Annotated in this window: 43 protein-coding genes and 1 riboswitch (1 of these 44 running past the window's edge); of the genes, 13 read left to right on the plus strand and 30 right to left on the minus strand. The window is 39.0% G+C overall.

Going from position 1 to position 57,671, the window contains the following annotated elements; all coding sequences use genetic code 11:
* Positions 1-269, plus strand: a 269-nt coding sequence (locus B5X76_RS13135; RefSeq protein ID WP_139375314.1) for a transposase, incomplete at its 5' end; no start/stop codon positions are given.
* Positions 270-395: 126 nt separating this feature from the next.
* On the opposite strand, the gene B5X76_RS13140 is transcribed toward B5X76_RS13135, so the two are convergent.
* The 5 genes from B5X76_RS13140 to B5X76_RS13160 form a co-directional block, all read right to left on the minus strand.
* On the minus strand, positions 396-2,588 hold the full coding sequence (locus B5X76_RS13140; RefSeq protein WP_079643577.1) for a polysaccharide lyase family 8 super-sandwich domain-containing protein: 2,193 nt from the start codon (positions 2,586-2,588) through the stop codon (positions 396-398).
* A gap of 18 nt (positions 2,589-2,606) precedes the next feature.
* Positions 2,607-3,866, minus strand: a complete 1,260-nt coding sequence (locus B5X76_RS13145; RefSeq protein WP_217699656.1) for a glycoside hydrolase family 88 protein — start codon at positions 3,864-3,866, stop codon at positions 2,607-2,609.
* A 23-nt stretch (positions 3,867-3,889) separates the two neighbouring features.
* On the minus strand, positions 3,890-5,158 hold the full coding sequence (locus B5X76_RS13150; RefSeq protein WP_079643579.1) for a DUF2264 domain-containing protein: 1,269 nt from the start codon (positions 5,156-5,158) through the stop codon (positions 3,890-3,892).
* 175 nt (positions 5,159-5,333) lie between these two features.
* On the minus strand, positions 5,334-7,226 hold the full coding sequence (locus B5X76_RS13155) for a RagB/SusD family nutrient uptake outer membrane protein (protein ID WP_079643581.1): 1,893 nt from the start codon (positions 7,224-7,226) through the stop codon (positions 5,334-5,336).
* Between the two features lie 106 nt (positions 7,227-7,332).
* A complete protein-coding gene (locus tag B5X76_RS13160) occupies positions 7,333-10,668 on the minus strand; it encodes a SusC/RagA family TonB-linked outer membrane protein (RefSeq protein ID WP_079643839.1) in 3,336 nt (1,111 codons plus the stop codon).
* A gap of 132 nt (positions 10,669-10,800) precedes the next feature.
* On the opposite strand from B5X76_RS13160, the gene B5X76_RS13165 reads away from it, so the two are divergent.
* Positions 10,801-14,667, plus strand: coding sequence for a hybrid sensor histidine kinase/response regulator transcription factor (locus B5X76_RS13165; protein ID WP_079643583.1), 3,867 nt, complete (start codon positions 10,801-10,803; stop codon positions 14,665-14,667).
* A gap of 58 nt (positions 14,668-14,725) precedes the next feature.
* On the opposite strand, the gene B5X76_RS13170 is transcribed toward B5X76_RS13165, so the two are convergent.
* The 10 genes from B5X76_RS13170 to B5X76_RS13215 form a co-directional block, all read right to left on the minus strand.
* The gene (locus B5X76_RS13170; protein WP_079643585.1) at positions 14,726-16,867 is read right to left on the minus strand and encodes a glycosyl hydrolase family 95 catalytic domain-containing protein; all 2,142 of its coding nucleotides are present in this window, start codon (positions 16,865-16,867) and stop codon (positions 14,726-14,728) included.
* Positions 16,868-16,870: 3 nt separating this feature from the next.
* Positions 16,871-18,112, minus strand: a complete 1,242-nt coding sequence (locus B5X76_RS13175; RefSeq protein ID WP_079643587.1) for a glycoside hydrolase family 88 protein — start codon at positions 18,110-18,112, stop codon at positions 16,871-16,873.
* A gap of 138 nt (positions 18,113-18,250) precedes the next feature.
* Complete coding sequence (locus B5X76_RS13180; RefSeq protein ID WP_079643589.1) at positions 18,251-18,610, minus strand: CoA-binding protein; 360 nt, start codon at positions 18,608-18,610, stop codon at positions 18,251-18,253.
* A gap of 21 nt (positions 18,611-18,631) precedes the next feature.
* Positions 18,632-19,651 (minus strand): serine hydrolase domain-containing protein, encoded by a 1,020-nt coding sequence (locus B5X76_RS13185; RefSeq protein WP_394333408.1) that lies wholly within the window; start codon positions 19,649-19,651, stop codon positions 18,632-18,634.
* A gap of 327 nt (positions 19,652-19,978) precedes the next feature.
* Positions 19,979-21,610: a pyruvate dehydrogenase complex dihydrolipoamide acetyltransferase gene (locus B5X76_RS13190; RefSeq protein ID WP_079643591.1), complete on the minus strand. Its 1,632-nt coding sequence runs from the start codon at positions 21,608-21,610 to the stop codon at positions 19,979-19,981.
* Positions 21,611-21,660: 50 nt separating this feature from the next.
* The gene (pdhA, locus tag B5X76_RS13195) at positions 21,661-22,656 is read right to left on the minus strand and encodes a pyruvate dehydrogenase (acetyl-transferring) E1 component subunit alpha (protein WP_079643593.1); all 996 of its coding nucleotides are present in this window, start codon (positions 22,654-22,656) and stop codon (positions 21,661-21,663) included.
* Between the two features lie 76 nt (positions 22,657-22,732).
* Positions 22,733-24,118, minus strand: a complete 1,386-nt coding sequence (gene hisS / locus B5X76_RS13200) for a histidine--tRNA ligase (protein WP_079643595.1) — start codon at positions 24,116-24,118, stop codon at positions 22,733-22,735.
* Positions 24,119-24,170: 52 nt separating this feature from the next.
* Positions 24,171-24,908: a ribonuclease III gene (gene rnc / locus B5X76_RS13205; protein ID WP_079643597.1), complete on the minus strand. Its 738-nt coding sequence runs from the start codon at positions 24,906-24,908 to the stop codon at positions 24,171-24,173.
* Between the two features lie 176 nt (positions 24,909-25,084).
* The gene (gene fabF / locus B5X76_RS13210; RefSeq protein ID WP_079643599.1) at positions 25,085-26,338 is read right to left on the minus strand and encodes a beta-ketoacyl-ACP synthase II; all 1,254 of its coding nucleotides are present in this window, start codon (positions 26,336-26,338) and stop codon (positions 25,085-25,087) included.
* A gap of 26 nt (positions 26,339-26,364) precedes the next feature.
* Positions 26,365-26,601 carry an acyl carrier protein gene (locus B5X76_RS13215; RefSeq protein ID WP_079643602.1) on the minus strand — a complete coding sequence of 79 codons (237 nt, stop codon included), beginning with the start codon at positions 26,599-26,601 and terminating at the stop codon, positions 26,365-26,367.
* A gap of 265 nt (positions 26,602-26,866) precedes the next feature.
* On the opposite strand from B5X76_RS13215, the gene B5X76_RS13220 reads away from it, so the two are divergent.
* A complete protein-coding gene (locus tag B5X76_RS13220) occupies positions 26,867-27,367 on the plus strand; it encodes an IPExxxVDY family protein (RefSeq protein WP_079643604.1) in 501 nt (166 codons plus the stop codon).
* A 198-nt stretch (positions 27,368-27,565) separates the two neighbouring features.
* Positions 27,566-28,996 (plus strand): pyruvate kinase, encoded by a 1,431-nt coding sequence (gene pyk / locus B5X76_RS13225; protein ID WP_079643606.1) that lies wholly within the window; start codon positions 27,566-27,568, stop codon positions 28,994-28,996.
* Positions 28,997-29,071: 75 nt separating this feature from the next.
* On the opposite strand, the gene B5X76_RS13230 is transcribed toward pyk, so the two are convergent.
* A complete protein-coding gene (locus B5X76_RS13230; protein WP_079643608.1) occupies positions 29,072-29,473 on the minus strand; it encodes a hypothetical protein in 402 nt (133 codons plus the stop codon).
* Between the two features lie 155 nt (positions 29,474-29,628).
* Here B5X76_RS13230 and B5X76_RS13235 point away from each other — a divergent pair, with 155 nt between their 5' ends.
* From B5X76_RS13235 to B5X76_RS13255, 5 genes are all read left to right on the plus strand, one after another.
* Positions 29,629-31,476: an ATP-binding protein gene (locus B5X76_RS13235; protein WP_079643610.1), complete on the plus strand. Its 1,848-nt coding sequence runs from the start codon at positions 29,629-29,631 to the stop codon at positions 31,474-31,476.
* A gap of 15 nt (positions 31,477-31,491) precedes the next feature.
* Entirely contained in the window at positions 31,492-32,178 is a 687-nt protein-coding gene (locus B5X76_RS13240; RefSeq protein ID WP_079643612.1) for a response regulator transcription factor, read from the plus strand.
* Between the two features lie 85 nt (positions 32,179-32,263).
* Positions 32,264-32,364, plus strand: a riboswitch (SAM riboswitch).
* Positions 32,365-32,436: 72 nt separating this feature from the next.
* Positions 32,437-34,749 (plus strand): 5-methyltetrahydropteroyltriglutamate--homocysteine S-methyltransferase, encoded by a 2,313-nt coding sequence (gene metE, locus B5X76_RS13245; protein WP_079643614.1) that lies wholly within the window; start codon positions 32,437-32,439, stop codon positions 34,747-34,749.
* Between the two features lie 362 nt (positions 34,750-35,111).
* The gene (locus B5X76_RS13250) at positions 35,112-35,639 is read left to right on the plus strand and encodes a DUF4833 domain-containing protein (protein ID WP_176141071.1); all 528 of its coding nucleotides are present in this window, start codon (positions 35,112-35,114) and stop codon (positions 35,637-35,639) included.
* Between the two features lie 73 nt (positions 35,640-35,712).
* Positions 35,713-36,135, plus strand: coding sequence for a 6-pyruvoyl trahydropterin synthase family protein (locus tag B5X76_RS13255; RefSeq protein ID WP_079643618.1), 423 nt, complete (start codon positions 35,713-35,715; stop codon positions 36,133-36,135).
* Positions 36,136-36,137: 2 nt separating this feature from the next.
* Here the strand turns inward: B5X76_RS13255 and B5X76_RS13260 are convergent, their stop codons facing one another.
* The 5 genes from B5X76_RS13260 to B5X76_RS13280 form a co-directional block, all read right to left on the minus strand.
* Complete coding sequence (locus tag B5X76_RS13260; protein ID WP_079643620.1) at positions 36,138-36,905, minus strand: exodeoxyribonuclease III; 768 nt, start codon at positions 36,903-36,905, stop codon at positions 36,138-36,140.
* 39 nt (positions 36,906-36,944) lie between these two features.
* Complete coding sequence (locus tag B5X76_RS13265) at positions 36,945-37,703, minus strand: peptidylprolyl isomerase (protein ID WP_079643622.1); 759 nt, start codon at positions 37,701-37,703, stop codon at positions 36,945-36,947.
* A 12-nt stretch (positions 37,704-37,715) separates the two neighbouring features.
* The gene (locus B5X76_RS13270) at positions 37,716-38,063 is read right to left on the minus strand and encodes a hypothetical protein (RefSeq protein WP_079643624.1); all 348 of its coding nucleotides are present in this window, start codon (positions 38,061-38,063) and stop codon (positions 37,716-37,718) included.
* A gap of 56 nt (positions 38,064-38,119) precedes the next feature.
* Positions 38,120-38,554 carry a low molecular weight protein-tyrosine-phosphatase gene (locus B5X76_RS13275; protein WP_079643626.1) on the minus strand — a complete coding sequence of 145 codons (435 nt, stop codon included), beginning with the start codon at positions 38,552-38,554 and terminating at the stop codon, positions 38,120-38,122.
* Positions 38,555-38,670: 116 nt separating this feature from the next.
* A complete protein-coding gene (locus B5X76_RS13280) occupies positions 38,671-40,227 on the minus strand; it encodes a Do family serine endopeptidase (protein WP_079643628.1) in 1,557 nt (518 codons plus the stop codon).
* Between the two features lie 207 nt (positions 40,228-40,434).
* Here B5X76_RS13280 and dapF point away from each other — a divergent pair, with 207 nt between their 5' ends.
* Together dapF and B5X76_RS13290 are read left to right on the plus strand one after the other, a co-directional pair.
* The gene (dapF, locus tag B5X76_RS13285; RefSeq protein ID WP_079643630.1) at positions 40,435-41,226 is read left to right on the plus strand and encodes a diaminopimelate epimerase; all 792 of its coding nucleotides are present in this window, start codon (positions 40,435-40,437) and stop codon (positions 41,224-41,226) included.
* An 81-nt stretch (positions 41,227-41,307) separates the two neighbouring features.
* Entirely contained in the window at positions 41,308-44,190 is a 2,883-nt protein-coding gene (locus B5X76_RS13290; protein ID WP_079643632.1) for a DEAD/DEAH box helicase, read from the plus strand.
* 32 nt (positions 44,191-44,222) lie between these two features.
* Here B5X76_RS13290 and B5X76_RS13295 read toward each other — a convergent pair whose 3' ends face one another.
* Genes B5X76_RS13295 through B5X76_RS13325 form a run of 7 tightly spaced genes read right to left on the minus strand, consistent with a single transcriptional unit; the run spans position 44,223 to position 54,391 of the window.
* Positions 44,223-45,530: a flexirubin biosynthesis putative acyl-CoA ligase FlxY gene (locus tag B5X76_RS13295; RefSeq protein ID WP_079643634.1), complete on the minus strand. Its 1,308-nt coding sequence runs from the start codon at positions 45,528-45,530 to the stop codon at positions 44,223-44,225.
* Positions 45,497-47,161: a C45 family autoproteolytic acyltransferase/hydrolase gene (locus tag B5X76_RS13300; RefSeq protein ID WP_079643636.1), complete on the minus strand. Its 1,665-nt coding sequence runs from the start codon at positions 47,159-47,161 to the stop codon at positions 45,497-45,499. The genes B5X76_RS13295 and B5X76_RS13300 overlap by 34 nt, the downstream gene beginning before the upstream one ends.
* Positions 47,154-48,674 carry a phytoene desaturase family protein gene (locus tag B5X76_RS13305; RefSeq protein WP_079643842.1) on the minus strand — a complete coding sequence of 507 codons (1,521 nt, stop codon included), beginning with the start codon at positions 48,672-48,674 and terminating at the stop codon, positions 47,154-47,156. The genes B5X76_RS13300 and B5X76_RS13305 overlap by 8 nt, the downstream gene beginning before the upstream one ends.
* The gene (locus tag B5X76_RS13310; RefSeq protein ID WP_079643638.1) at positions 48,661-52,332 is read right to left on the minus strand and encodes a 1-acyl-sn-glycerol-3-phosphate acyltransferase; all 3,672 of its coding nucleotides are present in this window, start codon (positions 52,330-52,332) and stop codon (positions 48,661-48,663) included. The genes B5X76_RS13305 and B5X76_RS13310 overlap by 14 nt, the downstream gene beginning before the upstream one ends.
* Positions 52,332-53,519: a DUF2062 domain-containing protein gene (locus B5X76_RS13315; RefSeq protein WP_079643640.1), complete on the minus strand. Its 1,188-nt coding sequence runs from the start codon at positions 53,517-53,519 to the stop codon at positions 52,332-52,334. Before B5X76_RS13315 ends, B5X76_RS13310 begins: the two co-directional genes overlap by 1 nt.
* Before the next feature lie 8 nt (positions 53,520-53,527).
* Positions 53,528-54,019, minus strand: a complete 492-nt coding sequence (locus B5X76_RS13320; protein ID WP_079643642.1) for a hypothetical protein — start codon at positions 54,017-54,019, stop codon at positions 53,528-53,530.
* Positions 54,020-54,391, minus strand: coding sequence for an ApeI family dehydratase (locus B5X76_RS13325; RefSeq protein WP_079643644.1), 372 nt, complete (start codon positions 54,389-54,391; stop codon positions 54,020-54,022).
* Positions 54,392-54,500: 109 nt separating this feature from the next.
* On the opposite strand from B5X76_RS13325, the gene B5X76_RS13330 reads away from it, so the two are divergent.
* A complete protein-coding gene (locus tag B5X76_RS13330) occupies positions 54,501-54,863 on the plus strand; it encodes a BlaI/MecI/CopY family transcriptional regulator (protein ID WP_079643844.1) in 363 nt (120 codons plus the stop codon).
* A 1-nt stretch (position 54,864) separates the two neighbouring features.
* Positions 54,865-56,472, plus strand: a complete 1,608-nt coding sequence (locus tag B5X76_RS13335; RefSeq protein WP_079643646.1) for a M56 family metallopeptidase — start codon at positions 54,865-54,867, stop codon at positions 56,470-56,472.
* 69 nt (positions 56,473-56,541) lie between these two features.
* On the opposite strand, the gene B5X76_RS13340 is transcribed toward B5X76_RS13335, so the two are convergent.
* Together B5X76_RS13340 and B5X76_RS13345 are read right to left on the minus strand one after the other, a co-directional pair.
* On the minus strand, positions 56,542-57,174 hold the full coding sequence (locus tag B5X76_RS13340) for a flexirubin biosynthesis/transport protein LolA2 (RefSeq protein ID WP_079643648.1): 633 nt from the start codon (positions 57,172-57,174) through the stop codon (positions 56,542-56,544).
* Positions 57,164-57,671: the 3' portion of a polysaccharide deacetylase family protein gene (locus B5X76_RS13345; protein WP_079643650.1), read on the minus strand. 269 nt of this gene lie beyond the right edge of the window; only the last 508 of its 777 coding nucleotides appear in the window; its start codon lies beyond the right edge, outside the window — the gene reads right to left on this strand; it ends in the stop codon at positions 57,164-57,166. The genes B5X76_RS13340 and B5X76_RS13345 overlap by 11 nt, the downstream gene beginning before the upstream one ends.

A 57,671-nucleotide genomic window follows, 5' to 3' on the forward strand; every position in this document is an offset into this window, starting at 1 on the left:
CGAACTTATCTACTTTTTTCGAGTATGATGAGCAGGTCCGCAAGACTATTTACACCACTAATCCTATTGAAGGAATGCACCGTCAGGTCCGTAAAATTACGAAAACTAAAGGTGCATTCAGTTCTGAACAGGCTCTTATGAAGTTGATGTTCCTGATTATAAGGGACATCTCTAAAAAGTGGACAATGCCAATACACAACTGGGGCTTGACCATATCCCAACTTTACATTAAATTTGGGGATAGGCTCAAACTTGATAGAGGCTTTTAGATTTTGGTTAATTATCCAATGACACAGTTTGAGTTACACTCCCTTTACTACAGGTATGAAGCGAGGTAGCATGTGCCCCCAGCCTTCTTTTACTGTGGTCCCTAGTCTTATACGGCGCAAAATTCCCTAATTTAAGATAGTGACAATCGATTTCCCAGCGGACTCTGCTGTAGTAGGTAGTCTCAGAGTCGTTTCTTTGATACCTGCCAAACCTGGCCAAAGCACTTTTACAGTAAGCTGAGAAAGCGTCTTGGTTGGGTCCGCAATATTCAATTTCAGTTTTCCACTAGGTAGCGATTGAATCATTACTAAACAAGGATCACTCACAGCTATACTAATTGTGTCATTGGTAAAACGCGTTGCTGCATCGTGAAAAACAAACCCATACACACCCGACTCTTTATGCTTCACCGCCTGTATGGTGGTTTCATTTTTCAGTATCTCAATATTCCCTTTGGCCGCATAGCTTTTCATCTGAGCCTCACCTCTAATCCCTGGTACAACAATATACGCATAACGGGCATTACTTGGCGATACACCGTGATTCAACCAAAGCCCAAAAACATCGTTCGTCACACTGTCCTCTGAGCCCTCTTTATTAATGGAAGACCAGGTGCCCGTCTGTGCTTTGGTGGTAAGTCCTCCCCTACCTCCATCGGGCAATACATAACCTATATCGCCGTGCAGTATCCAATCCAGATCATCAACATAGGTCAAACTAATATTGTTACCGCTATACCGTCGGATAAGCTTCTTCTCCGAAGTAATCACATCGCCCTGCAATAAACTTTGATTGAGTGTAGTCACTACCTCCTCTGTTCCCGATGTCGTATGGATCCCGGCACCTAGACAGACAATTTCCTCTTCAAAAAAGAACCAGGCCTTCTTGGCTCTCGTATCATTACTATCCTGATCATAAACACTTATACCATGTAGTGTATCCGAGACTCCGCCTACAAATGTAGTCGTACCGGTTGTCCCCCACTGTTGGGGCGTTATCATTGTCCCTCTTCGTGTGCTGGTACCGGGTATCATCGACCAATCCCAGGTCGGAAAAATAGCATGATATTCCGTTCCCTTCACCGCTATGGATGTCGCTCCATCTGCGAGAAAGTATCCTTTTATATTTTCGCCGTTACCATTTTCATTGCGCAAAGTACGGGTCGATACCGTACGCAACTCAAATGTATAACTGGGTTTACTGTGCAACGTATAATCTGCGCGGTAAAAATGAGTATGAGCAGACGGCACACCGTAGCTGGCCGGCTGGCTGTTGTTCAACCGAGCCATAGCCTCGTCGTAGATAATAGAATTGGCTTTATCGATTACTTTCATCCTTTTGAGCAATGTAACAAAGCCCGACTGATTGTCGCCATTAGGTCGAGAAATACCGCGGCCAAACGCATTGAACATAAAGTATTGCCCACGTATAACCCGCAAATAAGTCTGCCGTAAAAAAAGACTCAGATTATCAAAATTATCATCACCTTGACCGTAAGGTGTATCTGCTACATATAAGGCAACCCTTGTGGCTACGTTGACAATATCCCAACCATACCCGCCGATATATACCTGTTGGCCATGTTGCAAATAAGAGTAATCGGGTTGCAGACCTTCGCCTACCGTTAAAGCTAAAGGATGAAACGCCTGTTGCACGCCTTTATCCAATACGGCTTTATCTCCGGTCAGACAAGCTCTATAAATCCAATGCATCGCTATATTCATCTTATTAGCCCCTGTGCCCGGAGAGCCGCGCTGATCGGGTGCCCCACCCACCTGTTCCATCCTCGAAATAGTTTTAGACTCCAAGACCGCGGGTACCCTTTCCTTACTGTTTCGCAACAATATCAAAATCTCCCCTATGCGTTGCGGATAAGCGATCTGATCATAAAACCAATTGCTGTGATCCGGTTCCTGAATGTACCAGTACGCTAAGGCATCAACAATAGCAACATGCAATGCGGCATCCCCATACATTGAACTTTTGTTATCGGTATAAGCCAAGGCCATAGTCTTTAATCGATCCAAATGCGTGGTAGCTACATCTCCGGTATACATCAAATCGCTCCAAGAGCCATCTTTACAGATCTGACCTAAATAATACTGAGCATTACTGCTCATCGTTTCCAAGTTGCCGGCTTCGGCATAGAGCATCTCCCTAACATTATACATGATTTTGTCATAAACCGCAGCGTCGCGATTTTCACGCGTCGTCATCAAAATAAGCTGTCCTTGACGCAATACAGATACAGCACCTAAAACAGGTAACAAACCTGTTAATAGCCCGATCAAAAGCAATAGGAGGGTTACTCTTTTCATGCAAACTGAAATCTGATTTTACTGTTTGATGACGTCTTCCCCATCGAGCATACGCATATAACGAATCAAGGCCTCTACATAATAGTAATCGGCATAAGTAAGCGGAACATCCACCTCGGTCTTATGCGGAATGGAGCCCACACTATGTTTCAAAATATAACCTCCGGCTTCTTTATAATCAGCTTTGTAAGGCTTCGAAGCCAGACTCTGCAACATTTTTTCCGCTTTAGTAATGTAGAACTGACTTTCTTTTTTATCTACGTATAATGACAACTCCAGGAATGCAGACGCCATTATTGAAGCCGTAGAGACATCTCTCAAATCTCTCTGCTTATAATATTTATTATCTTGTGTCAGTTTATTTTGATCCATATCCCAATATGGTATCAAATCGGCAGGAAGATTAGGATGATTAATATAAAACTGGGCTATATTACGCGCCAACTCTAAATATCTTTTATCATTCGTATCACGATACATTGTCAAGTATCCATACAAAGCCCAAGATTGTCCTCTTGACCAAGCTGATTCATCAAAAGCTCCCTGCGCAGTCTTTTTACCAACGATGCTTCCCGTCTTGTCGTTATAATCAACTACGTGATAAGAGCTGTAATCCTTTCTAAAATGATTTTTTATCGTTGTATTAGCGTGAGTCACCGCTATGTCGTAGAATTTTTTGTTCCCGCTTATTTTCGACGCTTGTGTCAAAAACTCGAGATTCATCATATTATCTATAATAACAGGGTATGTCCAAGGTTGACCATCCCAGTTCTTTCCTCCATCCCAGGAACGGATGGTCTTAGTCACATCTTTATAACGGGTAGACAATGACTCAGCCCCCTTGATCAAGATATTTTTGTACGCTGTTGAATCCCCCGTAATACGAAGAGCATTCCCAAAACTACAGTACAACATAAAGCCTAGATCGTGTGTCGTTGTATTATTTTTTTCCTTTTCCAAATATTTCAGTTTTCGCTTGGCTTCGCTCAACAACTCTGGGTCTTTGGTATATTCATACAAATAAAGCACTGTGCCCGGATAAAAACCAGAACACCACCAACTTGTACCCCAGTTTACATGTTTACCATTAGAAAATGTGGTAGGGATATCTGATTCTTCAATAGAAGCTGCGAGGTATTTTATTTGTTTTGAAGCATCTTTAAGTTCGGTTTCAACGAAGTTCCTATCTAACGATAGCATCTTTTGTGGTGTCTTTTGGGTAGAACAAGCAGAAAATCCTGAGATAAGCATTGTTGCAAGAAAAAGTCTAAGCATCATATTTTTATGAGTAATCTATATAATTAGTAATTCACATAGTAATCTTTTGGAAAGGGCTCTCCTTTCCATATCTTTTGTGTAGTCCAGCTTTCGGCCTTCACCGTCCAAAACTCATCGTCGGCTGGCAGTCCTAGAGGCAAAAACGATAATGAGGCCACATACATTGATCCGGCGTTAGTATAATAATCAGCGAGGTTAGTCTGTTGATCACCGACCACGCCCATGGTCAACCACCCTGATTTCCCAATGGTCTTATCCGTATAGATATGCTTCAAAACGGCTGTCAACGCAGCACGAACCTGCCCTTTGCTGATATCTTCTGGCAATTTATCATCCAAAACCACAGCCGCAAGCGGTTGAAATGCGGCATTTCTATAGGTCGAAGAACGGCCAACAACAAGCGGATAACCTTCCGGAGAAATCATCCTTTCTAAATGGTGAGCATAGCGCTGCATCCTTTTATAGGCACGGTCATACATTTCTTTGTATTTTCCGCCTGCCGACATATTGTGTCGCAAGGATTCTACCTGCATACAATGGATCACATAGCCGTTGTAGTGATCAAAGCTAAACCGCGCTCCGTCACTGTACCAACCATCGCCCACATACCACTCTCGGTCAAATTTATTGACCGCATAATCGATTTTCTCACGCGCACACTCTTCACCTACACTATAAAGAAATGTTTCTGTCATCGCAGCAAACAACAGCCAATTGCTTTCATTTGGTTTGATCTTTCTTAACAATTTAAATTCCTCGATCACCCGTTTCTTGGTAACATCAGAAAGAGGTTTCCACAAAGCATCTGGTGCCCTTAAAAATGCCAGAGCAAGGTGGGCTGCATCCACAAGAGTTTGTGAAGAAGGTCCCCTCCAAGTAAAATAGTCTGCTGAATTGGGATCGACACCATATTGAACTCCCAAGAGCGCCTGCTCACGAAACGTTTTACGTATAATGCCTTCTTTAGAATTATCGTCTGGCAATGCGAGCCAAGGAGCCATTCCTGCCAACAACCGGCCAAATGCCTCCAAATAACCTACACCCGAATCTCTTTTATCAAAAGTAGGACTCACCTCCATCGGCATATTCTTGCGAAATTCCTGCTTACTTATATTTTCCAAAATAGGGTTTGCCATTTTACTAAGTAAAGAAACCCAGTACGTACGGTCATTCCCACTGTAATTTATCCTTGCTGTAGGCGCACTAACGGCAGCCACTTCACCAGACGCAGAAGTTACCAAGGCTCCCATGCCAGCACTGCCCAATAGTTTTAATAAGAGTCTTCTTTTCATTAACAAAGGTTTATAGGCAACATTAAATAATTGTTAAACAGAATATTAAAAATCTTTTTTTTTAGCTAAAAAAACAAACGAAAAAGAATCAATCGCTCCAACAAACGGTTGCGCGAGCGATTGATAACATTTTTTTTACAAAATCATAAGAATTTGAGTCTTGTAAGACCTATTTTTAATAAACCCATCCTGGAGTTGGTTTCAAATTTCTATTCAACTCTGTCTCAGATTTAGGAACAGGCCAAGTATACCATTGATCACCGATCCATTCATAAGTGGTACCACCCGTACTTTCTGTACCTCCCCAAGCATGCTGAGCAAACTTTTCGTTAAATTTGGTTTCCTTTAGAGTCTTCCAACGCATTTCGTCAAAAAAGTTAACCCCCTCGCCGATTAACTCACGACGTCTTTCATCACGTACATAATCGCGTGCTTTGGCTTGATCTGAAAATGAAGAAGCCATTGTCGGAATTCCCACGCGATCTCTAACCTGCTTTACTTTCGCCATAGCACCAAATAGGTCATTCATTTCTACTAGAGCCTCTGCCCACATCAACAATACATCTGCATAGCGAATAATCGGTTCATCCACGGGGTTCTGTTCACGACGAGCATATTCGAGTCCTTCTCCCACAAATTTGCGATGGATATATTTAAACTCAGCCTGGGCATTAGCACTTCCAGAAGTGTAATATGTGCTAGGTAAACTTTTGTTTAAATTAGGTTCAGCTCCAGATTGATCCACATAATACTTACCGGTCACAGGAAATCTATAGGTATATATACCTGCGGCTGTGGAATTACTATTTACGCCTTGGAAAGATGCATAAGGAGTCACTACATTATAGGCTAGACGTGGATCTCTATTTGCATAAGCTGCTCTCAGTCGAGCCTCATTGCCCTCTGGCAAATAAAGAGATCTTGCTGTGCTATTCAATTTATTTAATTCTGTATTGATTACTGTAGTTATCGTAGGGTGAACATCATTTCCATTAACTTTTTGGTCTCGGATAAAAAAGACTTTTCTATTTGGCACACCTAAAGCATTTACTGCATTCCATTCTGGGATATAATCAGACCAACTAAAGGGTCTCACCGTATTCCCGTCAATAATTTCTTCATACAAATTGACCAACGCCGGAGTAACTTGTAAATCAGTCCAACACCCTCTACTATCTTTCGCACCTTGTTGGAAAGCCGCAGTATATTTCTGTACTGCGGAACCATATCCAGTAGGCTCCTCGATATATTGAACACTTAAAATCATTTCTTCACAACGTTCATTTGCAACCTTAAATAATTGCTTATAATTTGAAAAAAGTTTATAGCCACTTTCACCAACCTTCGCAAAATCCGCAACTGCCAAATCATATTTTTTTGTCATAAGATATGCCCGTCCGCGTAACGCATAAGCTGCACCCTTACTCGCACGCCCTTCACCTTGAATTTGATTATTTGGTAGAGCACTCTCATTGATTGCATCCGTTAAATCCTTAATTATAAGCGTCCAAACCTCTTCTTCTGAACTCTGACCTTTGTTACCTTCAGCAGGACTTATGGGCTCAGTATAAATTGGCACTCCTAATCCATCCCGTCCATACAGTTCATTAAGCCGCATGTAAAAAAAGGCTCTAAGAACCTTACATTCAGCTACTAATCTATTCTTTTTTTCAGACGCCATACTTGCACCAGGTATATGAACTATAGCATCATTAGCCCGATGTATACCATCATATAACCATTTCCATTGGAATGAAAAATAAGAGTTGCTTGGGTTTACGGCGCTGGAGAACAGGTTGTTCAAGTTATACTCTCCCTGCCCCGTCATACCAAATGCTTCATACGCATAATATCCAATATTGGCAGAAGTACCAACAATACCATCACTTCTTACCGGACGTTGTAATGAATAATACACGCCAATGACCCCCTGGTCCACTAACGTCTCCGTAGACCACATTGTTCCAGAAGATATTTTGTCGTTCGGTGAAAGATCTAAAATTTTCGTACAGGACGACAAAGAACTTGCTAAACCGATTGCTATGACATATTTTAATGTTTTTTTCATCTCTATTTCTTTTTTATTTGACTAACAGAGCTTAAGATTAAGATTTTGGTCTAAGTCCACTCTGTTGAAAACTCAATTTTAACTGATTCTCCCTTGTAAGATTAAATTAAAAGGTTACTGATACTCCTCCCGAAAATAGTCTTGCGATTGGATAAACAATCAGTGAACTTCCTAATTCTGGATCTACTCCTGGAAAATCTTTATGTTTAAAAGTCAACAGGTTCTCTCCTGTCACAAACACTCTTAAGTCTCTAATTTTTGCTTTATTCACCCATTCTTTGGGAAATGTATATCCCACTTGCAAAGACTTCAATTTTAAATATGAAGTATTGTACAAATAGAAAGTGTTGGCCTGCATTATCGAACTTGCGGAAAGTAAACGCGGATATTTGGCATGGATATTTGCATTTGGATCTGTAGCAGGATCATAATTAGCATAATCACTATTTGCTTTTACAGCATCGTATGAATAATACTTGGTCCAAGCGTCTGCAGGCAATTGATCTCCCGTATTTGCTAGTATTGACCCATTTGATCCGCGCTCATTAATATAATGGTAAGAACCCAAACGCCCAGCTAGAAGCACATTTAAATCAAAACCTTTATATGCTGCAGTCAGGTTTAAGCCGAACACAAATTTGGCCACAGTCGATTTTCCTGTAAATTCACGATCATCGTCATTACCATATTTACCATCTCCATTTGCATCAGCCATAAGCATTTGGCCATACCAAATATTTGACGCCCCGGATCCTACGGTATTGTTATTAAAAGAATAATTAGCAGCTATCATCGATTTCACCCATTCCAAATCAGCTTTCGTACGAATCATCCCATCCATTGGGCCACCATTTGGATCTACACTTCCATCAGATTTCATATAGGTTCCAGTCCCAGAATAAGGACGCCTTAAAAACCACTCATCAAGCATATGCTGTTCCACACGGCGTTCGTTTCCACCGGTGGATACATCTGCTAAATTAATATAGCGCCAAGTTGGATTGCCCCAGATATCCAAAGTCGACGGATCTTGTTCGTACTTTAATTTTCCTTTAAAACCTGAGACTCTATTCATGTTATAAGAAATGTTACCACTTACTCCATATCTGAAATCTCCAACTTTATCATTCCAACCTAAGTTAAGTTCTATCCCCTTGTTGTTCATGGCTGCAGTATTCGACATAGGGGCATTAATATTACCCATCGTCATATAAATAATAGCTGCGGTTAAGATATCAGAAGTCTTTCGGGAATACATGTCAGCTTCTACGCTCAAACGACGATTTAAGAAACTAGCTTCTAAACCAACATTATAGGTAGTCAGCTTTTCCCATGATAAACTCAGATTTTGGATAGTTTGTTGAATAACACCATTCGCAACCGACTCATTAAATACATTATTCACTTTCTGATATAGCGTCTGCCAATCATAATTTCCACCTATCGTATTTCCTAGTGTACCATAAGAGCCTCTTACTTTTAAGTAATTGACAGCATTTTTAGCAGGGTCGAAAAAACGTTCGTTACTGATAATCCAACCTGCAGAAAAAGAAGGGAAAAAACCTGTGCGATGACCTGGAGCAAACTTGGATGAAGCATCCGAACGAAAGTTACCTTCAAACAAGTATTTGCCATCATAGGCATAGTTGATCCTGCCAAAATAAGAAATCATTGCATTTTCAGCTTTTGCATTATCTTTTTTGTTCTGATCAGACCCGCCAATAGATTCCATGGTACCACCTGAATTTATATCGGTAACGCTCCAATCGAGCAAGCCCCGCTGAGTCGCGTTAAAACCGCTTGTTTTCGAGTAATATTGTTCATAACCTACCAAACCGCCTATGTCGTGTTTTCCGAAAGTATTTGCATAACGTAACAACGCGTTCGCTGTATAACTCGATGATTTATAAGAAAAGCGGTAGGTCGTCGCCTGATCCAAATTTCCTATCCCTTCCTTTGGTTTGTCAAAGCTTTCTCTGAAACTATATCTTGGTAAATTCTGTGAATAATGTTCATCTTCACGCATATACTCACTGTAGTTAAACCGAGCCTCTGCAATAATACCTTTCCAGAGATCTGCGTTAGCATACCAAGTACTATTAATACGGGTATAATTATTTTCACCACCGTTTGACGCTACCTGTTGTAGGATATTGTCCTTATTCGTCGTATTAGGATCTTCACTGGCACCATATTTTCCCTGATGAATCGGTGTCATCCCAGGGAAAGCCTGAAGCAAAAACGTCATCGAAGTACTACCTGGCTGCTTATATTCCTTCGTCGCATAAGTCTGCGTACCAAAAGTGATTCTATCTGCAATCTTGGTTTCTAAATTGGTGCGAATATTAAATCTCTTCATTCCAGTATTCACCAAAGTCCCGGGATTATTTTGGTACCCCGCCGACATGAGATAAGAAGATTTATCACTACCTCCGGTTACTGACACACCATACCGTTGATAATATTCAGGTTGAAAGAGAATCTGCGCCCAATCTGTATTCGGAAACGCCAATGAGTTCAAAATACTATTTCCTGTTACCGGATGTGTGTATGTACCACTAGGATCGGTATTTGCTTTACGCCACTCTTCGATCGTGGAAAGATTATAATCGGGAGATGTAGATGCCGGATTAGCATTTAACTTTGCAATATTATGTAGCTCCATCCAATCAGCCGTATTGGACATAAACTTTAAATCTGTCTGAGCTTGTTCACGCGCATAGAGCGCATTAAATGTAATTTTTGGAGCTTCTCCCTTTTTACCTTTTTTAGTAGTCACAAGGATTACACCGTTAGCCGCACGTGATCCGTAGATAGCAGCGGATGCCGCATCCTTTAAAATAGATATATTCTCGATATCATCCGTATTTAACGGAACCATGTCGGCTACGGCCCCATCGACTAAGATCAGTGGATTATTATTATTAAAAGATCCTGTACCGCGAATTCGAATAGAAACGTCTTCCCCTCCAGGATTTCCATTTCCTTGTGTCACACGTATACCAGGAGCCGTGCCTCCCAAAGCTGCAGCAAGATTCATTATCGGCCTATTCGTAAGTTTATCGGCTCCGACAGTAGCAACAGATCCCGTCAAATTGACTTTCTTTTGCGTGCCATACCCTACTACAACGACTTCCTCAATATCCGCATCATCAGATTCCAAAGAAATATTAACTTGCGATTTCGCTATTACCTCCTTTGATTGATAACCTACACTACTGACAATAAGTATTGCACCGTTAGAGACTTGAATACTGAAATTACCTTTGCTATTGGTTGAGGTCGCAAGGCTTCCTCCTTTTTCATGTATGGAGGCACCCAAAATAGGCTCTCCAACACTATTGGTTACAATCCCCGTCACAGAGATTCGTTGCTGGGCCATGGTGACATCCACCATAAGTAGTAAGAGTACATACAACCCAGCTTTATAAAGCTTCATCATAAATTTTTGGTTTTTACTGTTTATCTGGTTATTTAACAACTCAAAATTGAACAAAGCCACAAATTAAAAAGGGGCAATATTTTAAATATTTAGGGGTAAAATCATAAATTTGATATATTTAACAAGACCTTTATGACCTTATCGCTTCCTCAACTCTTATTTTTATTCTGCGCTATCTTCTTCTGTTTGAGTAGTAAGGCCCAAGAGATAAATTTTGAGTCTCTCACGGAAGAAAATGTGTTTGACAAGCAACCGGTATTATCTATAAGCCAAGATTCCAAAGGCCGGCTTTGGTTTGCGGGACAAGACAATATTTTTAATTATAATTCCAGACAGGTCCAAAACCTTGTAGATAGGGACTCAACTTTCAGAGGGTTGGGGTATATCACCAAAATAGCTATTAATGAAAAAGACAATCTATTTATAGCTTCGTCTACCCATTTATTTATCTTCGATATAAGCAAAAGAAAATGGGTCCTAGAAAAAGACCGCCCTTTCAAAAAGGATATCATTGTTTACAACTTTCTTAAGACAGACAAAAGGTTTTTCATATGCGCCGAAGACGGACTCTACGAAGCTATTTCCAACGGTGAGTCTTTTACTTTAAGCAAAATTCTCTCAAGAAACAAAGTACAAGCTATAGTAAAAATAAAAAATGGACAATACGCGATTTCCAGTGAGTATGGTGTTGAGTTGCTGGCATTAAAGGGACAAACTGTAGAATTTGCTAAAAACCTGGAAATTCCAATTAAATCAAGTTCGGACAACGTGATTCCCTCACTTTTCTTCGAAAATTCTTCATTATGGGTGTCAACCAAATTTAATGGACTATTTCATTACGATTTCATTAATAATGAATGGAAAAATTATAATGACAAAAACAGCAACATCCTAAGCAACAACGTGCGAGCTATCGCCAGGGATCCAGCAGGTAGATTGCTCGTAGGTACACTAAAAGGATTATCCATTTTATCCGACAATCAAAATCTCTTTTATAATTATAAACACAACGCGCTGACCAAACAATCATTAAGTCAAAATTCTATCTATGATATCTTTGTAGATAATCAGCAAATTGTATGGATCGGCACATACTTTGGCGGGATCAATGCGATATACCCCTACTTTTTTAATTTTCAAACTGTTTCAACGAAATCGCCAGCACCTTATCGACTTAATAGTGACATCATTAGCAGCATGGCTGAGACACGCGAAAGCTACTGGGTAGGTTCCGAGGAAGAAGGTGTTACCTTAATAAATAAAGCTACAGGAGAAGCTGTTTCGATTCCAAAACTCACCCAATCAAACTTAGTCAAGGATCTATATATACGAAAAAACAAAGTTTATATAGCTCAATACGCCGGAGGGTACTCCACTTTCGACGTTATTAATAAAAAAAGCACCCATTTTAAACTTGATGGTAATCAAAAAAAATTACAGAATAATGTATTTAGCATCTTCGTCGATAGTGCCGAAAATATCTTCTTAGGTACTAATGCCGGGCTTTATTATAAAGACAGGGGTAATGACTTAATGCTCGTCAAGGGATTACCTCAGCTGGTAATTCATAGTCTCAAAGAAGACAGAATGCATAACCTCTATGCATTATCCGATGAAAAATTATTCAAAAAAGACGTGAGTACTATGGTGTTTAAGGAGGTAGCCATACCCGTCGATTTGCCTGTAAACGGGTTGTTTATAGATAAAAATAATGAGCTCTGGTTTACTTCACGTCACTCCATATACAAAATAAACAATCAACGTCAGCTAGTGCTAATGGCACAGTTCAAGAACAACGTATTAGGATGGCCTATAATGGTAGACAATATGCTGTGGGTGACCAGTAAAAACGGATTAATTTACTATGACCCTAAAACGAGATACAGTAATTTATATAATCAATCCGATGGCTTACCTGATAAAAACCTACAAAATGCAAAACTTTTCCTAAGTGAAAGCGGGTCGGTTTTTCTAATCACCTTAAATGGTCTAACCTCTTTTAACCCAAAAAAAGTCTCCATAAATAAACGGACACCCTCTATTATTCTAGGAGACATAAAAGTTAACGATAAACTTTTGTCCTTTGATCGCCTAGTCGCCCAACAAAACGAAAATTCTTATAGCTTATCGTTAAACCATGATGAAAACTTCTTGGCAGTCGATTTTGCCAGTTCTAATTTCATCAAGTCAAAAAAAAACAGATACAGATATAAACTAGAGGGATTTGATAAACAATGGATAGAAGTTGAACAACCATCGATCCGCTACACAAATATACCAGAGGGCGAGTATACATTATTATTACAGGTCAGTAATAATGATCTTATATGGAGCCAAACTCCGTTACAGATTAAACTTGTCGTATTACCACCTATTTGGAAGACTTGGTGGGCGTATTTGTTATACGCTATTATAATAGCTGGTATCTTACATTTCAGCATTTCTATAATAGTTGAAAGACAGTTATTATTAAGTGCAGAAAAGGAACAGAGTAAAAAAATTAAATTCTTCACGCAAATCTCCCATGAGATCAGAACACCATTAACTTTAATTACCATTCCTATTGAAGAAATCATAAAATCAACGGAAGAAATGCCAACTGTCCAATTCAAAGCAATAAGACTCAAGAAAAATGCGGATAAGCTTTTACATATCGTCAATGAGCTTTTAGACTTTAAAAAATTTGACGACGGTAAGGAAACCATCCTCATGAAACCAATTCCACTTAAACCTTATTTGGAAGACGTTTTTTACTTGTTTTCAGACTTAGCGCTGTCCAAAAAGCTCAATTATTATATCAGATCCATCGAGGGAGATAGTTTAATACTTATTGATACCAATCAATTTGATAAAGCCATATTTAACCTTCTATCCAATGCTATTAAGTACTGTAACGTCGGAGGATCTGTTTTTATGGAGATACATTCGTCTTTTTCTGAAACCACCATACGTATAGCAGACAATGGAATAGGTGTTGCTGAAAACGATCAGTTTCAAATCTTTGAAGAATATTATCGTGCATCTAATACCAATGAAAGTATAGGTACAGGTATTGGTCTCGCATTAACAAAAAAAATCGTTGAACAGCATAGAGGAACAATAAAATGTAAAACCGAAATAATCGATAATCAACCTTTTACCGTTTTCACCCTAATTCTTCCAAGCATACCAAATTTAGAACGTCAAAACTTATTAAACCAACAAACTGATTACATCCAGCAGACCTCAACAACATTTACAAAACACAAAAAAAATGAGACTCTTCTTCTTGTTGAGGACAATATCGAGTTAGCCTATACGATACAAAAAATATTCGTCGAGCACTATGAGGTCTTCATCGCCCATAACGGAGAAGAAGGGCTGGAACAAGCTCTTCAGATCATCCCAGACATTATCATATCGGATGTAATGATGCCACGTATGAATGGATTAGAAATGTGTGAAAAAATCAAGTCCAATATAATGACATCTCATATTCCTTTAATATTACTTACTGCAGATACAAGTGAGCTCTCTCAAATCAGTGGGTTACAATATGGAGCGAATGTGTATTTATCCAAACCATTCAACTCCCAACTACTATTATTAACCGTAAGGAATTTATTAGAAATAGCCTCAAAAAAACGGGAGGAATTTAAGATAGAAAACCCTCACGAACTATCAGAGCTAGATCATGGTTTTATCTCAAAGCTTGAAAGTATTATAAATGCAAATTTAATAAATGAAAGCTTTGGTGTAGATTTGCTTGCTAGAGAGTTAGGCATGAGTCAACCGATATTGTACAAAAAACTGAAATCCATCACTAATCTTTCCGTAAACAATTTCATAAAACAATATCGCTTTATAAAAGCGATTGAACTCCTACGATCTGAAAAAAACATTAGTCAAGTAGCTTATGCTGTAGGTTTCTCCGACAGAAAATATTTTAGTAAAGAATTCAAAAAACACTTTGGTAAAACTCCAACCGATTTTTTAAAAGATGATGGTTATGCTGGTTAAACCAAATTAATAAAGATTCTATTATCCATATTAATTTGGTTTAACAGCAAAGGGAGATTTAGTTGATAGAAAAAATAGCCTGCGCGCTCTTCTCCAACCACAACTCTACTTTTCCTTTTTCATTCCGTAAAACCTCCCCCTTACCTGCAATGCGAATTTTCATATTTTGCATATCATGCTGTATACCGACCTTACCAGTGTGTTGGCTTTCTACGCGTATCTCTACTGTTTTTCCAAATTCTCTCTTTGCAGAAATAAGAAATGCTCCATCAGTCAAAAAGCGTTCAAAGGACACATTCTCCCACATCACGGGGATTGCCGGAAAAACACGGACATATCCATTCCAGTACTGTAGTACCATTTCTTGAATACTAGCCATCGCTGCTAATGGAGTTTCAATCACAGGTCCTGTTTCTGCATACAATGTATTTACCTTTACATATTTATCCAATAATACATTCAATGCCTTCAACGAGAGATCACCCCTTCCCATCATCGCATACATAGAAGCTACCCCTGAAAAAGAGTATCCCTGAAGTGCCCCAGGCTTACTTTGCCAATGTGATATGGACTTCATTATAAGATCATGATTCTCTACCTGATCCCAATTAATATCATAAAACGGATAGATCATCATCAGATGTGAATAATGCCGATGTGATTCCGCGTAAGGCAAATCTTTTGCTATCATAAACCCATTGGAGTCCTGAGGATAGGGGCGTATATTTTTCAAAACATCCACCCATAAGAGATCCTGAGCATCCATACCTGACCGCTCGTTATCCAAAGCAATCAATGTTTTAAGTCCCCATCTTAAAATAGACAAATCATAATTCGTATCATAAGCATAAGCTTTAGCATATTCTGGAGAATACGTGCGTACCGCTATATGATAGTTCCCTCTTTCATCCTTTTCCAAGAGATGAATATAATAATTAATAGCACGTTTCAACAAGGGAAACAATCGGTCGTAAGCAGCAGAATCCATAGAATACCTATAATATTGATAATAACTGTGTAACATCCAAGTCAGGTTTCCTAATTCCTTTTCTCCATCTTCCCACTCTTCTTTATTTACTCCTTTTTGTAAGTATACAGGGCTGATCATATCGGGCGAAGAGCTTCTTCCAATAGCAGCACTATTATACCGATATTGTTCTGGCACATTCTTAACCAAATTATCCACATTTCTGTCAATCATCCGAATCAATGACTCTGTTATATGCAGATGATTAGCAGCAAATGTCGGAGAATAGGTTAGTTGTACATTTAAGTTATTCCAATAGGCAGGCCACGGTGTGTTGGATGTCCATGGGCCTTGCAAATCAATAGCCGGTTTGTTAAAGCGTGTCGCACAGGCCAATTTATACAACTGCATATTATAAAATTGCTGCAGGCGATTATCCGGCACCGACAACGAAGAGTGGTCATAGTAATCTTTCCACCACTTTTTGTGTGATTCAAATCTTCTAGATAGCGAATTTATATCCACATCGTTGATTTTCTGAATAGCTTCAGCTATATGGGCTTCCGAAGATTGACTATAACTCACAGTAACCAAATAAATATCTTTATACTCATCAGATATTTTTTTATAAGCCAACGTATAGCCACCTCCTGCCAATAAAGGCTGAACATAAGCTTCCACATTCAAACGCTTTATCTCGTATCCTTCTGGATTCTCGGTATATTGTTCCGGTTTTTTAGCGTGTCCAAAATTCCACCTCGAACTTTTAGCTTTTTCACCTTTCCATTGTAAATTTGAGCGCTCCCCGTCTGTAGTTGAAATTTCTATATAAATAAGATCTTCTTCCGCGAAACTCACTGTCTTTACTTGAGTTACCCCACCATTCTGTTCGTAGTATGCCGTTGCCTCCGCACGAAGATAGTCCATATTGCCCCAAGCTTTTTGGGTATATCCTGGTAATAATAGTTCAAAATGTCCTATTGGTAATCTTGCTTTATCAAACAATGCTGATTCCATGTTAATACGATGATCATAAACATCCGTCCGACCAATATCTATCCGAGCCCTGCCGATATCTGAATAGGTCATAGTGCCCAATAAACCATTACCAGTAAACACTCCCTCATAAATACTTTTACCAAGAGGCGCAACCGTAAAGACCTTATTTTCCTGCCCGTATGCGCTTAAAAAGAAAAGAATACAGAAAACCAAATGAAAGTAAAAACATTTCATAATCTACAATTCTTTAATGATAGGCTCATCCTCTAATAATCTCTTATAGCGCACTAAGGCTTCTACGTAATAATAGTCAGCATATGTAAGCGGCACATCAACTTCTGAGGATAAAGGCAGAGCTCCTACACTGTGCTTCAAAATATAGCCTCCATTTTCTTTAAAATTTGCTTTGTAAGGAGATTTTGACAGACTTTCGATTATCTTTTCTGCTTTTGACAAATAAGTTTTACCACTTTTGCCCTCCACAAATTGAGACAGCTCCAGCAAAGCGGAAGCATACAACGCTGCCGCAGAAACATCTTTTAGTGTTCTCTGATCATAAAACTTACTATCATTCGGAATTTTGTCATAATCGAAATCCCAGTAAGGAATCAAATCACTCGGAAGATTTGGATGATTCAGAATATAGTCGGCTATTTTCTTCGCCCTTTCGAGATAAACCTTATCTCCAGTCTCCCTATACATCATTGTATATCCATACAATGCCCATCCCTGTCCTCTTGACCAAGCTGATTCATCAAAAGCTCCTTGATGTGTCTTCTTTGCAATGACTTTTCCACTATTTTTATCATAGTCAACGACGTGATACGAGCTATAGTCAGAGCGAAAATGATTCTTCAAAGTAGTATTAGCATGGTTTATGGCGATGGTTTTATATTTTGGATTACCTGTAACTTTTGAAAGTTGCGTCAAAAACTCCAAATTCATCATATTATCAATGATAACAGCATAATTCCATGTACCCCAACTCCAAGATTTAATGACTTTCAGCGTATCATTATATCGTGAAGCCAAAGATTCAGCGCCTGTCACCAAAACATCCTTATACGCGGCGGAATCGCCTGTTAGACGGAGCGCATTCCCAAAACTACAGAATAACATAAAACCTAGATCATGTGTACTTTTGTTATCCTTCTCCTGTTTAAGATATGCTAGCTTTTCTTGCGCCTGGTTCAACAAATCTTCATCCCCTGTTCCTTCATACAAATACAAAAGTGTACCTGGATAGAAACCAGAGCACCACCACGAAGAATTTGAGAATTTTTGTTGTTCGTTCTCAAATGTTTTTGGGAATTTATCTGTAGGAGTCCGGGCAGACAGAATCTTTATTTGTTTACTTGCATCCAGTAGCTCTTTATTAATAAATTCGGCTGAGAGTGAATAATTCTGTGCCGAGGCTATTCCAATAAAAACAACGAACTGAAAAAAAGCAAAGTAAAATAATTGTCTAGAAATTTTCATTTTTTAAATAGAAGGTTTACACACAAGAATACGAGTAATAAACAGCTTAAAAAACTAATAACTACGCTAACGTTTTCGTATACGAAAAAAGCATATTACCTTTAGGATAATATGCTTTTCACTTTAAAATCAGAACCATTAGTATTGTCCTGTATTTAACATAACTAAGGTACAAGCCTCTACCACTTCTATACCTCTTTCTTTCAATTTTTCGGATAAATAGGTATTCTCAGCCCCTGGATTAAAAATCACCCGATGTGGATTTGTATTTAATATATATTCATAATAGGGCTCCTGATTTTTAGGGCCAACATACATTGTTATAGTATCAATATCGGTATGGATAACCTCAGCAGGTTCGATTGCTACCCCTGCTACGCTTCCATTTTTACGGCCAACATTCACGATAGGATATCCCTTTCTCACCAACTTATTTGCGACCAGATAAGAATAACGAGCAGAGTTGGTACTAGCACCTAGAATCAGGGTTTTTTTCATAATATGTGTGTCTATAAGTTTTTAATGTTCTACGAAACCTCCGTTTGCATCATAAGCATTTTGTCTCAAAATAGGCATTTCTAAGATTTTATACAACTCATCCAAACTATTTAAACTACCGTTAACCATATTTGACAATAATACAATAGTTATATCATTGGTAAGATCACGAACATAAAGATTTTTAAATCCATGCCACCAACCTGTATGGTATGCTATTTTAGCACCGTTTGATGAAAAAGTTCGCCAACCGTATCCATAGCTGAATACCCCTCTTTTAGCATCAGAACGGGGCACGTAGGCCGAGTCTAGTAATGCCTTATCCAACAAGCGCCCTTGTTTAAGCGCCAGATCTAATAGATACATATCTTGTACTGTGCTATAAATCCCTTTATCACCTAAAGGCCCATCAAGATAATCCTGTACAACAGATCTCCTCCATACCCTGTCGTGCCCTATCACATCTGTCGGAATCTTATCATACTTCACTCGCGATAATGCTGCTGTATTCTTCATTCCAGCAGGCTTAAACACATGTTCATCCATATAACTGGCAAAATCCTGTCCGGAGACCTTTTCAACGATAGCCCCCAAAACCATATAATTAGAATTATTATAGTGAAAGCGACCATCTGGTTTTCCATAACGAGCAGGCTTATGTTCTATCATAAGGTTTATCGCATCCATATTTGACATTCCCTTCTTACGGTCAGGCCAAATCTTATCTACGAAGTACACATAATTAGGCAATCCCGAGCGATGTGTCAACAATTGTCTAACAGTAACCCCCTCATAAGGGAACCCCGGAAAAAATCCACTGACTAGTTGATCCAATTTCAATTTCCCCGCTTCAACCAATTGCAATATTGCCAAGCCGGTCATTGGTTTTGAGACAGAAGCCAACTCAAATTTTGAGCTAATCTTTAAGCTATCCTTATGTAAATAATCAGCCCAACCAAATGAATTCTGATATAAAATCTTTCCTTTCTTCGCAACAAGCACATTACCATTGAAGCCTGAATTACGATGAAGCTTCTTCATAAAAGCATCTATATTTAAGTCTGCTTTACCAGCATCATATAATAGAGCTATGCTATCAAGCTCAGATTGTTTTCTTTGGACTTCTTGCTGTTTTTGTTCTGCACTGGAACAAGAAAAAAGAGTAATTAAAGATACGATGTTTAGTAACTGGAACAAGACAAATCTCACGGGCAATTCATTTATTAACACGAAAATAAATATAGGTAATTAAGCAATAAAAGCCAATATACTATCTAAAAAAAGGTATAAAAACAACCACAAAAAAAGAAGGCATCTAAATAGATGCCTTCTTCATAATAAACCTCAATAGTTTATATATTTTTTGAATTATGCCAATAACCGGATTGGGGCTTCTAGCAAACCTTTTAGGGTTTGTAAGAACTGAGCACCAGTTGCTCCGTCCACCACGCGGTGATCACATCCTAACGTCAATTTCATGATATTACCAGGAACGACAGCTCCATTTTTGACCACTGGAACCTGTTGGATAGCACCCACAGACAAGATCGCTCCATCAGGGGAGTTGATGATAGACGTGAACTCATCTATTCCAAACATTCCCAAATTAGATACAGTAAATGTAGACCCTTCCCAATCTGCAGGCTGAAGCTTCTTTGCCTTTGCTTTCCCAGCAAAATCTTTAACCTCTGCAGAAATATGCGATAGTGTTTTCCCGTCGGCAAAGCGAACAACAGGTACTAACAAACCGTCTTCGACAGCCATTGCAACACCAATATTCGTATGCTCGTTAAATCTGATTTTATCTCCTTGCCATGATGAGTTCACAGCAGGATGTTGTTTTAACGCAACTGCAACAGCTTTAATAACCATATCATTAAAAGAGACCTTCACAGGAGCAACTTCATTTATTTGTGCGCGTGCTGTCATGGCATTATCCATATCTATACTGACCGTCAAATAAAAATGAGGAGCGGTAAATAGTGATTCTCCTAAACGACGTGCAATAGTTTTACGCATTTGGGATACATTCACCTCTGTATATCTTTCTTCGCCAATAAATTGAGGCAATGAAATAGTTTTAGTCTCTGTTGCAGATACAGATGCAGGGGCAGCAGTTGCAGATTTAGCGGTAGGAACGAAGTTCTCAACGTCTTTCTTTACAATACGCCCACCATCTGCTGAACCTTTGACATCAATCAAATTAATTCCTTTTTCCTTAGCGATTTTACGAGCTAAAGGAGAAGCTTTCACTCTCGAGTCATCATTAGCTGATGTTACAACACCTGTTGCAGCTGTAGTCGTGGCTTCCACTGTTGCAGAAGCAGTTTCTACTTTGGCTTCAGATTTTGCTTCTGTTGGCTTTTGATTCAAAAGAGGGGTCACATCCGTTCCCGCAGGACCAACAATAGCGATAATATCATTTACCTTAGCCGCTTGGCCTGCTTCTAATCCTACATACAACAATGTACCTTCAGCATAAGCCGTAACTTCCATTGTAGCTTTATCCGTCTCTACATCTGCTATAGCGTCATCAGATTTAATCGTATCTCCGACTTTAAAGTTCCATTGAGCAATTACACCTTCAGTCATGGTATCGCTCAGAAGAGGCATTGTTATTACAGTACAGCCTAAATCTTCTGCAGTAACTGTATCTTCAGAAGACACTGGATTAGGAGTCGTTTCAAGTTTTACCTCTGTTTCTTCTTCTTTCTTTTCAGGAGCCGAAGCAGCACCATCTAATAGTGCCTTGTAGTCCTCTCCTTCTTCGCCCAAGATTGCAATCACAGCATCGATAGCTACAGCATCACCTTCTTTAGGACCGATATATAGTAAAGTTCCTTCTTGATAGGACTCAAAGTCCATTGTCGCCTTATCTGTCTCAATCTCTGCAACAAGATCTCCAGCATTTACTTTGTCACCAACTTTTTTGTGCCATTTAGCGATCACCCCTTCTGTCATGGTGTCACTCATTTTCGGCATTTTTACTACTTCAGCCATGTATTATAGTAAATTATATCTTATAACAATTCAAACAAAACTGTGATTTATTAATCCATCACAAACGGATAATCCTCTTGTACATAAATATCTTTGTACAACTCATCTGCAGTAGGGTATGGAGATTCTTCTGCAAACTTAACAGAATCTTCTACAATTTTCTTTATCTCCGCATCTACCGTCGTAAACCAAGCATCGTCAGCATAACCATTTTCTAGGATAGCATGTTTGGTACTAAACAGAGGATCTTTTCCTTTATATTCTTCTAATTCTTCTTTTGTACGGTATTTTGCAGGATCCGACATAGAGTGTCCTTTGTAACGATAAGTACGAATCTCCAAAAACGTTGGCCCTTCACCAGCACGTGCACGCTGTACAGCCTCATCCATAGCATTATGAACAGCTACTGGATCCATACCATCGACTGGCATACTAGGCATATCAAAACCTAAACCAATCTTATAAATATCTTCCATGTTGGTTGTACGCTTTACCGAAGTACCCATTGCATAACCATTATTTTCACATACAAAGATGACAGGTAATTGCCACAACATAGCCATGTTGAAAGTTTCATTCAAGGCTCCTTGACGTACTGCGCCATCACCCATAAAACATACATTTACATTATCCGTACCTAAGTACTTTTCAGCGAAAGCTAATCCGGCACCTAATGGTATTTGTCCACCGACAATACCGTGTCCCCCCATCATACCGTGTTCTTTAGAGAAAAAGTGCATAGAGCCTCCTTTCCCTTTCGAGCACCCTGTACTCTTTCCATACATTTCAGCCATACAAGCGTCTGCAGAAACTCCCTTAGCCAGAGCGTGAGCATGATCACGATAAGAAGTGATGACAGTATCTTCTTGTCTCGTTGCTGATATCGTACCTGCTACTACAGCCTCTTGACCAATGTACAGATGACAAAAACCACGGATTTTTTGCTGTCCGTACAATTGTCCTGCTTTCTCTTCAAATTTACGCATGAGTAGCATAGATCTGTACCACTCGAGATATGTTTCTTTTGTTATAGGTGTTGAACTCATTTTATAAAGTCTTTTTCTTACTTAACCGATTACAAATCTAACAATTTATATCGACAAAAAGTATATTTTTTGCCGCTCACCCCTTCATCATTTCGATAAGTGTTGCCAATTCTATTTTCATTTGGTCGCCCGATTCCATGTTCTTCAGTGTTAAAACATCGGATTTGACTTCCTCCTCTCCGACGAGCAGAACAAATGGGATCTGCTTGGCATCCGCGTAGCTCATTTGCTTTTTGAGTTTGGCAGCAATTGGATACAATTCTACGGCTATCCCCTCGTGACGAAGGCTAGCCAACAATGGTATCGTATAATATTCTAGGTTTTTATCGAAATTGACAATCAGAACTTTGGAACTTGAAATTGACGTACGAGGAAAAAGATCAAGCTCTTCAAGGACATCATAAATGCGATCAGCTCCGAAAGACACCCCTACTCCAGTCAGATTCTTCAGACCAAACATTCCCGTGAGATCATCATATCTCCCTCCACCACCGATACTTCCCATAGCAACCTCATTCGTCTTGACTTCGAAAATACAACCCGTATAATAGTTTAAACCTCTTGCCAACGTAATATCGACAGCAACGTCGTTGCCCAACACCCCTTCATCAACGTTAAAAGCGGCCACATATGAAAATACAGCTTCTATTTCTTCAATTCCTTGTAGTCCTTTCTCCGAGGAAGCTAATACCGTCTTAAGACTTTCCAGCTTCTCCTGGCTATTACCTTCCAACAAGACAATAGGTTTCAACACCTCAAGGTCAGCTTCTGAAAAACCTCGCTCCAACAATTCCTTATTCACACCATCAAGTCCGATTTTATCCAGCTTATCTATGGCTACAGTCATATCCACGATAAGCTCAGGCTTTCCGAGAATCTCGGCAATACCAGTTAATATCTTACGATTATTAATCTTAATCGTAAAGTCCTTTAATCCCAGTTGCCTTAATGCTTCCCAATAAATCAATATAAACTCGGCCTCATTCAACAAACTTTCTGACCCCACTACATCCACATCACACTGATAGAACTCACGATAACGCCCACGTTGAGGTCTATCAGCGCGCCATACCGGTTGAATTTGAAAACGTTTGAAAGGAAGTGTAATATCGTTTTGGTGCATCACCACATATCTAGCAAATGGCACTGTGAGATCATAACGAAGTGCCTTTTCAGAGATCTGAGGGATAAGTTTTACTGAATTTTTATGCCCCAAGACATCGTCCGATACCTTAGACAAATAATCACCAGAATTAAGTATTTTGAAGATTAGCTGATCGCCTTCGTCGCCGTATTTACCGGTTAATGTGGATAGATTTTCAAACGAGGGTGTTTGAATTTCGCTATAACCGTATTTTTTGAAAATACGTTTCAACGTATTAAATATAAAATTTCTCCTTTCCATTTCTAGAGGAGAAAAATCTCTAGTCCCTTTTGCTAGAGAGGGTTTAACTATTGCCATAAGGCAAAGGTAATATAACAGAATGAATATGGAAAGTATGCCTTATATGTTTCTAGGCGATTTCAATGATTTTCAGATACTCACAAGCTCGCTCAGCGGCAAGTTTCTCTGCACTCTTTTTATTAAAGTCGCGACCTAAGCCACAGACCTCTCCGTTAACAAGCACCTCGATACTGAACATCTTAGAAGACTCTCCTTCTGGATTCTCGATAGGCATGAATACAACTTCCTTCCCTTCGTGTTGACACCATTCAATCAGCCTACTTTTGAAATTCGTCTCCGTATTTTCCAATGTATGAATGTCGACATGTGGTTTAATAATCCGTGTCAACAAGAACTCTCGGGTAAATTGATACCCCTTATCAAGATAAACAGCTCCTATCAAAGCTTCGAATGCGTCCCCCAAAAGGGAACCCTGTTTATTGGGATAGGATATCATGCGGGAATCATACTGAATCAGACGATCAAAACCTAGCTTTCTAGAAAGCTGATTAAGATTTGCTCTAGATACTATTTTTGAACGCATTTCTGTTAGAAATCCTTCGTCTTTATAGGGGTACAGTTTGAACAACAACTCCGCGACTACCGAGCCAAGAACAGCGTCACCAAGGAATTCTAAACGCTCGTTGCTATTTTTCACTCCCTCCTTGATTTGTTTTGCAACAGATTTATGTCTAAAAGCCATCTGATACAACTTGACATTACCTGGCACAAACCCAAGAATATTTTTGAGTTTTTTAAAATAAGCTCGATTGGGAGATAAGTATAGTTTATAAATTCTTAAAGACATATTCACCTACTACAAAGAAAAACTCTCGGACAAAAAACTCAGAAAATTATCCTCAGGCTATTAAAAATAGTCAATTCAAAAAAAATGATTGTTCCAGTCAGGATAACAAAGACTTATAGAAAAATAGGTAGCTTGAAGAAACTACCTATTTATCTTTTATGCTTAATACCTTAACATTACGCTTGGTATTTTTTAAAAATAACCGAAGCATTATGGCCACCAAAACCAAATGTATTACTCAAAGCAGCATTAACTACACGTTTCTGAGCTGTATTGAATGTAAAATTCAAACGATTGTCTATTTGTGGATCATCAGTAAAATGATTTATTGTAGGTGGTACAATATCATTCTTGACAGCCAGTATAGAGGCGATTCCCTCAACAGCCCCAGCAGCCCCCAATAAGTGACCAGTCATAGACTTCGTCGAACTGATATTTAATTTATAAGCGCTTTCTCCGAAAAGATCTACTATTGCCTTAGTCTCACTGATATCACCAACAGGAGTTGATGTACCATGTACATTAATATAATCTATATCCGAAAACTGCAATTCAGCATCATTTATCGCCATAGTCATAGCAAGTTTTGCACCAAGACCCTCTGGATGTGAGGCTGTAATATGATGCGCATCCGCACTCATACCTCCGCCGACAATCTCTGCATAAATCTTAGCTCCACGTGCTAACGCATGCTCTAAACTTTCTAAAATTATCGCGCCAGATCCTTCTCCAGAAACAAATCCATCCCTATCTTTATCAAAAGGTCTAGAAGCGGTCTTTGGATCGTCATTACGAGTTGACAAAGCATGCATTGCATTGAACCCTCCGATCCCAGCCTCATTAATAGTCGCTTCTGAACCTCCTGTGATGATTATATCTGCCCTTCCCATACGGATATAGGTAAAAGCATCGATCATCGCATTTGTTGCAGATGCACACGCAGAAACAGCTGAGAAATTTGGACCACGCAAACCGTGTCGCATGGAAATATGTCCAGGAGCGATATCTACCAACATCTTGGGAATAAAGAAAGGATTGAAACGAGGCGTTCCATCACCCTTAGAAAAGTTGGCGACTTCCTCTGTAAAGGTAGTTAGCCCCCCTATTCCTGATCCCCATATTACACCAATACGGTTTCTGTCTAATTTATCAAATTCCAATCCAGCATCCTTAACAGCCTCATCTGTTGAAGCAATAGCATACTGAACGAAAGGATCTACCTTACGAGCCTCCTTGCGATCCATAAAATCATGTGGATCGAACCCTTTCACTTCGCAGGCAAATTGGGTTTTAAATTTTGACGCATCAAAATGCGTAATAGGAGCAGCGCCACTTACACCGTTAATTAATCCCTCCCAATATGCTTGGACGGTATTACCTAGTGGTGTAAGTGCGCCTAATCCTGTTACAACTACTCTCTTAAGCTCCATTTATATTTTTAGCCTAATACAATTAGTTAGTTAACGTTTTTTTCTAAATAAGCGATTGCTTGACCTACAGTACTGATGTTTTCAGCTTGGTCATCTGGAATTGCAACGTTAAATTCTTTTTCGAATTCCATGATCAACTCAACTGTATCAAGTGAGTCTGCACCTAAATCATTCGTGAAAGAAGCTTCTGGTGTCACTTCGTTTTCATCTACACCTAACTTTTCAACGATAATTGCTTTTACTCTTGATGCGATATCTGACATGATTTTATAGTTTAATTGTTTAATAAATCTGTGCAAAGAAAAATAAATTTCACCAAAAATCAAACCTTTTTAATTTTTAGGTGACAAATAAAGAACCATAAAGCTCATTTAGTGCATTATAGCCCATAAAAGAAACACTACCCAATGATACTAAAAGTTATATATAATCACAAAAAAACTTTCATTTAATACAAATTTTACATCAGACATCTAGAAAACACAAGCATAAATCGTACTTTCGTAAATATATCAATACACTGTAAAGTTGAATAAAATCACCTTCAAATTAGATATTGACTTTGACCTTGAACTGGATTTCATTTTAGTAGGTATTAGTTCTTCCTTTAGAGATTATAGATTGTGCCACTTTATCAACAAGCACACAGGTCTTAATTTCGTCTATGGAAAGGAATCCCCCATAGATCATAACGGCAACTTAAAAACTAAACCTCAAGAAGAATTAGACTTCCATATTATTCAAGAAAAATCTAAAGGAAAAAAAGAAACGCTGCACCACTATCAGATGTACAGATATTGTTGCGATTCTTTTGATTTTGAGTATTACCTCATCAATAATAGAAGTTTAGAGAACGGTTTTCTCCTACCTGAAGTCCCAAATTTTGATTACTTTATGATTATAAAACATTATATCGACGCTGAGGATTTAGACACGCTAATTGATAATTTAAAATCAATTAATGAAATCATGCTGGTAAAAGAAATTGACCCAACAATATTGAAATCTAAAGAAAATCTGATATTTTAGCGAACTATTTACAATGTGTAGATATTACACTCTGCATCAAAACAACATAAACAGATCATAGTCACCCGCTTATTCTGAAATATTTTCGGAAAAAGAGCGTAAAAGATAGAACAACAACAATATGAAATACTCATGTTTAGCGAAGCACAAACACTCATGAGTATTCCATATGACAGATAAAAAAGAAGTTATACACATATGAAAAAGATACAAAAGAGAACCAAAATAGTAGCCACATTAGGGCCTGCATCATCTAATATTGACGTATTAACTGCGATGATTGCCAAAGGTGTCGATGTCTGCCGACTGAATTTTTCTCACGGCAGTCAAGAAGATCATCTCCAAGTAATTAATACAATCAATGAGATCAATGCGAAGCACGCTTTTAATGTAAGTATTTTGGCAGATCTTCAAGGACCAAAAATACGTATTGGTAAAATGAAAGAGGGAGGAGCTATCCTTACCAATGGTTCTACGATAGAAATGACAACAAAGGAACTTATCGGAGATGAGAAACAAGTGTATATTAGCTACGAAAATTTTCCTAATGATGTAAAAGAAAACGAAATCATTCTTTTAGACGACGGAAAATTACAGCTACGTGTTATTTCTACTAATCATAAGGACAGTGTTATTTGCGAAGTTGTACATGGGGGTATCTTAACCTCACGCAAAGGTGTTAATCTTCCAAACACAAAAGTATCTATTCCATCCTTAACTGAAGAAGACATAGACAATATGAACTTTGCATTAGACCATGGTGCAGATTGGATTGCCATGTCCTTTGTCCGTTCGGCGGAAGACATAATCCAAGGAAAAGAAATTATAGCAGCAAGGGGGAGTCACGCAAAAATCATTGCTAAGATTGAAAAACCAGAAGCAATCGAAAATATCGACGCAATCATTGCTGCAACAGATGCCGTAATGGTAGCTCGTGGAGACTTAGGGGTTGAGATGCCTATGGAAGAAGTGCCTGGTCTTCAGAAGATTATTGTTCAGAAGTGTCGTAATCTTTCAAAACCAGTAATCATTGCTACCCAAATGTTGGAAAGCATGATTACAACACCTCGTCCTACTCGTGCAGAGGTAAACGATGTGGCCAACTCGGTATTAGATGGGGCTGACGCAGTGATGCTAAGTGGTGAGACTTCTGTTGGGGAATTTCCAGAAATCGTTATCGAGACGATGGCGAAAATAATAACGCATGTAGAATCTACATCGTATCCTTATTATAGTGAAAAAGTGGATGCATTTATCGAAGTAAACAAAATCCCTGACGCAATCTGCGGTTCTTCTATCTTCCTAGCAGAAAAAACCAAAGCTTCAGCAATAGCTGTCATGACAGCTTCGGGCTATACGGCTTTCGAAATATCGAGCTATCGTCCAAATGCGGACATCTACGTATTTACAGGTAACAAAAACTTGTTAAGACAACTCAGCTTACTATGGGGTGTACGTTCATTTATCTATGAAAGATACGAAAGTACAGATGGAACAATCCAAGATGTAAATGACCTTTTAAAATCGCATGAACTAGTGGAGTCTGGACAGATTGTAATCAACACAGCTTCTACACCTTTGCACGAAAAAGGCAAGACAAATACCATCCGGGTTTCAGTAGTAAACTAATTGAACCTCATAAAATACGGCGGGCGAGAAATATTTCTCGCCCGCCGTATTTTATGGTACCACTAGATTCAATTCCTACTTTATAAGCAACGGTTGCACCTGTAGATAAGGAGTCGTTTTTTGATTCGCCTCCTTTTCATCTAGCTTTTCAGTGCCTGGCATTGGCGCACAGCTCCTCCCTGAGAGACGAGCAATAGGCATTCTATAGGCCGAAGAATATGCTGCATTTTTACCATACACATTAGGTATTTCAACAGGCTTTATGCCGTATAATCCACGAACCAAAGAATCGGTAAAAACCTGCTTTGATGTATCCAATTTAGGAATCTTGTATTCTGGCAACACATCACCCCATTTATGTTTTCTCACGCTATCCCGTTCAGATCTACCTTGAGCGCGAACAGTACTGAAAAGCACCATAAGAAAAATGACACTAAAAATCATTCTTTTCATTATATTAGAACCTATATTCATCATGATTGAGGAATTTTATAAAACACAATTTACGAACGTAACTTTCAATCTAAAACTACGGACATTTTAGAAGTATTGCCCTATCCTTTTTTGTAAACCGCTGTTAAATAGTGTTAAAGAGGATTTTAAGGCATAATACATTACTATTTTTGTAACAAATGAAGAAAAAAAGTATCTCACTAATAATAGGCTTAATGTCCATAGCACTACTAGGCGTAGTCGCTATGCAGTACTATTTCATTCGCGAGACCTATAAACAGAAATCCAATCTCTTTGATGAAGCTATAAATACTTCTTTGGCCAAAGTCGCATCGGAAATCGAGAAAAGTGAGTTGATCAATAACTCAGAAATTATAACAAGAGCCAATCAGGCAAAGCATGAGGCTGAACAAAAGAAACAACTCATGCTTGCTGAGCAATTGCGCATACAAAAAAAAATAGAGCTATTGAGTCTTCGACAATACGAAACATTCCAAAAATTCAAAGACTTAGAAGAAAACCTGAAAACGAACTTTCAAAATGCTACCGAAATAGAGAATTGGTTTTACGAAACGTATTTTCGAAAGAAGGAAAACAGAAAATATATCGAAATCAAGCTTAAAGGCCGTCCCGTAGGAACCTCTTCCCTTGTAGACTTATTCGTAGAAGTTTCTGCAACGGAAGTCGTGAAGCGTGTAAATGCAGTAGATGACTCCGTACGCTTTGTGGTCTCTGATATTGACATCAATACAAGATACGCTAGAGAGTATTCCGTAGCCACTTTACCCCCTAGAGCGGATGCTAGCATTGTCTCAGAACTTAGAGACTTACGTTTTCAACTAGACAAATTACATAAAGAGTCACTAGCTAATGCTAAAAACGCGTTCGATACCTTAGCTGCGTTAGGAGGAAAGAAATCGGGGGTTGTTGAAGACTTTGCCCTGTCTATTCAGCTCTCAAATAGACCCTTAGAAAAACGCGTAAATCAAAGTCAAGTTCAAAAACTACTCCAAGAAGAATTAATATCCCGCGGTATTTATTCTCCTTTTAACATCGAGATCCGGGATAGATCAAGGATTATATACCACAGTCCAGATGCAGAAACTCTTGCTGCATCCAATAAATCACCCCGCTATACTACGGCGTTATTCAAAGGTGATTTTGGAGAGTCCACAGGTCGTTTAAGTATATACTTTCCTAACAAAAAGAGAGTCATCGTAGACAACATGAGCTATTTAATTCTTCCTACGCTCGCTCTTTTTGCAGTTCTTATCGGCTGCTTTGCTTACACGCTGTCTATTATATTCAAGCAAAAGAAGATTTCAGAAATGAAAACCGACTTCATCAACAATATGACACACGAATTTAAAACTCCCGTAGCCACAATAATGATTGCCAGCGAGTCTTTAAGAGATCCTGAGATTGCATCAAACGAACAACGTGTCAACAAACTAGCGAATATAATATATGATGAAAATGTAAGACTCGGTAGCCATATAGAGCGCGTTCTAAACATCGCCAAACTCGAAAAAGAGAACCTACGAATGGAACGCACCGATGTTCGCGTCAATGCGTTGATCGAAGGTGTATTAGACAGCATGCATTTGCAGCTCAACAAAGCCAATGGAGTACTGCAAACCGAACTATTAGCGACACGGGATCTAATCATCGGTGACGAATTGCATCTTTCCAATGTATTCTTTAACTTAGTTGACAATGCTATAAAATACAGCCCAAATCCTCCAGACATACAGGTAAAAACCTATAATTCAAAGGGAAACATTGTGATATCCATCTCAGACAAAGGAATGGGTATGAACAAAGAGCAACAAGAAAAAATATTTGACCAATTTTATCGTATACCCACGGGCAATTTACATAACGTAAAAGGATTTGGTCTAGGACTCAGCTACGTACATGACATAGTCAAAAGACTAGATGGCAAGATACAAGTAAAAAGCGAAAAGGATAAAGGCACGACCTTTGAGATAACATTACCTCTTAAAACAGGGGAACCCAACAATTGATAAACACAGACCACTATGCAAAAAATATTATTAGCAGAGGACGATCCTAATTTAGGCGAACTCTTAAAAGACTATCTTGAACTTAAAGGAAAATATGAAGTGGTTCTTTCTCAAGACGGCGAACAGGCATTAGAGCAGTTTAAAAAAGATAATTTTGATCTATGTATATTCGACGTGATGATGCCAAAAAAAGACGGCTTCACACTGGGAAAAGAAATCAGAAAAATAAACCAAACGGTTCCGATCATTTTTGCTACCGCAAAAGGAATGATGGAGGACAAAACGCAAGCCTTCGAACTAGGTGGAGATGATTACATCACCAAACCTTTTCGCGTTGAAGAACTGCTATTACGTATAAATGCCCTATTGAAACGGGTAACTAAAGATAAAGAAGAGGATTTAGCAGATAAATTCGAAATTGGTGGATACTTCTTTGATTACACTAGCCAAGTGATATCTTACAAGGGGCAGCAACAAAAACTATCGACCAAAGAGGCAGAACTATTGCGACTCTTATGTCTGAAGAAAAATGATGTTTTGACAAGAGAAGAAGCGCTTATAAAGATATGGCATGATGACAACTACTTTACAGGGCGCAGTATGGATGTTTTCTTAAGTAAACTCAGAAAGTACCTAAAAGAAGATCCAAATGTTGAAATAGTCAACGTACATGGTAAAGGTTACAAACTGCTTGTAAGCTAAACGCCAAATACACAAAGAAAAAAGGAGATTGGTAAGTTCTCCTTTTTTTTCTTTGTAATTTCAATTCTTATCCATACCTTAGCGTCGCTTATAGAGAAAGGCAGAGGGACTAGACCCGATGAAGCCTTAGCAACCTGTCTCTTGACAAGGTGCTAAATTCTACTCCATAAAGGGGAAAGATAAGCCGAAGTTTCTGATCCAAGAACTCTCTCTTTACAGCATTATTTTTTTATTAAAACAATTTAAAAGGAAAATAGTATGTTAATTACCAACAACTTAGGTTACCCAAGAGTGGGACCTTTCCGCGAATTAAAAAAAGCTAACGAAGCATATTGGGCTAAGAAGATTTCCGCGGAAGAACTATTACAAACAGCTAAGGAAATCCGTGAAGCAAACTGGAAAACACAAAAAGATGCTGGCATTGACCTCATTCCATCCAATGATTTTTCTTTCTACGATCAAGTACTAGACCTTTCTTTAACGGTAGGCGCAATACCTGCCCGTTACGCTTCTTTGTTAAGCAAGATCGACAATAACTATAGTTTAGATCTTTACTTTGCTATGGCTCGTGGATTCCAACAGGATGGAATCGATGTAACCGCCTCTGAAATGACGAAATGGTTTGATACGAACTACCATTATATGGTCCCTGAGTTCATCAAAGATCAAACATTCAAATTGACTTCAGAGAAATTCTTAAACGAATACAACGAAGCAAAAGCTGCTGGCATCGAGACTAAGCCTGTTATTATTGGCCCGATCACCTACCTTTTGATTGGTAAAGAGAAAGAATCCGGCTTTGAACGCATCGATTTAATTGAAAACCTCCTTCCAGTTTACGAACAAATTCTATCAAAATTAGCCGAAGCAGGAGCTAAATATATCCAAATTGATGAGCCCTATCTAGCTCTGGACATCGACGCGAAAACAAAAGCATTATACACTTCGGTATTCGCAAGATTAAATGCTGCTGCAGGAAATGCTAAATTAATCGCTACAACCTACTTTGAGGCATTAAAAGACAATGAAGATTTAGCCCTAGGCCTTCCTGTACATGCATTACATTTAGACTTAGTACGTGGAGAAAATCAACTAGACACCGTCTTGACCAAAGTTCCATCTACATTAACACTTTCTTTAGGTGTGGTAGAAGGCCGTAACATTTGGAAAAATGATTACGAAAAGTCTTTGACCAAAATCCAACAAGCAGTAGATGCTCTTGGCGCAGACAGAGTATGGGTAGGAACCTCTTCATCGTTACTACACGTACCATTTGACTTGGACAGCGAAAAGAACGAAGAAACACTTCCAGCAGAAGTTAAAAACTGGCTAGCATTTGCCAAACAAAAACTGGCAGAAGTTAAAGATCTTGCAATATTAGCAGATGGCGAAATTGACGCTGCTACAGCACAACGCTATGAAGCTAATAAAGCTGCTGCCGAGAGTCGTCGCACTTCTCCATTAATTCATAAACCTGAAGTAAAAGAACGTGTTAGCAATATTACAGATGAAGACGCTCGTCGTACATCTCCATTTGCCGCACGTAAGACAGCCCAACAAGCAAAATTCAACCTACCAGCGTTTGCTACTACCACTATTGGATCATTTCCTCAGACTAAAGATGTTCGTAAATGGCGAGCTGATTTGAAAAAAGGAATTATAACACAGGCGGAATACGATAAAGCTATTGCCGAAGAAACAGAAAGTACAATCCGATTACAGGAAGAACTAGATATCGATGTATTAGTTCATGGTGAATTCGAACGTAATGACATGGTCGAGTATTTTGGAGAACAATTAGCTGGTTATGCATTCACACAATACGGATGGGTACAGTCTTACGGTTCTCGTTGTGTTAAGCCTCCTGTGATTTACGGAGACGTATATCGTCCAGCTGATATGACAGTACGTTGGTCTTCTTATGCACAATCACTGACAAACCGCCCGGTAAAGGGTATGTTGACAGGCCCTGTTACTATCCTTCAATGGTCTTTCGTTCGTAACGATCAACCTCGCGAAACAACAACTTACCAGATTGCTCTCGCTATCTTGGATGAAGTACAGGCTTTGGAAAAAGCAGGAATAAAAATTATTCAGATTGACGAACCAGCAATCCGCGAAGGACTTCCTTTACGTAAAGCTGACCAACAAAACTATTTAAACTGGGCTGTTCGTTCATTCCGTGTTTCTTCATCTAATGTTGACGATGATACACAGATACATACTCACATGTGTTACTCAGAGTTCAACAACGTAATTAAAGATATCGCTGCAATGGATGCCGATGTTATTACGATTGAAACTTCCCGTTCACAGATGAAATTATTAAATGCATTTGCAGGCGACTTTAAGTACCCTAACGACATCGGGCCTGGAGTATATGACATCCACTCTCCGCGTGTACCAAGTACAGACGAGATGGTCGATCTATTGCGCAAGGCTAAGGATGTAGTTCCTGCAGCTCAACTTTGGGTAAATCCTGACTGTGGACTTAAAACTCGCGCTTGGCCAGAGACCAAGGCTGCTTTAGAAGCTATGGTTGAAGCTGCCAAAATCTTAAGAGCAGAATAATTCTGAAACTTAGTAATATTTAAATATCCTGAAAGCCTAAAGTGCATACTTTAGGCTTTCTCATTTTTCATATATCTCCAAACCTTTTTTACCATCACTTGTTCTTTCTTATAGACATAGGCATGGAATAAAACGATAAAAATAAACCGAGCTTGCGAGCTCACGAAGTAATTATATATGAAAAGATTCACTATTTTTCCATTCATAGCTTTAACAACAATATTGTTGACAAGCTGCGAAGTTATCGGAGGCATTTTTAAGGCGGGTGTATGGTCAGGTATTATTATTGTTATTGTTGTCGTCGCGTTAGTGTTATGGATACTCGCCAAAATATTTGGCAGGAGACAAAATTAAAGAGATATATGTATCCGTATCTGCTATTGCTTATATTCTTAGGTTATGGCCTCCCTCCCTCATTTGCACAAGAGGGGTATCCGAAGCCTCACGCTAAAAATCTTTTATTCTACATACAGCACAATAGAGGAAAAAACACCTATATCTACCAGACAAACATCGATCAAAGCGGTAAACTAGATCGCAGTGAACCCGTCAAAATAAGCAGACAACTATTTGACAATAAAGGCGAGATAAAACCCCTAACCACAATACAACGAAAATTTGCCTACGGAGTAGACTGGAATGCCAAAAGCGATAATTCTTACGAACTTACTTTAGTCTCCTATCCTGAACAACGACTTTATTTACGCAGTACAGATGATCAAAAATACGTTGTAGAGACGACGCTAAACGGTATAAAGATGAAAGTACATCGGTTGTTTATTTTCCAGAAAGAAGGTACCTCAGGCTTAAATACAAAAGTCGATTATATCTTATTTTTTGGAACAAATCAGGACGGCAAGCAAATACAATCAAAACTGATAGTCGATTAATGCATCCTATCTTTATTTAGATTTTACTTTTGAATGTTCGTGAATACACGGCATTTTATCTAAGTTTGCACCTATGATTACAGCAGAAAGATACCACGACATTTCATGCGGACACCGGGTTGTAGGACATGAAGGCAAATGCAGGTACTTGCATGGGCACAACTACCGTATACATTTCATCGTTCAATCCGAAGAGTTAGATACAGTAGGTCGTGTCATTGATTTCTCTGTAATAAAAGAAAAGCTTTGTATGTGGCTCGAGGATAATTTTGATCATAAATTTCTTATCTGGAATGAGGATCCCCTACTAACAGCATTGATGGATATTTCGAAAGAAAGTCTCGTACTCGTACCGTTCAACCCAACAGCAGAAAACATAGCGAAATATTTAGTAGAAGAAATAGGCCCCCAACAGCTCTCTGAATACGGCTGTCGCCTTATTCAATGCAAAGTGGAGGAAACACGAAAATGTGCGGCCTCCTATACATTGGTTTAAACTTAGTCGATCAGATCTAGCAGCACTGGGCAGTGATCTGAATGAACAGCATCACTCAAAATACTTGCACTCTTAATTCTATCTTTCAAGGCTACAGAAGCCATATTGTAATCAATCCGCCAACCGAGATTCTTACCTCTGGAACCAGCCCTATAACTCCACCAGGTGTAGTTATGCGGATCGGCATTCATATGTCGAAAGGTGTCGATAAAACCAGAATTGATAAAATTCTCCATCCACTCTCTCTCCTCTGGTAAAAAACCTGAGGTATTTGCATTCGATTTCGGATTATGAATATCAATCGCACGATGGCAAATATTAAAATCGCCACAAACCACAAGATTACTTTTTTCTTGAACCAATTTCCCTGCATAAGCCTGAAAATCGTCCAAAAACCGATACTTAAAAGTCTGTCTTACATCACCGGTTGTGCCCGAAGGAAAATAAGTACTCATCACAGACACATTATCAAAATCAGCCCGGATTATCCTCCCTTCAAAATCATAATCTTCATGACCGCAACCATACTCTACATGATTAGGAGAGATCCTAGTCAATATAGCCGTACCACTGTATCCTTTCTTTTGAGCGGGATACCAATAATGCTCGTATCCCATCTGTTCGAGGAAAGCTATTTCCGGAACCTGATCCGGTGTAGCTTTAATTTCCTGTAGACAGACGACATCTGGATTGACAGTATTAAGCCATCCGATCCAATCTTTTTTCAAGGCTGCCCTTAGCCCATTTACATTATATGTTACAATTTTCATTCTTAACAAATTATTAGGTAGCCAAACAATGCTATCCTTCTACAGGTTGTATTTTTTTGATTTAAAGGCGTCAAAAAGTGTCGTAAAAAAACCTGTTTTTGGTTTAAGCCCCTGCAATTCGCGATCTTGATTAATAGCCTCTCTTCGAGTTAACAGACGTACAAACATTCGCTCATTTACTATAGGACGGTCGTGTTCATCTGTTTTCACGACAGCTATATTATCTACCGATTCTAACCCTTTTATCACTTGCCCGAATACGGTATAATTTCCATCCAAATGCGGCGTTCCTCCTATACTTGTATACGCTTCTCTTTGCATAGCGGAGAGCTTGCCGCCATTCAGTTTAAATCGTTCTAACGAATCTAACCCCTCATTTGTAAAACGTCTCCCCTGTACAATATAAAATTGCGAGGCAGAAGATTGCTTTGCTGGGTTATTATCTCGTGCGGCTCCTAAAGCACCTTTCTTATGAATAAGGTTTGACTGTATCTCGGCAGGAATCTTATAATCAGGACCTCCATTACCGAGCACGGCCTTATCCGTTGCCTTTTTTGAATCTGGATCGCCACCCTGAATCATGAAATTTTTGATAACACGATGAAAAAGTAATGAATCGTAATACCCTTCATTCACCAGCTTTTTAAAATTGTCTCGGTGTTTAGGCGTTTCATTGTAGAGCTGAATTAAGATATTTCCTTTGTCCGTCTTAAAATCTACATAATAGTGTTGGGGTTTTTGCGCCCTCACGGCGACAAAGCATATTCCAATAAAAATAGAAAGTAAAAATCTCTTCATATAATAAATAAGTTATATCACTTCCAACTCCTGAAAGTAATCTATAATCAATGACTTCATAATCAACTCTTGCTCCAATAAGGTATAGTTAGGAATCGCTTTCACTAATTTCCAATGCGGCCAGCCCTGTTCATCCAAGCCTTCAAGCTCATAAAACCCCATAGCACTGAAGAGTCTACACGTAGCAATATGCATCAATTCTTCTTTTTCCCTTTTTGAAAATTGCTTCGCTCCTTGTCCGAGTTCCTGTACTCCGATCAAAAACAAAATAACTTTTATATCGGGCAAATCCATATCAAAATTTTGAGCGATTACCTCTCTAAGTGTTTGCCACTTTTTATTTACTTCTGTTGCTTTCATGTTAATTTAAAAGTCAAAAGTAACGAATTCACAAGTAAGATTTGTCATGAGATTCTTTAAGATAATGCTAATACCAGATCTTCGCACCTGTTTGCTACCATTTTATACACTGGTTCAAACAACTCGTCGTCATAATAAGGGTCTGGTACAATATCATCGTCCAAAAATAATCGAACCCGATCCCTTTGCTCACTACTTTGCACCAACGAAATTACATCCTTATAATTCTGTCTGTCCATCACAAGAATCAAATCATACTCATCCAACATATGTACAGTAAAATGCTGCGCCCGCTGCGTAGAAATATCTACACCGTACTTTTTCGCAACAGCTATGGATCGCCAATCCGGAGCTTGTCCGACATGCCAGTCTCCTGTACCGGCAGAATCAACCTTCCAGTCCAGCTCCTTTTGTACAGCCAAATGTTGTAAAATGCCATGTGCTAATGGTGATCGACAAATATTCCCTAAACAAACCATTAAAATCTTCATATTCCAAAAATACAGGTTAATGATCGCTAAAAGCGCTTTATTTACTTATAAACACAAAAAATATGGCTTTCTTTCGAAAGCCATATTTTAACGTTATATACTAACTATTCTACAGTTTAATACTCAATAGGTACGTTTAGCTCAACCGTACTTCCTCGTTGTGGAACTCCTTTTATACGTACAATATTACGTTTCGTCGAAGCCAATGCTGATTCAACATCATCAACGTTGTTCACTGCTTTTCCATTCACTTCGGTGATCACTAATCCTCGTTCAACCCCGAAATATTCAAATACGCCACCACGGTGCACCTGAGTCACCACCACACCAGAACTAATACCTAATTCCTTCTTGCGTGCATCGGTTGCAGGAATAAAACTCGCGCCCAATTTATTGAAGATTTGCGTAGCGCTAGCGTTTGAACCTTCGTCATTTGCGGCCGCCTTATTCACTTCTTCACCTTTAAGGGTAACCATGACATCTTGCTCTTTACCATTTCGTTTGTAGGTAAGTTTCACCTTATCTCCAGGACGTAATCTTGCTACACGCTCCTGTAAATCAGGCGAGCTATAGATAACTTTGCCGTCAACTTTGGTAATAATATCTCCTTTTTTAATACCTGCTCCTTCTGCTCCACCACCTTTCACAACATCCGAAACATACAGACCATTAATATCTGTAATTCCAAACTCTTTTCTTACATTGTCATTAAGTTCAGTAAAGCTTACACCAACAAATCCACGTTTCACACTACCAAACTCTTTAAAATCATCTAAAACTTTCTTAGCAAGACTAATCGGAATAGCAAAACCATATCCCGCATAGGTACCAGTAGGTGAAGCAATAGCAGAATTAATACCAATTAACTCACCGCGCGCATTGACCAACGCACCACCACTATTTCCTTTATTGATTACCGCGTCGGTTTGAATGAAAGACTCAATAGCCGTACTCACCATCTGTTCAGGCTGCCCTTCTTGTCCAAACCCTCGTTGTTGTGAAGGCTCATCCAAGATACCAATACGGCGTCCCTTAGCACTTACTATACCAGCAGTCACTGTCGATTGCAACCCCAATGGGTAACCAACAGCCAATACCCATTCTCCAACTTGCACATCATCTGAGTTACCCAACTTAACCATTGGAAGATTCGTTGCGTTTACCTTTATCAACGCCAAATCAAAATTAGGATCACGACCAATTACTTTAGCCTCAAAGCTACGATTGTCTGTAAGTTGTACTTCAATCTTATCTGCGTCCTCAACAACGTGGTTATTCGTTACGATATAACCATCAGGTGATATGATTACGCCTGAGCCAGATGCCTGAGCCTGTCTAGGCTGAGCTTGACCACGACGCTGTTGCGGCATGCCAAAAAACTCTTCAAACATATCAAATGGCGAACCTGAACCTCCTCCCCGTTGACCTCCACGTGTTGTAACAGTAACTTTTATGTGCACCACACCAGGTGAAACTGCTGCCGCTGCTTGGGTAAAATCCGGATTACCTGTAGATGAAATAGCTGTACCTGTAGGGTTACTAGCATAATAAACCTTTTGCTTTTCTTCAAAAGTCATATTATCCAATTGCTTGTTCTCAAAAAACTTGTATCCCCCGACAGCAATTGCCCCTCCTAGGACAGCTGCTAATAAACTAACTCCTATTTTTTTCATATTACTTTGCTGTTTAATTTTCTAACTTTGTTCTTCAATAAATACAATTTGTGTTAGTCAAATGTAGTACCATCACGTTGTCTAGCCCAACTTTTGTCAGTTAAATTTTGTTAATAAACAGTGATTTTTCAGGTTTTTAACATGTTTTAACATGTTGACTCACAATTGTAACAAGAATATTAAATTTGACGCATATTTTCAAGCTTTATGAACCAAAAAATAAAATTTTATAAGTATCAAGGAGCAGGCAATGATTTCATACTTATCGATAATAGAAATGGCCTTTTTGATAGCGCCAATGAAACATTGATAAAACACCTGTGCGATCGAAGATTCGGTATTGGTGCCGATGGCCTAATGCTTCTTCAAGATAACAAAAATTTTGATTTCCAAATGGTTTATTTTAATGCAGATGGACGTGAAGGCAGTATGTGTGGTAATGGGGGACGTTGTATCGTTGCCTTTGCACGCGATCTAGGAATTATAAACCAAAAAACTGCCTTTTTGGCAGTCGACGGAGAACACCACGCCGCTATAGATAACAATCAGGTTGACCTAGGAATGATAGATGTCCATCAAATTAAAAAAGATGGTGAGGCCTTTGTTCTACATACAGGTTCACCACACTATGTCATGACAATAGACAACCTAGCCGAACTAGACGTCTACCAAAAGGGATACGCAATACGCAATAACGACATCTATCGACAGGACGGGATCAACGTCAATTTTATAGAAAAAGAAGGAGAAGGATACTTCCTGCGCACATTCGAACGAGGTGTAGAAGACGAAACCTACGCCTGTGGTACAGGAGCAACAGCTGCAGCTATGGCAGTAGCTTTTAAAGAGGATTTAGAAGGAGACCTTGAAATCCCCATTCGCGTTTTGGGTGGACAGCTCTATATTGCTTTTCACAAAGAAGGAGCAAATTTCACAAACGTAATGCTTAAAGGCCCAGCAACTTTTGTCTACGAGGGGACAATCTCTCCTAACCTATAGTCAAGACTTTTTAGCTTTTTATTTTTACTTTATCGTTATTCAGGTTATATTAGATGCCTCTTTAAGGAAGTATTAATCGAAATGCAGCAAGTAGACAAATCCATTCGTTACCAATTAGTTTATTCAATAGGTGAACATCCATATTTGGGCTACCTGCTAGAACCGCATATTGTACAGCTCAATACCAATGGTAGTCTGTCCCTATCCTCTAAGAGAGTCTTTTCCAATACTGTTGAAGAGTACGCTTCGTTTTTAGATGAGGAAGACTATAAGATAATCAAACTATTGGATGAGATTGAACAGACCCACATCATCAAAAAGTATCACAAAAAGGCTATTCGTCCTGCAGACTATTTCCTGAATGTATTCGATCAGAAAATATACGATTACATACGTCCCAAATTAGAACTGAAACTACTCAAAGCCCTAGAGTTAATCGGCCATAAACCCTTATTTCTGATGAGTAAGAAAGATGGTTATCCCGCCGACCAAAAGATACAGATAGCCGAATACCCTGCGTCAATTCTTTTTCACTTTAGGCGCAACGAAGAAGAAACGCGTTATTTCCCTACACTAAAATATGATGGACACCGCTTGGAGTTCATGTATAAAAACGCGGAAGTTATTATTAATGCACAGGCATGGTTACTTCTAGAAAATAAACTTTATCATTTTGATCAGCAGCTTGAAGGAAAGAAACTAAGCCCATTTTTAAATAAGCGCTATATAACAGTAACTCGATCAACCGAAAAAAAGTACTTTGAAACATTTGTTTCCACCCTGATTGAAAAAAACCATGTGTATGCAGAAGGTTTTGAGATCAAGACAATCAAAGAAGATGCTATCCCTATATTGACATTAAATTATATTCTAGAAGGCCAGTCTCATGTACAATTGTCCTTTAAGTATGGTACTTACAACTTCTCTTCTGGAGGTGACCATAAAGTATCCGTACGTTTACATTATAATAGTGAAAAAGATTGGTACACCTTCACTCGTATCCGAAGATCATCTATTTGGGAAGAAAAACAACATCAATACCTCGAAAATTTAGGATTAAAGCGACAAGACGCTTTATTTGGCAGCTATATCCCAAATTCCGAAAGCATCTTCAGTATTTTTGACTGGCTCAATATGCACCAAGAGGAGCTTCTAAAAGAAGGCTTTCAAATAAAACAGGAGACTGGAGATAAGCAGATATTTATCGGTAAAACATCACTAGATATCGAAGTTGTAGAGGATAATGATTGGTTTGATGTACGTGCCTTTGCAAATTTTGGTCCCTACAAAATCCCATTCGTTCAATTACGTGATCATATCCTCAACCGTATTCAGGAGTTCGTACTCCCTAATGGTGAGATAGCAATCATTCCTGAAGAATGGTTTGCACAATACGAGCACCTGTTTCAGTTTGCAATAAAAAAAGATAGTCTACAACTTAACAAGACTCACATAGGTATACTCCATGAAATTTCAGAACATACCGCGTTAAGCATGAGTCGTAAGTTGCAAAATTTAAGCAACTTCGAAGAGATACAACAAACCTCTCAACCTGAGGGTTTCAACGGACAGTTACGTCCCTATCAACAGGCAGGCTATAATTGGTTTCATTTTTTACAACAGTATAAATTTGGAGGAGTCCTTGCTGATGACATGGGATTGGGAAAGACCGTACAAACATTAGCGTTGTTGCAAAAACAAAAAGAAGAACTCAAAGATACCGATCACGCAAAAACAACACTACTGATTTTGCCCACCTCCTTGGTGTACAATTGGCAGAAAGAAGCCGACAACTTTGCTCCCAAATTAAGAATACTCTTGCATACAGGAACAAATAGATTTAAGGACCCTTTTGCCTTCACACATTTCGATTTAGTCATCACTACTTATGGTATAGTCCGTAGCGACGAAGCAATGCTTAGCAAGTGCTTTTTCAACTACATTATTTTGGATGAGAGTCAAAATATAAAGAATCCGACTTCTAAATCTTTCAAAGCGATTAAACTCCTTAAAAGCCGACACAAGTTAGCGTTAAGTGGTACACCTATAGAAAATTCGGTATCCGATATTTGGTCTCAAATGCACTTTACAAATCCAGGATTACTAGGAAGCTACGCCTTCTTTCAAAAGGAATTTGTAACACCTATCGAAAAGAAAAAAGATGAAGCCGCAGCAAAAAAACTACAGGCGATCATAAAGCCTTTTGTACTAAGACGAACCAAAAATCAGGTGGCTACAGAACTACCTCCAAAAACGGAACAAATCATCTATTGTGAGATGTCAGAAGGGCAATCGGAGCTTTACGAGACTACAAAGTCCGAATATCGAAATGCAATATTGGACAGTACTATGCAGCAACAGCGTAAAGGTTCGCAGATTGCACTGCTTCAAGGTTTAACAAAACTAAGACAGTTGGCCAACCATCCCAAAATGGTAGAAGATAACTATACGCTCGGCTCCGGTAAATTTGATGCCGTACTTGAGATGCTGGAAGCCATATCTTCCGAAGGAAACAAAGTATTGATTTTTTCTCAATTTGTTAAGCACCTGGAACTCTTTAAGACACATTTCCAACAGCAAAACATCCCTTTTGCTTATTTAGATGGCACTACAAAAAACCGAGCGCAAGCTGTACAGGAGTTTAAAAATGAGGACAGTATAAAAATATTCCTTATATCAATCAAAGCTGGAGGAGTAGGTCTTAATCTTACCGAGGCCGATTATGTATTCATCCTCGATCCTTGGTGGAACCCGGCAGTAGAACAACAAGCGATTGATAGAAGCCATCGCATCGGGCAGACCCGCAACGTATTCATTTATAAATTTATTAGTAAGGACACTGTAGAAGAAAAAATAGTGGCTATGCAGAACCGCAAAAAATCCATAGCTACCTCCTTAGTAACTACCGAAGAAAGTTTTGTAAAATCGCTTTCCCAAGACGATTTAAAAGAGCTATTAAGGTAATGAGCATTAAGCTGTAGGCATATAGCTAATGCCTATAGCCTATTATCAACAAAAGTAATTGGTTTACGACTTAACGGATTGAAAACTGATTGTTGCAAGGCCTCAAACTGACACAATTCAATCTTTGGTGCTACCCGGAGTTTTGCCCGAAAATGGTCCTTAATCTCATTGATAAACTCTTCCGACTCATTCGCAGATACTAAACGGATAATAATTTCATCTGTCCCTATTTCATTATGGAACAATTCAATCTGGTGTAATACTACTTCGGGAAAACCAGCCAGCAAATCATGCATAGCAGGAGGATATAAAGTTGTACCTTTATACTTAACCATATGCTGCTTTCTTCCCTCGACGGGACCTATTCTATAAGTGTATCGACCACAAGCGCAGGCCTCCACGTGTTTTCTTACGATATCACCCGTTTTAAAACGTAATAAAGGAAGCCCTTCCACTCCCAAAGTAGTAACCACCAACTCTCCACTCTCACCATCAGGAACCCAACATCCCTGCTCATCCAATATTTCTGTAATGATAAGATCGGGTTGCACGTGTCCGCCCACAAAATGACCACACTCTGTAAATGCTGCCCCCATCTCCGTCGATGCGTAAGTCGAATGCAGCTTGATATTCCATTTGCTGATAATACGATCTGTAAGAATGGTATTATTTAAGTCCTTGTCACGCAATGCCTCCCCAATACAAATCACGGCTTTGACACTACAAGAGTTATAATCAATATTATGTTGCTCGGCAAATTCTATCAATTTCAATAAAAAAGAAGGAACAGCTATTAGGTAAGTCGGTTTATATTTCAGTATGGAGTCCCATTGCATTTGAGGAATTCCGGATCCTACACGTATAACACCTGCCCCCAACTTCCTCAGCCCAAGAAAATATGCAAGTCCAGCCATAAATCGGCGGTCAATAGTCGTCATCAATTGTACCCTATCTCCTGATTTTACACCTACCGTCTCAAACGACCGCATCTCATTTGCAGCCAACCGATCTAAATCTCTATCCGTAAGTCCAAAGGTAACAGGGGTACCCAATGTGCCTGAAGTGGTACAATAATCTATAATCTCCTCTTGTGATACACATAGAAAATCGTCATTATACAGTTGCAAATCGTCTTTACACGTCGTTGGTAACTTCAGCAGATCTGATAACTTCTTAATCTGAGACACATCAATTCCATGCTCAACAAAAAGGCGCTGATAAAAAGGAGATCTACATGCCAGATAGCTCAACTGTTCCCGCAACAACCCCTCTTGAAACTCTTCAATTGCCGCTATCGAAGTATATGCTATTTCTTTTGCTTTCTGTTCGACTTCTCCCATAATTTTCGTATTTCTTTTTCTACTTGTACCGTAGGGATTTCCAGCGTCAGCGCTGTCGAGAATTCGACTACGGCTTTATCATAATCACCCCTTTTGTACCAATACTTACCAGCAAGATAATAAACTAACCAAAGATTCGGATTAAGCGCTTTAAAATTTATCATCCTTTCTTCTGGAATTTCTACACCTGAACGCATCGCTAACATGATACTATCGGATTCACACTTGTAGTTCTCATAATTCTTATAAGCCGACGTTCTTACAAAAGAATCTTCATCTATGGTCAACGAATCTATTTGGTGCGATCGTCCGATGACGGACTCTTCCGAAAAGATATCATCCAAATTATATGCCGTAAATACGCCCAACTGATAAGGAGCACTAGACACCCAGACTAACTTATCCTCAGGTTTAAATATCACCGCATGATGAGCCAATAAATGATTAAGCGACTTATCGTTGCCATAGCCAATATTTTCGTCCGAGATACCTAAGCGATTTCGCAATATCATCGCCATTTTTGTAGGATTTAGTCTATTCTCCCGATTCAGTAGTTCCAACAGCCGATCATACCTATATTTTGAATGACTATTTTGAATATGTGTAATGTTACGCTCATCATTAACATAGCTATTCGACTGAAAATGATTAGTGCAGACAAGCTGATCCCCATTTTCGACTTCATAGACCCCAAATTTCTTGGGCGAGATCTCCAACAGCACAGCCTTTTTATCTTTTGCACTACCAATCATCAGGGATTCGGAAACAAAAGATTGCGCACCTTTAGCAATAGCGGTAGCTTCTTCGATAGTACTTGCTTTTTCTAAAATTTCCCTCGCCACAATAGAAATCGGTTTCTTCGCCGAAAGTGGAATAGAAGACTTTCCAGCGTTCATAGTCACGGTAAGCCCCTCCTTATTCATGCCGGAAACAACACCTACCATTCCCGGCCACGAAATTGACACAAACGGGATTCCCGACTCAGGACGCACAAAGTTCACCACTTTATTCTCGGCAAATGCATCGTCCACATAAAAATCAAAATTTCGACCAATTAAAAGTTTACCATCTTCTGTCTTATCACCCCACGAGGCTACCGAGGAACATCCAACAATAGCCAGATCACGCAAAGCATGTCCTAGATCATGCGCAGCGTGCATAAACAACGTCAAACTAAAATTATCCCCTGCATAAGGATAAGCACCATTTAAATGAGAAGACAGACCGTATATTTCATCCAGATAAACCGTCGGTATATAATCGTCTAATCGACGTCCATACCAGTGTATAAATTTAGACACCAAACGCTGTTTAAATCTAGAAGGAACCATATCTTCCAATTTATTCATAAAGACACGTTGTTGATACCTAAAAAGGTCTTCTGTCAACAGTCCTATCCTATTTCCCAGATTATACGATTCCCCAGATACATAAAGCTCCCAATTTCCATATCTATTCCTTACCAAATAATCCTTATTACTCAACATACGTAAAGAATCGCACTCTTTCATTAGCCTTACCGTATCCGACTGCTCATGAAACGTCCGTGCATACCGCTTGGATACCTTATTAGACACACAGGATACACATACGACAGCAACAAATACAAGCTGGAGGATCACCCTATACATCGGTTGCTTTTTTAATCTTATTCAACAAATAACTGCCTCCTAGTATTTCCATACAAGTAGCCACAGCACCAATAGTAACTCCCAATACACCGTGCATTCCTACACTTTGTCCAACAAAATACAGATTAGGAATTTTGGTCTTAGGTGATATACGACTCTGCATCTCATCGTTAACGTCTTTTTGCGGACCATATAAGTTACCGTCGCTTGTACCAATATAATCCCGATAAGATAGCGGTGTAGAGGCATAGGTATCCAATACGGCACGTGGTAGCTCCGGCCATTCCACAGCTAGCTTATCTAACATCTTATTTACTTTTTGCGCCTTAAATTTAGCATAACCTTCCCCCCTATCAGATTCCTGAACGACTGTATTCTTAGATAGTTTCCATCGTTTAACTTCTTCAAATCGCATAACACTCAAACATGTCAATGTATCTGCAAATCCGGGCGTATCTTTCCCCTCAGTCATAGACAGCATATACATCGTCGGCCATTGATCCTCATCATAGGCTGCGAGATTCCACAATAACGCTTTATCTGTATGGTAATAAGTATTTGATGGAAGGTAAGGTATGACACCTTCCTTTAACACAAAATGCGCACTAAAGGAAGACACTGTAAGGTGAAGATTTTGAATTCTGTCAAAATAAACCGGACGAAAGAACTCTCGACCGACTTGTTTCAATGTAGTCTGCGGTTCCACATTGGAGATAAACACATCAGCCTGATATTGCTTTCCCTCCTTTGTCTCTACCATATTGATACGCCCATTCGCATAATTGTAATGCACAACCTCCTGGTGACGTATCGCATCTCCTCCCAATGCTCTAAGTTGTCGTACCAATTGTTTACTGATCTGACTCCCTCCATTTAAACATCGAAACGAACTTTGGATATATGAATTAATCGTCAGCGCATGAACATAAAATGGAGTCTTTTCCGTATCTCCGGCATATAAAAAATTTGCTCCTGCTAAAACAGCTCTCAAAGTACTATTCGACGTCAATCGCTCAAAATAAGCATACACACTAATTTCAGAAAGGGGACTACGACGCTTTGTACCTTCTTCTAAATTGTACAACGGAAATTCCCCACAAACAATCTGCAAATCTGCAACGTACCGTTCTATTGCAGTACGCTCTTCAGGGAAAAAAGGAATTAGATGATTGACAAAATTAGTATACCCTTGCGCCAAGGGATAGGCCTTAGATTGATCTCCGAAACGAACCCAATCGAACACCTCTGGCATGGCCGACAGGTTAAGTTTATCCATGATACCCAAATAGGAAAAATATCGGTACAAGTTCTGTCCTTTCGACAATCCACCTATATAATGCACCCCAGTATCAAAGACTTTCTTCCTTCGGGAAAATGTCTGCAGATTACCTCCGAACTGATTATTTTTCTCCAGTACACAGACCCTTTTACCCTCTTTAGCCAAAAGTACAGCCGCGGCCAATCCCCCTAAACCGCTGCCTACAATTACAACATCATATTCAGTCCGCTGCATACGCTTTCCTATAGATATGAACACCATTCTTTGCCGACACCGATACAAATCCGATCTGTAGAAGAAAGTCTAGATTATTCCCGCTATTGACATTCACAATACAAGGATAAGCACTCCAACCATCCCAAGAATAATCCTCAACAAGCAACAATTTTGAAATTAACAGCAGGTCACTATCCTGATGTAAAGCTGTGAACCGCACAGAACGGGAAGAAGACCAATAGATGCTTTCAGCGACCCGCCTACATTCTGCCTCACAAATCAAACCGAGTACATTGCGTTTACCCTTTTGCAAAGAAAGCAAATAATCAAGTTCTCCAAAAGATGTACTCCAATGTAGCCAGATCCCCCCCTGTGGCAACTGTACATTGAGCTCCCAGAACAATTGTTTCCAACGATTTAGAGAGTTTTTTACCGATTCTATAATTTCATCGTCTTTATAGAGGTATGCCAACTTAATTTTAGAAACAAAATAGTCCGGATTTTCAATTGAAAATCGTTGGTCTTCAAAATTTGCTTTAAAAGAGGCTGAAATTGTTTTTGTCCTCTCCGAATAAGTTCTGCCATACGTTTCATCAGCTATGGAGATACGCCTCCCAACTATTGGACAAAGCTGTCCAGGAAAAATCAGTATATCTCCCTTGGGCAATACATCTCCATTACCATGGATATAAACAGGAAGAATATCTAGTTGCAATCGTTCTGCCAAATAAAATGCTCCTTTATGAAACCGCTTAATTTGATTGTCATAGGACCGTGTTCCTTCAGGAAACACAACAATAGAATATCCCTGTTCCACTTTTTCCCTCAAAAGATCTAAGCTGCCTTCCACTCCACTACTTGTCGGATAAAATCCCAATACCCGGACTACTTTTCCAAAAATTGGAGATTTCCAAACCCAATCATTCACCAAAAAGATCATTTTGGGCACCAACATCCCCATAGTAAGCGTATCTAAAAACGAACTATGATTACCAATAACTACAGCAGGTCTCTCAAAACTTTCATCATAAAGATTGACCATGTTATTACTCACCAAAGGATAACCGTACAACACCGATTTCATAAATTTAGAGACCGTATAACGCAAAAATCTATCTTTACGAGCCTGCTTAATAGGAATGATTGGTAGTATCAGCCTCGCGAAGAACGAAAGTACAATACACCCGAGTCCATAATACACAAAGAACAATAAGGACCATAGTAAAATAAGAATAGTAAAGGGAGATTTTCCACGCCTTGCTCTCTCCGTGATAAAAAAACGAAAGATTATCGGATAAAAAACAAAAGTAATAACCACCGCCGCAAAAACACCAATTAATGATACCGAAGATATCGAAATTAATGCAGGATGCTTAGCGAAGATCAATGCCCCAATAGCCAAAACAGTAGTAAGCACTGCCAACAAAATAGAAGTCCGGAATACCTGCAGCTCGTCCTCTCCCGTGCTGTATTGTTTTTGCAGAGCCGCTGTCATAAAGATACTGAAGTCTACTCCATGTCCGAATACCAAAGTACATACAATCGCAGAAAAAATATTAAACTCCAATCCAAACAATCCCATCAACCCCGCTGTCACCAACCCCGTAAGACCAATAGGAATCGCTGCAAGCAACACAAGCTCCAACCGTCTAAAAAACACCCACAGGATTAACAGTATGGCCAGCGAGGAGTATCCAACCAGAGCATTAAAATCATCCCTCAATTTTCCCAAAAAAGTCTCGTTTAGCTGCTTTCGATCCACCACCACCACTCCTGGTATTTCTTCTAACTTTTTGATGAGCTGATTTCTATATTTTTCATCCAGTTTAACCATCGACGACACTGTAAAAAAGCCGTTCTTACTGACGACAAAATCTCGTATCCCCGTATTAGGCAGCTGTCCAAAATCCGAAAGTTGCATTGGAAAAAATGGTTCTCGTAACAGCCCAAAAAACTGTTCATAAGCATCTGCTGTAAATCCATATTGCTCCCCCATCGTACGGAGATTTCGTATGACCAGCTCTTTGTTATGATAATGCCAGAATGAGTTCCATGCCGCTATTTTAGCCTGTTGTACCTGAATAGGATTCAACAAATCACTTACATTTGAAAAGTCCAATATAAGATCCCTTTCTTTTGCCAAACTAAGGTAATCGGCAATTTCTTCGTTGCGTTGCAAAGCCGTATCCAAGGTATTACCTGTAGCTACCACATACAATGATTTGGCCGAAGTGTTCGTCAACCGATCCAAACGAGCTTCGGTCTCCGCTAAATCAGTTGGCATATAATTTAATCCCGCCAAATCGTTATTAAACCTTACTTTACCACTCGTAAACAAACTAACACCAATAAGTACGATACAAGAAAAAAGCAAGATCCTACTTCTTTCAAAAGGAAATGCCGCTATTTTATCCAGCAGGTTATTATGTTTCAACTCTTCTTTTGGCTTATAAAGGTGCGGAATGATAAGCAACGTAAATATCGCAGAAGCTACTAGAGTAATTGAGGCAAAAATCCCCAAATCTATCAATGCCGTAGAGTGCACAAAAAGAAGACATAGAAATGCAACAGCATTGGTCGTTCCTGACATCAGCAATGGCTTGGTCAATTCCTTAAACAACACTTTCACATCGGTATTTTTCTTGAAATGTGTCAAGATATGCAAGGTAAAATCGATCGTGATACCGATTAAAACAGCCCCGATACTGAGTGATATAGCCGATATAACTGGCTTATACAAATAAATGCACCCTAATGCAAATACAGTTGCGAAGATAGTCGGGATGAAGACTAAAATAGGTATATACAACTTCTTATAAAACAAGACCAAGAGTACCATCAGTACCGACATTGATATCAGTATTGTTTTTAGGATATCTCCTTTTATCTGATCCGCATTCGCAACAGCCACCAACGCTGAACCAAAATAAGAAACGGTAACACGTCCTTCGTAGGACGAATTCCAGGATTTTTGCAAACTATAAAGTCCCTCTGCAAAGGCTTTATTCTTTTCTGTCTCAGCCCCCTCATACATCGGGCTTAAAAATAAAAGTATCTGTGTACTGTCTTTGCTCATTATGAAACCGTCATAGAGCAAAAAACTATCTCCTATGCCGATTCGTTGCAATTTTTGAAGTCCCATCACGGCTAAGCCCAAGGGGTCTTTCTGAATAAAATCACCTAAGACAAATCCCGATGGCGATGACAATGCCTCATAATTTGAAGACATTCTTTCAGACATTCCCTCCTCCGATATACGTACCGCTAGGCTATCGTAATCCGCATTATCTAGAAAAAAAGGAATATGTTCGTAAACAAAATCATATGCTTGCCCAACAGCTGCATCGTCCAGACGCCCAGTAATTTCCTTGATATGTAGACTATCCTGCGCTAGGGTGTCAGCCAGATTTTGAGCTGCCACAACAAAATCTTCAACCGGCGTAGTTGGAGTTCGTTCCAACAGCACGGTGATCTTGTCAGAGAAATTAATCTGCCGAATGGCCTTGGTTGTTAAGTCTGATTTCTCACTTTTGGGAATAATTTGAGTAATGTCTTCTTCAAATCGCAACTTAGAGGCTAGAAATCCGAAAAACAGTAAAAACAAAAAGGCTATCAGAACGGCTATCGTTTTATGCCGCTGTACCCAACAATAGATATGATAAAAAAGTAAATGCATTATTCTGCTGACACCGATTTATTCTGCCTCGTTCGAATCAAAACATAACTTCCAAACCCCACGAGTAGGCCTATTACGGTAGACAAAACCAAAGAGCCTACAAGATACTGTACCAAGTGTTGTTGTATTGTACCAAAGTTGATAGTTTCCAACTCAAACAAACCCTTGGGACTTGACGAGGGGAGGATCACTCCGCCAACGACCAATGAGGCGTATATGATCAAAGGGATAAATGGAGGTAGACTTATATTTGAAAAAGCAAAAGCCAAAACTTTGTTCAGCCTAAAGAATACAGATAAGGTAATCACTAATGCGGTCTGAAATCCCCAAACCGGAGCTATTCCCATAAATACTCCAAATCCAATTGAAGCCGCCATCTTCTCAGGAGAATCTTCCGAACCGAATACATTCTCTTTAAGGAACTCATTCAGACTTTTTTTTTTGAATGACCGAAAAAAATTGCGAGGGATAATATAGAAAAATGTGAGAAACACCAACACCGTGTTCAAGATACTAATACGCGTAAAATCCTTAAAAGGACGAAAATGAGAAACCCGCTCCAATGGGTCGTACAAAACCCGTACGGGTATATTTTTTACCGCAACACCGTTCCAGGCGGCACGCACAATAATCTCAATTTCAAATTCGAACTTACGGGTATAATATCTCTTCGGAATAGCCAGCAACGGATACGCTCGATAGCCCGACTGCGTATCATCCAACTTAAGACCTGTTTCAAACCAAAACCAAAAATTAGAAAACTTATTCCCAAAGGAAGATTTCTTCGGCACCGAATCCTGTGTCATATTCCGGGATCCGATCAACAAGACCGACTCCGTTGCCTTTTCAATCTCGGTAACAAAAATCGGTAAATCACTAGGGTAATGCTGCCCATCCGAGTCAATGGAAATAGCATACTTGTAACCAAGTGTCCGTGCTTTAGATAATCCTGCTCTTAGCGCACAACCCTTTCCTCTATTCCTGTCAAAATCTATTTGTTCAAGCTGTGGATAATCATTTAATATATCAACAGTACTATCGGTAGCCCCATCATTCACAACAAGCACCTGTTTAGTATATTCTAAAACACCGTCCAACACACGACGCAGGGTTTTATCATTATTATAAGTAGGTATAATAACAATGATTCCCAAACTTTCGAATCGGTGTTGCAAAGTATCTTCCATGATCTGTTCTACGGAGTTAATATACGCAGATCTGCAGTAGTAAATATTTTTGAACGCGTGGTCGCATAACGCTTTACTGCTTCTTTTACAACTTTAGTCTGCGTATCAAAATTAGTCAAAATCATTTGCTTATCCGTATTAATATTGCCTTTATACTTTAAGATCTTAGGCGTATTTTCTTGAATTATCAATCGCACTAGCCGTATCTCAACGTTATTTGGTGCTGCACTTACTGCGCTTTCAATGTCTTTAGCTCCGTCGATAAACAGTTCCTTCTTCGCTTTCCTATCCGATACATAACGAGCCTGCAAAGCATATGACGCCCCCTTGTATGCCAACAATACCGGATCAGTTTTATTATACTTCCTAAGCTGATTATATAACGTCGATGTATATTCCTTAGAATTATCTGCCTTTTCAAAATTCGAACGGATGGAGGACAAATCAACTTGAAAGAACAACGAGATTGCCAATAAAACTGCTGTAAAACTATTAATCATCTATTTCACTCTAAATGTACATGACAACTTTAACGCAACCGTATCTTCAAAATACGTTACATTCTTAACTTTATAGTCAGACTCTTCCGTTCCCGAAATGTCAATTTCTAATCTTAAATCAGGATTAACTTCAGGATTGATAAGTGCCATAAATTTAACATTGGACGATTTATACATAAACAATTCACGGTTCAAAAGCCCTTCACTAAGTTCTTTTACGATCTGCATCATACACACTCCAGGTGTCACTGGTTGATCTGGAAAATGTCCTTTAAAAATAGCATGGTACCGATTTAAAGTAATATCAGCGATGTATTTCTGTCCTTCGAGCTTCGTTAAACGGTGTACTGTATAGAAATCTTGTAAAAGCATGTGTCTCCTTTCTCTTCCAAAGATAAAATAATTTAAATTTTATTTTGCATTTACGAATTCTTTCGTAGATTTGATTACGAAAAGATTCGTAGATAAAATTAAGATAGCGATGAAACCCACCGAGAGTGAAATGGAAATCCTACAGGTTCTTTGGAACAAAGGACAATGTAGTGTACGCGAAGTCTTCGAGACCCTAGACAAAAAAGATGTTGGTTATACCACCATCCTCAAACTCATGCAGATCATGCACGAGAAAGAAATGGTCATTCGAGACACCTCTTCAAAAACACATATCTATACCGCCAAGATCAGCAAGGAAAAAACACAATATCAATTCCTGAACAAAATGATAGATACCGTATACAACGGCTCTACTGCAAGACTGGTTATGCAGGCCCTAGGTAACCACAAGGCTAGCAAAGAGGAAATAGATTTGATCAAAGATTATTTAAATCATCTAGAAAATAAGTAAAATGGAAGCATTAATTACATCTATAGGTATGGCATTAGGGTGGAGCCTCCTTCATTCACTTTGGCAGGGAGCTGCTATATACCTCATTTTGTTCGGATCGTATCTAGCTATCCCCAGATTGAAAGCAAACACAAAACATAATCTTGCTCTAGCGGCCCAAATTACCGTCTTTTTCAGCTTTGTTTACACTTTTTTCAACATGTTGGACTATTCACCTGTAGTAGATACTCATACCTCCTTATCCATAGAAGGTACCACCTTATTCCATGTGGATTATCTACAGGAGACTCAACCTGTCATACAGCAATATTTTATGTACATTGTACCTTTATATCTCCTTGGCATTCTTGTACAAACTATCCTGTGTATCAATAGCTATTTCCATCTTAAAAATCTAAAACGACACGCTAACTTTACTATCCCTAAGCCGTGGCAACAACGTTTCTATGATAGTATGTTAAGCCTTGGCATAACAAAAGACGTAAAATTATTACTATCAGACATTATATACGAACCTTTAGCAATGGGCTTCTTTAGACCTGTCATTATTTTCCCAGTCGCTTATGTAAACAAGCTCTCTCTGGCTGAAGTAGAAGCACTCTTACTGCACGAACTAACACATATCAAACGGAACGATTACTTATTGAATATGATAAAGATTGTTCTCGAAACTATCCTATTTTTCAATCCCTTTATATGGCTTATGTCAAGACATATTTGTACTGAACGCGAACAAGCTTGTGATGATAGCGTTATGCAGATCCTTCCTGAGCGTACACTTTACGCAAAAGCACTGCTCAATGTAGAACTATTAAAACAAGACGTTATTTCACCTAGAATGAGTCTTGCAGCCACTGGAGTAAAATCAAAATATAAACTATTACATAGAATAAAAAGAATAACTCAAGCAAAAATGGAAACACCATACACTAATCTCAAACATCAGCTTGTAGCTTCATTAATGGTAATTTTCACCTTAATATCGGTAGCCTGGACAAAGCCCAATACCAATAAGCAGGTAAATACAAAAGAACCTTTAATAACTGAAGTAGATACGCTATCCACTGAGCTAAATATGCTCTCGAGCGAATTAAACAATGTCATAACCACACTTACAACCACCGATTTATCTGATGATTCTCTTAAAAATAGGGTAACTGATCTTATCGTATTACCGGACACCAATAAAATCGGTCAGCAGATTTGTGAAAAATTTGAGTCGCCAGAGTGGAAAGCGCATATCGCCAAGATCGAAGAAAACGCCCGCAAAATAGAAGAAAAATATAACTCCCCGGAATGGAAAGCCCATATCGCCAAGATCGAAGAAAACGCCCGCAAAATAGAAGAAAAATTTAATTCCCCGGAATGGAAAGCGCATATCGCCAAGATTGAAGAAGACGCTCGCAAAATAGAAGAAAAATTTAATTCCCCGGAATGGAAAGCACATATCGCCAAGATTGAGGAAAATGCCCGCAAAATAGAAGAAAAATTTAATTCCCCGGAATGGAAAGCACATATCGCCAAGATCGAGGAAAATGCCCGCAAAATAGAAGAAAAATTTAACTCCCCAGAATGGAAGGAGAAACTCAAAAAAAACGATCAGAAGTAAAGCTGATTTGTATTAGACAACAGCCTTGGAAATACCAATTACAAGACTGTTGTCTAAAATAACTGACAGTTACAGATCAAAAAGAGAATCAGCTAAAGTAGTGTTTACTTTCTGATTGGTAAATACGAAACGAGTTGAGCCATTTGAATTATCCATCAATTTCACCTCCGAAACCTGATTTGTTGATTTATCAAAATACAATACCAATTGTTTTATGCTCTTTTTTAGCTCTTTACCCACAGGATCCAACTTCATAATATAATACTTAGTCGTATAAAAGTAAGAAGGTGAAAACTCACTATCCTGGTAGACGGTTCCGTTCATATTGACTTGGATTGCCTGACTAATTTTTTCGAACTGCCTATTACGGCCTAAATCCATAGTTTTTTTCTTCCCCTTCTCCTCGATGGTCATTTTTTTGTTGTTAAATACCATCGTATAAGCAGTAGGGCTACTGTAAAACCAAGCCAACTTATCTGGGTTTTTAACGTAAAATTTGCCTGAGGAGACAAGTTCATTTTTAACATAACTCACTTTTTTATATTGGGTAAAATCGGCAGTTAATGTTTTCACCTCTGTCACATTGGCCATTGTCTTCTGAAAAGAAGTGACTTCAGCCGAACTCATTTTCTGCTCCTGAGCAAGGCCAGTCAACAAAAAACAAAAGAATAAAAAGGAAAATAATGAAAGTCTAGTCTTCATACGCGTGCAAATTTAGCAATTCATCTGTAGTTACCGAATGCCAATTGCGTTCTTTCATATAGGAAAGTATTCGTTGTAAAACCCGTAAGCTCTTTGCAGAAGTATCGTGTAACAACACGATTTCCCCTGGTTGTAAGCGACCGATAACACGCTGATATATCTTTTCCTCGTCAGTGAGTATGGTATCTAACGAACGAATACTCCATCCGATTACCTGATGCTTAGTCTCTTGGACTGCTTTTGCAACAGAAGGATTAGTAACACCAAAGGGTGGCCGGAACAATCGTGTTTTAAACGGAACCAGATCATTGATCTCCGCATCACAGCAGTTAATTTCCGATACTACCTGCTCAGCAGTAAAAAAACCAAAAGCCTTGGAATGGTTCATCGTGTGATTACCGATTGTATGTCCCTCAGCTAAAATCCGTTTAAATATATCAGGATGCTTTTCAATCTGCTTTCCGATGCAAAAAAACGTCGCTTTTGCATTAAAGCTT

This window comes from Sphingobacterium nematocida (genome assembly GCF_900168125.1).
GTDB classification, from domain to species: Bacteria; Bacteroidota; Bacteroidia; order Sphingobacteriales; family Sphingobacteriaceae; genus Sphingobacterium; species Sphingobacterium nematocida.

Bases quoted from the DNA above. Each gene is read 5' to 3' on its own strand.
- B5X76_RS13140 (WP_079643577.1), bottom strand. From the start codon at position 2,588: ATGAAAAGAGTAACCCTCCTATTGCTTTTGATCGGGCTATTAACAGGT.
- B5X76_RS13240 (WP_079643612.1), top strand. From the start codon at position 31,492: ATGCAAAAAATATTATTAGCAGAGGACGATCCTAATTTAGGCGAACTC.
- B5X76_RS13340 (WP_079643648.1), bottom strand. From the start codon at position 57,174: ATGAAGACTAGACTTTCATTATTTTCCTTTTTATTCTTTTGTTTTTTG.
- B5X76_RS13315 (WP_079643640.1), bottom strand. From the start codon at position 53,519: ATGGAAGATACTTTGCAACACCGATTCGAAAGTTTGGGAATCATTGTT.
- B5X76_RS13155 (WP_079643581.1), bottom strand. From the start codon at position 7,226: ATGAAAAAAACATTAAAATATGTCATAGCAATCGGTTTAGCAAGTTCT.
- B5X76_RS13335 (WP_079643646.1), top strand. From the start codon at position 54,865: ATGGAAGCATTAATTACATCTATAGGTATGGCATTAGGGTGGAGCCTC.
- rnc (WP_079643597.1), bottom strand. From the start codon at position 24,908: ATGTCTTTAAGAATTTATAAACTATACTTATCTCCCAATCGAGCTTAT.
- B5X76_RS13295 (WP_079643634.1), bottom strand. From the start codon at position 45,530: ATGGGAGAAGTCGAACAGAAAGCAAAAGAAATAGCATATACTTCGATA.
- fabF (WP_079643599.1), bottom strand. From the start codon at position 26,338: ATGGAGCTTAAGAGAGTAGTTGTAACAGGATTAGGCGCACTTACACCA.
- B5X76_RS13160 (WP_079643839.1), bottom strand. From the start codon at position 10,668: ATGATGAAGCTTTATAAAGCTGGGTTGTATGTACTCTTACTACTTATG.
- B5X76_RS13300 (WP_079643636.1), bottom strand. From the start codon at position 47,161: ATGTATAGGGTGATCCTCCAGCTTGTATTTGTTGCTGTCGTATGTGTA.
- B5X76_RS13175 (WP_079643587.1), bottom strand. From the start codon at position 18,112: ATGAAAATTTCTAGACAATTATTTTACTTTGCTTTTTTTCAGTTCGTT.
- B5X76_RS13145 (WP_217699656.1), bottom strand. From the start codon at position 3,866: ATGATGCTTAGACTTTTTCTTGCAACAATGCTTATCTCAGGATTTTCT.
- hisS (WP_079643595.1), bottom strand. From the start codon at position 24,118: ATGGCAATAGTTAAACCCTCTCTAGCAAAAGGGACTAGAGATTTTTCT.
- B5X76_RS13330 (WP_079643844.1), top strand. From the start codon at position 54,501: ATGAAACCCACCGAGAGTGAAATGGAAATCCTACAGGTTCTTTGGAAC.
- B5X76_RS13320 (WP_079643642.1), bottom strand. From the start codon at position 54,019: ATGATTAATAGTTTTACAGCAGTTTTATTGGCAATCTCGTTGTTCTTT.
- B5X76_RS13260 (WP_079643620.1), bottom strand. From the start codon at position 36,905: ATGAAAATTGTAACATATAATGTAAATGGGCTAAGGGCAGCCTTGAAA.
- B5X76_RS13180 (WP_079643589.1), bottom strand. From the start codon at position 18,610: ATGAAAAAAACCCTGATTCTAGGTGCTAGTACCAACTCTGCTCGTTAT.
- B5X76_RS13190 (WP_079643591.1), bottom strand. From the start codon at position 21,610: ATGGCTGAAGTAGTAAAAATGCCGAAAATGAGTGACACCATGACAGAA.
- metE (WP_079643614.1), top strand. From the start codon at position 32,437: ATGTTAATTACCAACAACTTAGGTTACCCAAGAGTGGGACCTTTCCGC.
- B5X76_RS13310 (WP_079643638.1), bottom strand. From the start codon at position 52,332: ATGCATTTACTTTTTTATCATATCTATTGTTGGGTACAGCGGCATAAA.
- B5X76_RS13305 (WP_079643842.1), bottom strand. From the start codon at position 48,674: ATGCAGCGGACTGAATATGATGTTGTAATTGTAGGCAGCGGTTTAGGG.
- B5X76_RS13265 (WP_079643622.1), bottom strand. From the start codon at position 37,703: ATGAAGAGATTTTTACTTTCTATTTTTATTGGAATATGCTTTGTCGCC.
- B5X76_RS13150 (WP_079643579.1), bottom strand. From the start codon at position 5,158: ATGAAAAGAAGACTCTTATTAAAACTATTGGGCAGTGCTGGCATGGGA.
- B5X76_RS13250 (WP_176141071.1), top strand. From the start codon at position 35,112: ATGTATCCGTATCTGCTATTGCTTATATTCTTAGGTTATGGCCTCCCT.
- B5X76_RS13165 (WP_079643583.1), top strand. From the start codon at position 10,801: ATGACCTTATCGCTTCCTCAACTCTTATTTTTATTCTGCGCTATCTTC.
- B5X76_RS13215 (WP_079643602.1), bottom strand. From the start codon at position 26,601: ATGTCAGATATCGCATCAAGAGTAAAAGCAATTATCGTTGAAAAGTTA.
- B5X76_RS13275 (WP_079643626.1), bottom strand. From the start codon at position 38,554: ATGAAGATTTTAATGGTTTGTTTAGGGAATATTTGTCGATCACCATTA.
- dapF (WP_079643630.1), top strand. From the start codon at position 40,435: ATGAACCAAAAAATAAAATTTTATAAGTATCAAGGAGCAGGCAATGAT.
- B5X76_RS13235 (WP_079643610.1), top strand. From the start codon at position 29,629: ATGAAGAAAAAAAGTATCTCACTAATAATAGGCTTAATGTCCATAGCA.
- B5X76_RS13270 (WP_079643624.1), bottom strand. From the start codon at position 38,063: ATGAAAGCAACAGAAGTAAATAAAAAGTGGCAAACACTTAGAGAGGTA.
- pdhA (WP_079643593.1), bottom strand. From the start codon at position 22,656: ATGAGTTCAACACCTATAACAAAAGAAACATATCTCGAGTGGTACAGA.
- B5X76_RS13185 (WP_394333408.1), bottom strand. From the start codon at position 19,651: ATGAAGAAGCTTCATCGTAATTCAGGCTTCAATGGTAATGTGCTTGTT.
- B5X76_RS13170 (WP_079643585.1), bottom strand. From the start codon at position 16,867: ATGAAATGTTTTTACTTTCATTTGGTTTTCTGTATTCTTTTCTTTTTA.
- B5X76_RS13280 (WP_079643628.1), bottom strand. From the start codon at position 40,227: ATGAAAAAAATAGGAGTTAGTTTATTAGCAGCTGTCCTAGGAGGGGCA.
- B5X76_RS13290 (WP_079643632.1), top strand. From the start codon at position 41,308: ATGCAGCAAGTAGACAAATCCATTCGTTACCAATTAGTTTATTCAATA.
- pyk (WP_079643606.1), top strand. From the start codon at position 27,566: ATGAAAAAGATACAAAAGAGAACCAAAATAGTAGCCACATTAGGGCCT.
- B5X76_RS13325 (WP_079643644.1), bottom strand. From the start codon at position 54,391: ATGCTTTTACAAGATTTCTATACAGTACACCGTTTAACGAAGCTCGAA.
- B5X76_RS13255 (WP_079643618.1), top strand. From the start codon at position 35,713: ATGATTACAGCAGAAAGATACCACGACATTTCATGCGGACACCGGGTT.
- B5X76_RS13230 (WP_079643608.1), bottom strand. From the start codon at position 29,473: ATGATGAATATAGGTTCTAATATAATGAAAAGAATGATTTTTAGTGTC.